This window comes from Grimontia kaedaensis (assembly GCF_023746615.1).
GTDB lineage: Bacteria > Pseudomonadota > Gammaproteobacteria > Enterobacterales > Vibrionaceae > Enterovibrio > Enterovibrio kaedaensis.
The window spans coordinates 2187173-2244843 of sequence record NZ_CP082275.1; the positions used below are offsets into that span (position 1 = coordinate 2187173).

General features: G+C 47.5%; 52 protein-coding genes and 2 pseudogenes (1 of these 54 cut by a window edge). 17 read left to right on the forward strand and 37 right to left on the reverse strand.

The genetic code is table 11. The features are described from left to right. Positions 1 to 1080, reverse strand: partial view of an imelysin family protein gene (locus tag K6Q96_RS09880; RefSeq protein ID WP_251875382.1) — the 5' portion only. The gene continues 177 nt to the left of window position 1, outside the view; only the first 1080 of its 1257 coding nucleotides appear in the window; the start codon lies at positions 1078 to 1080; its stop codon lies off the left edge, out of view. A gap of 458 nt (positions 1081 to 1538) precedes the next feature. On the opposite strand from K6Q96_RS09880, the gene K6Q96_RS09885 reads away from it, so the two are divergent. Continuing rightward, the gene (locus K6Q96_RS09885) at positions 1539 to 2030 is read left to right on the forward strand and encodes a MarR family winged helix-turn-helix transcriptional regulator (RefSeq protein ID WP_002540528.1); all 492 of its coding nucleotides are present in this window, start codon (positions 1539 to 1541) and stop codon (positions 2028 to 2030) included. Between the two features lie 39 nt (positions 2031 to 2069). Here the strand turns inward: K6Q96_RS09885 and K6Q96_RS09890 are convergent, their stop codons facing one another. Then, positions 2070 to 2960 (reverse strand): DMT family transporter, encoded by an 891-nt coding sequence (locus K6Q96_RS09890; protein WP_251875384.1) that lies wholly within the window; start codon positions 2958 to 2960, stop codon positions 2070 to 2072. 300 nt (positions 2961 to 3260) lie between these two features. On the opposite strand from K6Q96_RS09890, the gene K6Q96_RS09895 reads away from it, so the two are divergent. Beyond that, positions 3261 to 4487: an EAL domain-containing response regulator gene (locus K6Q96_RS09895; protein WP_251875386.1), complete on the forward strand. Its 1227-nt coding sequence runs from the start codon at positions 3261 to 3263 to the stop codon at positions 4485 to 4487. A gap of 133 nt (positions 4488 to 4620) precedes the next feature. Here K6Q96_RS09895 and K6Q96_RS24995 read toward each other — a convergent pair whose 3' ends face one another. Together K6Q96_RS24995 and K6Q96_RS25000 are read right to left on the reverse strand one after the other, a co-directional pair. Next, complete coding sequence (locus K6Q96_RS24995) at positions 4621 to 4749, reverse strand: hypothetical protein (protein WP_434802141.1); 129 nt, start codon at positions 4747 to 4749, stop codon at positions 4621 to 4623. Further along, a pseudogene (locus tag K6Q96_RS25000) lies at positions 4734 to 4921 on the reverse strand (aldo/keto reductase); the annotation flags it as partial. The gene K6Q96_RS24995 and the pseudogene K6Q96_RS25000, both read right to left, overlap by 16 nt. A 471-nt stretch (positions 4922 to 5392) precedes the next feature. Here K6Q96_RS25000 and K6Q96_RS09905 point away from each other — a divergent pair. The 3 genes from K6Q96_RS09905 (at position 5393) to K6Q96_RS09915 (ending at position 9193) form a co-directional block, all read left to right on the forward strand. After that, entirely contained in the window at positions 5393 to 6100 is a 708-nt protein-coding gene (locus K6Q96_RS09905; RefSeq protein ID WP_251879625.1) for an aspartate/glutamate racemase family protein, read from the forward strand. Then, positions 6097 to 6600, forward strand: coding sequence for a GNAT family N-acetyltransferase (locus K6Q96_RS09910; RefSeq protein ID WP_251875388.1), 504 nt, complete (start codon positions 6097 to 6099; stop codon positions 6598 to 6600). The genes K6Q96_RS09905 and K6Q96_RS09910 overlap by 4 nt, the downstream gene beginning before the upstream one ends. Before the next feature lie 277 nt (positions 6601 to 6877). Then, the gene (locus tag K6Q96_RS09915) at positions 6878 to 9193 is read left to right on the forward strand and encodes a methyl-accepting chemotaxis protein (RefSeq protein ID WP_251875390.1); all 2316 of its coding nucleotides are present in this window, start codon (positions 6878 to 6880) and stop codon (positions 9191 to 9193) included. A 64-nt stretch (positions 9194 to 9257) separates the two neighbouring features. On the opposite strand, the gene mukB is transcribed toward K6Q96_RS09915, so the two are convergent. From mukB to cmoM, 4 genes are read right to left on the reverse strand one after another with little or no spacing between them, the layout of a single operon-like run. Continuing rightward, positions 9258 to 13718, reverse strand: coding sequence for a chromosome partition protein MukB (mukB, locus tag K6Q96_RS09920; RefSeq protein WP_251875392.1), 4461 nt, complete (start codon positions 13716 to 13718; stop codon positions 9258 to 9260). Then, positions 13715 to 14437, reverse strand: a complete 723-nt coding sequence (mukE, locus tag K6Q96_RS09925) for a chromosome partition protein MukE (RefSeq protein WP_251875393.1) — start codon at positions 14435 to 14437, stop codon at positions 13715 to 13717. Before mukE ends, mukB begins: the two co-directional genes overlap by 4 nt. Beyond that, positions 14418 to 15740, reverse strand: a complete 1323-nt coding sequence (gene mukF, locus K6Q96_RS09930; protein ID WP_251875394.1) for a chromosome partition protein MukF — start codon at positions 15738 to 15740, stop codon at positions 14418 to 14420. The genes mukE and mukF overlap by 20 nt, the downstream gene beginning before the upstream one ends. Positions 15741 to 15777: 37 nt before the next feature. Further along, on the reverse strand, positions 15778 to 16560 hold the full coding sequence (cmoM, locus tag K6Q96_RS09935) for a tRNA uridine 5-oxyacetic acid(34) methyltransferase CmoM (protein WP_251875395.1): 783 nt from the start codon (positions 16558 to 16560) through the stop codon (positions 15778 to 15780). 113 nt (positions 16561 to 16673) lie between these two features. On the opposite strand from cmoM, the gene elyC reads away from it, so the two are divergent. Beyond that, a complete protein-coding gene (gene elyC, locus K6Q96_RS09940) occupies positions 16674 to 17564 on the forward strand; it encodes an envelope biogenesis factor ElyC (protein ID WP_251875396.1) in 891 nt (296 codons plus the stop codon). 74 nt (positions 17565 to 17638) lie between these two features. On the opposite strand, the gene kdsB is transcribed toward elyC, so the two are convergent. From kdsB to K6Q96_RS09965, 5 genes are read right to left on the reverse strand one after another with little or no spacing between them, the layout of a single operon-like run. Beyond that, positions 17639 to 18391 (reverse strand): 3-deoxy-manno-octulosonate cytidylyltransferase, encoded by a 753-nt coding sequence (kdsB, locus tag K6Q96_RS09945; protein WP_251875397.1) that lies wholly within the window; start codon positions 18389 to 18391, stop codon positions 17639 to 17641. Beyond that, on the reverse strand, positions 18388 to 18570 hold the full coding sequence (locus tag K6Q96_RS09950; protein ID WP_005505130.1) for a Trm112 family protein: 183 nt from the start codon (positions 18568 to 18570) through the stop codon (positions 18388 to 18390). The genes kdsB and K6Q96_RS09950 overlap by 4 nt, the downstream gene beginning before the upstream one ends. Further along, positions 18551 to 19582, reverse strand: coding sequence for a tetraacyldisaccharide 4'-kinase (lpxK, locus tag K6Q96_RS09955; RefSeq protein WP_251875398.1), 1032 nt, complete (start codon positions 19580 to 19582; stop codon positions 18551 to 18553). The genes K6Q96_RS09950 and lpxK overlap by 20 nt, the downstream gene beginning before the upstream one ends. 3 nt (positions 19583 to 19585) lie before the next feature. Further along, positions 19586 to 21343, reverse strand: a complete 1758-nt coding sequence (gene msbA, locus K6Q96_RS09960) for a lipid A ABC transporter ATP-binding protein/permease MsbA (protein WP_251875399.1) — start codon at positions 21341 to 21343, stop codon at positions 19586 to 19588. A gap of 35 nt (positions 21344 to 21378) precedes the next feature. Beyond that, a complete protein-coding gene (locus K6Q96_RS09965) occupies positions 21379 to 23628 on the reverse strand; it encodes a DNA internalization-related competence protein ComEC/Rec2 (protein ID WP_251875400.1) in 2250 nt (749 codons plus the stop codon). Between the two features lie 32 nt (positions 23629 to 23660). On the opposite strand from K6Q96_RS09965, the gene K6Q96_RS09970 reads away from it, so the two are divergent. Further along, entirely contained in the window at positions 23661 to 24218 is a 558-nt protein-coding gene (locus K6Q96_RS09970; RefSeq protein WP_251875402.1) for a DUF2062 domain-containing protein, read from the forward strand. 123 nt (positions 24219 to 24341) lie between these two features. On the opposite strand, the gene lolE is transcribed toward K6Q96_RS09970, so the two are convergent. Genes lolE through lolC form a run of 3 tightly spaced genes read right to left on the reverse strand, consistent with a single transcriptional unit; the run spans position 24342 to position 27473 of the window. Further along, positions 24342 to 25586, reverse strand: a complete 1245-nt coding sequence (gene lolE, locus K6Q96_RS09975) for a lipoprotein-releasing ABC transporter permease subunit LolE (RefSeq protein ID WP_251875404.1) — start codon at positions 25584 to 25586, stop codon at positions 24342 to 24344. Next, the gene (lolD, locus tag K6Q96_RS09980; protein ID WP_251875406.1) at positions 25583 to 26284 is read right to left on the reverse strand and encodes a lipoprotein-releasing ABC transporter ATP-binding protein LolD; all 702 of its coding nucleotides are present in this window, start codon (positions 26282 to 26284) and stop codon (positions 25583 to 25585) included. The genes lolE and lolD overlap by 4 nt, the downstream gene beginning before the upstream one ends. Then, positions 26277 to 27473 (reverse strand): lipoprotein-releasing ABC transporter permease subunit LolC, encoded by a 1197-nt coding sequence (lolC, locus tag K6Q96_RS09985; protein ID WP_251875408.1) that lies wholly within the window; start codon positions 27471 to 27473, stop codon positions 26277 to 26279. The genes lolD and lolC overlap by 8 nt, the downstream gene beginning before the upstream one ends. 302 nt (positions 27474 to 27775) lie before the next feature. Here lolC and K6Q96_RS09990 point away from each other — a divergent pair, with 302 nt between their 5' ends. The 5 genes from K6Q96_RS09990 to K6Q96_RS10010 all read left to right on the forward strand — a co-directional run bounded on the left by K6Q96_RS09990 (position 27776) and on the right by K6Q96_RS10010 (position 35868). Continuing rightward, entirely contained in the window at positions 27776 to 28342 is a 567-nt protein-coding gene (locus tag K6Q96_RS09990) for a PilZ domain-containing protein (RefSeq protein WP_165012316.1), read from the forward strand. Between the two features lie 12 nt (positions 28343 to 28354). Continuing rightward, positions 28355 to 31819 carry a transcription-repair coupling factor gene (gene mfd / locus K6Q96_RS09995; protein ID WP_251875410.1) on the forward strand — a complete coding sequence of 1155 codons (3465 nt, stop codon included), beginning with the start codon at positions 28355 to 28357 and terminating at the stop codon, positions 31817 to 31819. Between the two features lie 35 nt (positions 31820 to 31854). Further along, a complete protein-coding gene (locus K6Q96_RS10000; RefSeq protein ID WP_251875412.1) occupies positions 31855 to 32679 on the forward strand; it encodes a peptidoglycan binding protein CsiV in 825 nt (274 codons plus the stop codon). A 105-nt stretch (positions 32680 to 32784) separates the two neighbouring features. Further along, positions 32785 to 33336: a GNAT family N-acetyltransferase gene (locus tag K6Q96_RS10005; RefSeq protein WP_251875414.1), complete on the forward strand. Its 552-nt coding sequence runs from the start codon at positions 32785 to 32787 to the stop codon at positions 33334 to 33336. A gap of 147 nt (positions 33337 to 33483) precedes the next feature. After that, on the forward strand, positions 33484 to 35868 hold the full coding sequence (locus K6Q96_RS10010) for a bifunctional diguanylate cyclase/phosphodiesterase (protein WP_251875416.1): 2385 nt from the start codon (positions 33484 to 33486) through the stop codon (positions 35866 to 35868). A 43-nt stretch (positions 35869 to 35911) separates the two neighbouring features. Here K6Q96_RS10010 and K6Q96_RS10015 read toward each other — a convergent pair whose 3' ends face one another. From K6Q96_RS10015 to hinT, 8 genes are all read right to left on the reverse strand, one after another. Further along, the gene (locus tag K6Q96_RS10015) at positions 35912 to 37204 is read right to left on the reverse strand and encodes an NAD(P)/FAD-dependent oxidoreductase (protein ID WP_251875418.1); all 1293 of its coding nucleotides are present in this window, start codon (positions 37202 to 37204) and stop codon (positions 35912 to 35914) included. Between the two features lie 579 nt (positions 37205 to 37783). Beyond that, the gene (gene ycfP / locus K6Q96_RS10020) at positions 37784 to 38323 is read right to left on the reverse strand and encodes an alpha/beta hydrolase YcfP (protein ID WP_251875420.1); all 540 of its coding nucleotides are present in this window, start codon (positions 38321 to 38323) and stop codon (positions 37784 to 37786) included. Between the two features lie 210 nt (positions 38324 to 38533). Beyond that, positions 38534 to 39385 (reverse strand): DUF6279 family lipoprotein, encoded by an 852-nt coding sequence (locus K6Q96_RS10025; RefSeq protein WP_251875422.1) that lies wholly within the window; start codon positions 39383 to 39385, stop codon positions 38534 to 38536. A 35-nt stretch (positions 39386 to 39420) separates the two neighbouring features. After that, positions 39421 to 40263 carry a phosphotransferase gene (locus K6Q96_RS10030; RefSeq protein WP_256481715.1) on the reverse strand — a complete coding sequence of 281 codons (843 nt, stop codon included), beginning with the start codon at positions 40261 to 40263 and terminating at the stop codon, positions 39421 to 39423. Between the two features lie 3 nt (positions 40264 to 40266). Beyond that, positions 40267 to 40860: a penicillin-binding protein activator LpoB gene (gene lpoB / locus K6Q96_RS10035; RefSeq protein ID WP_251875427.1), complete on the reverse strand. Its 594-nt coding sequence runs from the start codon at positions 40858 to 40860 to the stop codon at positions 40267 to 40269. 22 nt (positions 40861 to 40882) lie between these two features. After that, positions 40883 to 41269, reverse strand: coding sequence for a YcfL family putative periplasmic lipoprotein (locus K6Q96_RS10040; protein WP_251879626.1), 387 nt, complete (start codon positions 41267 to 41269; stop codon positions 40883 to 40885). Beyond that, positions 41269 to 42711 (reverse strand): COG3014 family protein, encoded by a 1443-nt coding sequence (locus tag K6Q96_RS10045; RefSeq protein WP_251875429.1) that lies wholly within the window; start codon positions 42709 to 42711, stop codon positions 41269 to 41271. Before K6Q96_RS10045 ends, K6Q96_RS10040 begins: the two co-directional genes overlap by 1 nt. Next, the gene (gene hinT, locus K6Q96_RS10050) at positions 42711 to 43061 is read right to left on the reverse strand and encodes a purine nucleoside phosphoramidase (RefSeq protein WP_251875431.1); all 351 of its coding nucleotides are present in this window, start codon (positions 43059 to 43061) and stop codon (positions 42711 to 42713) included. The genes K6Q96_RS10045 and hinT overlap by 1 nt, the downstream gene beginning before the upstream one ends. A 443-nt stretch (positions 43062 to 43504) precedes the next feature. Between hinT and K6Q96_RS10055 the strand changes: the two genes are divergently transcribed. Then, positions 43505 to 45508 (forward strand): methyl-accepting chemotaxis protein, encoded by a 2004-nt coding sequence (locus K6Q96_RS10055; RefSeq protein WP_251875433.1) that lies wholly within the window; start codon positions 43505 to 43507, stop codon positions 45506 to 45508. A gap of 121 nt (positions 45509 to 45629) precedes the next feature. On the opposite strand, the gene K6Q96_RS10060 is transcribed toward K6Q96_RS10055, so the two are convergent. Beyond that, positions 45630 to 45944, reverse strand: a complete 315-nt coding sequence (locus K6Q96_RS10060) for a nitronate monooxygenase (protein ID WP_434802142.1) — start codon at positions 45942 to 45944, stop codon at positions 45630 to 45632. A 369-nt stretch (positions 45945 to 46313) separates the two neighbouring features. Here K6Q96_RS10060 and K6Q96_RS10065 point away from each other — a divergent pair, with 369 nt between their 5' ends. Both K6Q96_RS10065 and K6Q96_RS10070 read left to right on the forward strand, forming a co-directional pair. Continuing rightward, positions 46314 to 47189, forward strand: a complete 876-nt coding sequence (locus K6Q96_RS10065) for a glycoside hydrolase family 17 protein (RefSeq protein ID WP_251875435.1) — start codon at positions 46314 to 46316, stop codon at positions 47187 to 47189. A 65-nt stretch (positions 47190 to 47254) separates the two neighbouring features. Further along, a complete protein-coding gene (locus K6Q96_RS10070) occupies positions 47255 to 48160 on the forward strand; it encodes a glycoside hydrolase family 17 protein (RefSeq protein ID WP_251875437.1) in 906 nt (301 codons plus the stop codon). A gap of 73 nt (positions 48161 to 48233) precedes the next feature. Here the strand turns inward: K6Q96_RS10070 and K6Q96_RS10075 are convergent, their stop codons facing one another. From K6Q96_RS10075 to K6Q96_RS10095, 5 genes are all read right to left on the reverse strand, one after another. Then, positions 48234 to 48677, reverse strand: a complete 444-nt coding sequence (locus tag K6Q96_RS10075) for a GNAT family N-acetyltransferase (protein WP_251875439.1) — start codon at positions 48675 to 48677, stop codon at positions 48234 to 48236. A 21-nt stretch (positions 48678 to 48698) separates the two neighbouring features. Continuing rightward, entirely contained in the window at positions 48699 to 49211 is a 513-nt protein-coding gene (locus K6Q96_RS10080) for an NAD(P)H-dependent oxidoreductase (RefSeq protein ID WP_256481837.1), read from the reverse strand. 103 nt (positions 49212 to 49314) lie between these two features. Beyond that, the gene (locus tag K6Q96_RS10085) at positions 49315 to 49929 is read right to left on the reverse strand and encodes a LysE family translocator (RefSeq protein ID WP_251875443.1); all 615 of its coding nucleotides are present in this window, start codon (positions 49927 to 49929) and stop codon (positions 49315 to 49317) included. Between the two features lie 27 nt (positions 49930 to 49956). Beyond that, positions 49957 to 50481, reverse strand: a complete 525-nt coding sequence (locus tag K6Q96_RS10090; RefSeq protein WP_251875445.1) for a DinB family protein — start codon at positions 50479 to 50481, stop codon at positions 49957 to 49959. 310 nt (positions 50482 to 50791) lie between these two features. Next, positions 50792 to 51304, reverse strand: a complete 513-nt coding sequence (locus K6Q96_RS10095) for a P-loop NTPase family protein (protein WP_251875447.1) — start codon at positions 51302 to 51304, stop codon at positions 50792 to 50794. Positions 51305 to 51758: 454 nt separating this feature from the next. Here K6Q96_RS10095 and pyrC point away from each other — a divergent pair, with 454 nt between their 5' ends. Both pyrC and K6Q96_RS10105 read left to right on the forward strand, forming a co-directional pair. Beyond that, entirely contained in the window at positions 51759 to 52787 is a 1029-nt protein-coding gene (gene pyrC, locus K6Q96_RS10100) for a dihydroorotase (RefSeq protein WP_251875449.1), read from the forward strand. Positions 52788 to 53068: 281 nt separating this feature from the next. Beyond that, positions 53069 to 54007: a 2OG-Fe(II) oxygenase family protein gene (locus K6Q96_RS10105; protein ID WP_251875451.1), complete on the forward strand. Its 939-nt coding sequence runs from the start codon at positions 53069 to 53071 to the stop codon at positions 54005 to 54007. A gap of 95 nt (positions 54008 to 54102) precedes the next feature. Here the strand turns inward: K6Q96_RS10105 and K6Q96_RS24870 are convergent, their stop codons facing one another. The 7 genes and pseudogenes from K6Q96_RS24870 to K6Q96_RS10140 all read right to left on the reverse strand — a co-directional run bounded on the left by K6Q96_RS24870 (position 54103) and on the right by K6Q96_RS10140 (position 57464). Further along, complete coding sequence (locus tag K6Q96_RS24870; protein WP_256481838.1) at positions 54103 to 54255, reverse strand: RNA 2'-phosphotransferase; 153 nt, start codon at positions 54253 to 54255, stop codon at positions 54103 to 54105. A gap of 99 nt (positions 54256 to 54354) precedes the next feature. Beyond that, the gene (locus K6Q96_RS10115) at positions 54355 to 54567 is read right to left on the reverse strand and encodes a TfoX/Sxy family DNA transformation protein (RefSeq protein WP_251875455.1); all 213 of its coding nucleotides are present in this window, start codon (positions 54565 to 54567) and stop codon (positions 54355 to 54357) included. A gap of 176 nt (positions 54568 to 54743) precedes the next feature. Beyond that, a complete protein-coding gene (locus tag K6Q96_RS10120) occupies positions 54744 to 55343 on the reverse strand; it encodes a class I SAM-dependent methyltransferase (RefSeq protein ID WP_251875457.1) in 600 nt (199 codons plus the stop codon). 30 nt (positions 55344 to 55373) lie between these two features. Next, a complete protein-coding gene (locus K6Q96_RS10125; protein WP_251875459.1) occupies positions 55374 to 55739 on the reverse strand; it encodes a terminase in 366 nt (121 codons plus the stop codon). Positions 55740 to 55983: 244 nt separating this feature from the next. Then, positions 55984 to 56451, reverse strand: coding sequence for an NUDIX domain-containing protein (locus K6Q96_RS10130; RefSeq protein WP_251875461.1), 468 nt, complete (start codon positions 56449 to 56451; stop codon positions 55984 to 55986). A gap of 91 nt (positions 56452 to 56542) precedes the next feature. Beyond that, positions 56543 to 56983, reverse strand: a pseudogene (locus K6Q96_RS10135) (NUDIX hydrolase). Between the two features lie 76 nt (positions 56984 to 57059). Then, positions 57060 to 57464, reverse strand: coding sequence for a hypothetical protein (locus K6Q96_RS10140; protein ID WP_251875463.1), 405 nt, complete (start codon positions 57462 to 57464; stop codon positions 57060 to 57062). Between the last annotated feature and the right edge of the window lie 207 nt (positions 57465 to 57671).

Consider the following 57671-nt stretch of genomic DNA (forward strand, 5'->3'; position numbering starts at 1 on the left):
AGATTCTACGAGTTGGTATACAGCAGTGCGGGCAGAATCGAAATCTGCTTTGATTTGTGCAGCCGCTTTATCATTATTCTTCTTCACCATATCCAGAAGTGATGGGCCAGTCAGTTCAGAACCATCAATACGCTGATAAGAGCCAGTCAGCACGTTGTAGATACCTTGCTCGTTATAGTAGTGGGAGTTGTGCGTATTATCAGAAAAACAGTCATGCTCATCCTCCGTCGAGTTCGCCTCTAACGCCACTTTCATGCGCTCGCCAGCCAACTCACCGAGCGAAAGAGATCCCATGCCAAACAGCATCTTGCGCAGACCGTTTGTGGTGTCTTCTTTCAAAAGGGTTTCGCGATAGTTGCCTGACTCGTTCGCAGACCATTGCTTTTCCATCCAAGTTAAGTCTTCGATGAGCAAATCAGAAGCGGCTTTCAGGTACTCACGTCGGCGGTCACAATTGTTGTTGGTACATTCCTCGCCGTATGCGAAATCAGTGTAAGGACGCTCACCCGCGCCAGATTGAGTGCCATTCAGATCCTGGCCCCAGAGCAAGAATTCAATAGCATGATAACCTGTAGCAACGTTCGCTTCAGACCCACCAACTTCATTCAAAGAAGCCAATAGCTCAGGAGTAATGGCGGTGACATTCAACTTCTCGCTACCCACCTGAATGCTAGTGTTAGAAACAATATTCGCTACTGCACCACCATTACCCAGTTCGTATTGGTAATCCGTTGCTACATAGTCAATCAGGCCTTCATCCAGTGGCCAAGCATTAAGCTGACCTTCCCAGTCGTCCACAATAGCGTTACCAAAACGGAATACTTCAGATTGTTGATATGGTACGCGTGCGGCAACCCAAGCCACTTTCGCAGCATCAAGGTTGGCTTGAGATGGAGATTCGATGAGGGCTTCAATCGCGGAATCCAATTTCACCGCAGATTGTTGCGCGTCACTGTAAACAGCATGAGCTAGATTTGCGTAGTGGTTAACGACTTCGTCCGGCGTTGCCGCCATTGCAGTGGTTAAAACAGAAGAAAGAACCCAAATAGAGCAGGCAATAGCCAAAGTGGAGCGCTTCATAATCATTCCTTGAATGCGTGTGGTTGTAACAAATTGTTGCGATCGACAACAATTATTACATTCACATTCGAGTAAATTCAAATGATATTGATAGTTTTTATCATTTAGATTAATTAAACATGATCGTCCGTTGAAGTTTTGGGACTTTCATTTAATTTCAAGGATGAATGAGAGGTTAGAGAGACGGTTCGTGTCACACCGCTTGAGACAGACTGAGCCTTGGGTGTAAGGTTGACCTAAAGTTAAAGTGATAAATATAAGTTAATGTCCGATAATCGCTGGGATTTTTCCTTCAACAACGGCGCACATTCTTCTGTGAATCAGTGATGAAAGTCTCCGTCTTTTACTCTTATTGCACTATCAGCAATATTCCTGTGTAAAAGGTCTTTAAATCTTGATCTTTTATACCGATAATTTCCGCGATTTTTAACATCCTGCTGTCTAAAGGAGAGGCTTCTATGGAGAAGCACGAAGAGGTTCTGGTTGCACTGCGACAAATCATCCGCGCTATCGATCTGCATTCTAGAAAACTAAACAAAGAAGCAGGTTTGACGGGGCCCCAATTGGTTCTGATGCGTGCAATCCAGGAACTGGGCGAAGTCACCATTCGTCAGCTTTCCAACCACACCAACATGAGTCAGGCTACAGCGACCACAATTCTTGATCGCCTAGCAAATCGTAACCTCATTGTGCGTGTGAGAAGTAATCTGGATAAACGTAAAGTTCATGCTCATTTAACACCTGAAGGTGTTAAAGCACTGGAGCAAGCACCAAAGCCTTTGCAGGAAAGCTTTATTTCCCGCTTCCAGTCTCTCGAAGAGTGGGAGCAGTCACTATTGATTTCTTCTGTTCAGCGCATCTCTTCAATGATGAACGCTGACAACATTGACGCGGCACCGCTATTGGAAGTGACACCTCTTACATCAGCAGAGCCTGTGCGTTCTGAGTGATGGAAAGCAGGATCGGAAAGAGCCCATCCGGGCTCTTTTTTATGTGCGCTTTTCCCTTCGTCCGAAACTCACTATCCCCGTCGTCAGAGCTGTTCCGGCAAAGATCGTTAATCCCCCCGCCAACATTCTCGGTGTGATGACTTCCCCAAGGAAAGCAAAACCCCAAACCGCCGCAAAGAGCGGAATGAGGAAAGTAACCGCAATCGTATTGGTTGGCCCTACCCTGCTAATCAGCCTAAAAAATAGGATGTAAGCAAAACCCGTAGACGCAATACCCAGGATGGCAGCAGCAATCCAAGCCGCGCTATCCGGGGGTCTCTCTGGCCAAAAGATAATACCCAGTGGCAACAGAATGACAGTTGACCCCACCTGACTTCCCGTTGCAGTCACCAATGGCGGAACACCGGTCAGGAATCGCTTTGTATAACTCGCAGAGATGCCATACATCAAAGTAGCGCCGAGTACCGCTATGACCGGCCACCCCAGACCTTGATCTCCATAGTCGAGCTTACCCCACACCAGAATCACAACACCCAATACACCAAGTAAAAGACCAAAAATTCGGTTGCGATTGAGGGATTCACCAATCCAGAGATAAGCAATAATGGCGCCCCAAATTGGCGTGCCTGCATTCACAATAGACGCAAAACTCCCGGTCACACTGACCATGGCATAGGCAAATAAAAGGAACGGAAACGCTGAACTGAAAAGCCCAACAACACAGGCATGAAACCAGTAGTCGCGAAATGCGGGTGTTTGTCCCTTTATATGCATCAACGGGACCAAAAATAAAGCGCCAAGCCCGACCCTGACGAGAATGAGCGCAAACGGGCCAAAGTCTGGCACTGCGTAGCGGATCAGAATGAAGGAGCCTCCCCATAACGCGGCAAGTAACATCAACTCCATGACATCCAGTTTCTTCATTGCCATGTTTTTCCCCTGACTCTCTTTGCCTTATTTCCCCTGAAAAAGGCGCTTTATAACCATATTGTCAATTTAACTGAGTCTCCCTCAAACACTGGCCAGATACGGTACTCTCTGCGGAATCATCACAAAGTCATATTTTTTATAAGGACTTTTTGTGAGCTAAGCAACTGTAACTGCATCAAACCACAGATCTTTTGCATTAGATACTGCTAAAGCAGCCCCACATATACGAATAGTCGTTGTTGAAATTAAGCAATAAGCATCTAGTTTTATATTCAGAGTGGGTACATTGAGAGTGGAAAAATGCCAGTGAAAAGAAGGATTCTCGTCGTCGACGATTCTGACGCTATCTTATTGATGGTGAGATCTCTTTTAGCAGACATCGGCATCAATGATGTAATCACATTTAATGACCCTCACGCTGCGCTTGAGGAACTACATTGCTCACCCACCAAATACGATATCGTCCTTACCGACCTCAATATGCCAGAAATCGATGGAATGGGCGTGATCAGAGAGCTAGGAAAAATGCATTTTGGCGGCGGTATCTGCATCATTTCTGATCTCGACGTCAGGATCATTGAACTGGCCGCCGAGGTCGCTCGACAGCAGCAGGTGTGCTTGCTGGGAAATATTGCAAAGCCCATCAACAAAGACGCGTTGCAGCTCATTCTTGGCCGAATGGACCAGTTTGAAGAGCGAAAATTCCTCAAGTTCAAGAAAATGACCAAAGAGGAGCTCATCACTTGCATCGTCCACCATCAAGTTGTGCCCTATTACCAGCCCAAACTAAACCCAGACAACAACCGTGTTGACAGTCTTGAGGTGCTTGCACGTATCCAAAAGCCCGGTGAGGCTGACGCCATTCTCCCCGGTCGATTCATTCCTACTGCCATTCAATACGATTTGATGGACCTTTTGACCATACAATTAGCTGAAAAAACCGCCCTGGATATGGAAGCGCTCTCGGAGATCTTTGGTGACAAAGTCAAAATCAGCCTCAACCTTTCTGCGCAACAGTTGGCAGATTTGGAAATACCTAATCGACTGGAAACGCTTTTCAAAGCACGTGATATCGATAAAGCCCGTGTCGTACTGGAAATAACCGAAGAGTATGCACTGAAATCTGCCGAACAGATGGAATCCTTAAACCGACTGCGGATTCGGGGTTATGGTCTGTCACTGGATGACTTTGGTACTGGCTTTACCAATCTTCAGCAGCTTCGGAGCCTGCCCTTTACTGAAGTTAAAATTGACCGCACCTTGATCAGTCAAATTCATCATGACCAATTCAGTCAGGTGATTGTGCAATCGCTCTCGGAGATCACCAATAAATTCAACGTTGATTTGGTAGCCGAAGGTATCGAGCACTTTGAAGAATTGGAATATCTTTCTACACACTATCCCGGCATCTTATTGCAAGGCTTTTTAATTTGTCGACCAAGACCGATTGAAGCATTAAAACGTTGGTACAACAGTTGGCTGAAAGGCGTTGGCGCCAGCATTAGTTCAGAAAGAGCTGGTCGCTGACGCCCGAAATGATAATGAAAAACAGCCTATGGTACGCCGTGACCTTTGCTAGCTACCCAAATGCGGTACACTACTCCCTATTCACCTCAACAGACATAGCTTGAGCTGCAGATTTCACACGTTCAAACTTGCCTTAACCAACGATTGGCAGCGGCTTGCTTGGGTGACGGATAACAAAGCCATAGAGCACCTGTACCATGGTCACACACAATTCTTCCGCAATTTCAATCAACGTGGTTCTGAGGCGAACAGGATTTCGCATTGGTAGCCACCATATATGTCGGCATGGTCAACCGTGGTGACACCGAGCTCAAGATGCTTTTTGATAAAGGTTAAACGCTCTTGAGGAGACATTCCCAGTCGCCCTGTCGCCAATAGCCTTGAACAAGTTAAGAAAGCTCTGGCCCTTGCGGTGCTATTTGTGCCCGTTTAATCGCAATCACTCGACCTACTCCTGTTATTTGAGTATCTCCTTTGCAACGTCAGCAAAGGTGGAAAGCCAACAATGTAACACTGGCCGCAAATTGAAAGCACTTTGCCGTCCAATAAATGATTCAGTTCAGAGTCCAAAAAGTGTTTTATTTCCTTAGCTTGTTCGATATATATTCGAGAAGACCTAGGGGCTAACCTTGGGTGATGATGTTTGCAGCAGTTTGTGGGGGGAGTCTGCAAGGCAGAGGCTTCGGTGTGTAGCTGGCCTACATGAGAAGCCGATAACGCAACAGAAATTCCCCACAAACGCTGCCTGCGCGTCCCGCTTCAAACTTGAAGCTAAGCTTTGTTGAGGTGTATTTGCTAAGAATGACTAGGCGGCACACACGTCGCCGCGCCTAAAACGCTTACAGCGAGAACAAAATTTAACCACCAAAGATCAACAGCCCCTAGCAGCGCGTAAGGATACGATGATGAAAACTATTGGTTTAATTGGCGGAATGAGTTGGGAGTCGACGGCGACTTACTACAGGTTACTGAACCAATACACTCGGGAAGCTTTAGGTGGTCATCACTCCGCAAAAATCCTGATGAGCAGCGTCGATTTCGCCGAAATTGAAGCTCAACAACGCGCTGATGCTTGGGATGAATCTGCAAAACAATTAGCAGGAGAAGCAATCAAGCTGGAAGCCGCTGGTGCTGACTTCATGCTGATTGGTACCAACACCATGCACAAAGTGGCTTCTGAAGTTCAAGACGCGATCGAAATTCCTCTTCTGCATATCGCAGATGCAACCGCACAGAAGCTCAAAGAGGATGGCATCAAACATGTTGGTTTGCTGGGTACACGATTTACCATGTCACAACCATTTTATAAGGAACGACTGGTGTCCCATGGTATTCAAGTGACTGTTCCGGAAGATTGGCATCAGGATATTGTTCACGAAATCATTTACCAAGAACTGGTTCAGGGTGAGGTAAACACGCATTCCCGCAAACAATACCTTTCTGTTATCGATACGCTTAAAGCACGTGGTGTTGAAGGCATTATTTTGGGATGTACTGAAATAGGTTTGTTGATCCAGCAGCAACACACTCCTATTTCCCTCTATGACACCATAGAGTTGCACGCAGAAGCAGCTATAAAACTCGCACTCTCCACCAGCAAGGAAGCAGAATGACAATTCGAGCAGTACAGGCCGAAGATCTTCCGGCCATTAACGACATCTACAATCACTATGTCCGCGAAACGTCGATTACATTTGACTACGAGCCATGGTCGATTGAAAGACGCCGGGCTTGGCTTCAGAAACTGGCTGAAAATGAGGACTACTACCATGTCCTTGTTAAAGAGGATGAGCATGGCCAAGTGATTGGTTTTGCCTACAATAGCGAGTTTCGCGAAAAGCAGGCTTACAAAGTCAGTTCAGAAATTACTATTTATCTACACCCTGAACTTCGCGCGAAAGGGCTGGGGTCAGAGTTAATGAAGGCTTTACTCGAGAAAATGGCCTTATCTCCAATATCCCGCGCTTACTCTGTCATTACATTACCAAACCCAGCCTCTATTAGATTGCATGAAAAATTCAATTTCAAAAAAGTGGGCTTACTAACTGACGTTGGATTTAAATTTAACCAATATCATTCTGTTGCTATTTTGGAGAAAGTTACTGAGCAATAGGAACTCAGCAATAAATAGAAGCAACGCATTCAAAAAAACCACAAATCTAACAAGTGAAATGGTGATATTACTTCCTCTAATATCGCCAAAACCACATATGCATAGGTGTTTTAGTATGATTTTTCATAAAACACAATGAATAACGTTGCAAACCTCACTATTTTAAATATTTATACACTTAATTCTCAGCAAGTAATTAATTTGACAAGAAAGTTTTCTACACTTCCGAACGGCGCTCATTTGCAACATAAGTTTTTTGTTTTGGAGCATGGAAGGCATGAATATTTCTACGAAGATAAAAGCGGCATTTGTCACTATTAGTGTCACAGCAGTCATCACGACGGCTGTGCTACTCACCATAACCGCAGTCAATACCTCTACACTGGCCCTTGAACATCAAGTGGAAAACCAACTACTCTCTGTCAGAGAGGTTAAGAAAGCAGAAGTTGAAGATTATTTTGTCAACATTAGCAAACAGTTAACTAACCTCGCAAACTCCACGATGACCGAAGACGCAATGGTTCAGTTTGCACAAAGTTTTAGCAGTGTAGCGACAGAAACCTTTCCCAAACCCAATCAGTCTGAAACACTCAGAGCATATTACCAAAATGAATTTGGGGCGACTTACCAACAAACCAACAACAAAACCACTAACGCGACATCCAATCTCAACAATATCGAGATGAATGGATTGCTCCTTCAAGAAGCATATATAGGCCTCAATCGACATCCTCTGGGTAACAAACACCTTTTAGATAAAGCTAACGATGGCACCGTTTATAGTGAGGTGCATGAGGTATACCACAACAATTACCGTACTTTCCTTGAAGCGTTTGGCTACTACGATATTTTCCTCGTTGATATTGCAGGCAACGTGGTTTATTCCGTATTCAAAGAATTGGATTACGGCACCAACCTAAATAGTGGGCCTTACAGAAATAGTGGGCTAGCTGAGGCCTTTTTAGGTGCAAAAAAACTATCTAAAGGTGAGTTTTCTTTTGTGGATTTTTCTCCTTATTATCCTTCTTACGATAGCCCAGCATCTTTCATCGGCTCACCCGTGGTAAAGGATGGAAAAAAAGTTGGTGTACTGATATTTCAGATGCCCATTGATACGATTAATGCGATCATGACCCATCGCGAAAAATGGCAAGAGGATGGACTTGGAGAAACTGGAGAAACGTTTCTTGTTGGCACTGATGGGTTGATTCGCTCACAGGCCAGGATGTTGGTAGAAAACAAAGCAGATTATTTACAACGTCTTCGAGAAAATGGCATAAATACATCCATCATTGATCGTATCGCAACAACCGAATCCTCCTCCGGCCAGCAACCCGTAAACTCAAACTATATCAATCTGGCTCTACAAGGGGAAAGCGGCTTCATCGCTGCTGAAAATCATCTGGGAAGTGCAGTCTTTGCCGCCTACACACCTATTGACATTCTAGGCGCTCAATGGGCTTTAGCATCAGAGATAAATATGCAGGAAGCCTTGTCAGAAGTGCTTTTGTTGAAAGGCACCCTTTATAAAACAGCGGCCATCACTGGTATTATGGTTGTAGCACTGGCAATCATTCTCGCATGGTTCATTGCCGGAAGTATCAGCAAACCTATCATAGAGCTTAGCGAGCGAATCACCAATATTGCATGTAATCATGATCTGACACTTCGCTTGAATGTCAAAGGAAAGGATGAAATCACGCAGCTCTCCTCTTCCATGAATGACATGCTAAAAGATTTTATGAGTCTCATTAAAGGCGCTGACGCAACGGTAAAATCACTGGGTGAAGTCTCTTCAAATATCAAAGGAAACATTAGTTCAATGCGACGAGAAGTGGACGATCAAGCATTAAACTCCAGTCAGGTTGCCACCGCAGCCACAGAAATGAATGCCTCTATTTCAGAAGTAGCCAGCTTTGCCAACACCGCCTCTGAATCTTCAAAGAATGTGGTGCAATCAGTACGTCATAGTGCAGATGTAGGCAAACAACTGGTTAATGAAATTTCGGCTCTTTCAGAAAAGATGAACGAAGCCACTCAATCTATGAAGCAACTCTCCGCAGAAAGTCATTCGATTGGTTCCGTACTTGATGTTATCCAGGGCATTGCTGAACAAACTAACCTACTCGCACTCAATGCTGCCATTGAAGCCGCGCGGGCCGGTGAGCAAGGTCGAGGCTTTGCAGTCGTCGCCGATGAGGTGCGTTCTCTCGCCATCCGGACACAAACATCTACGGAAGAGATAAGAGCCAAAGTTGAGTCACTTCAAGCTGAAACTGACATGGTGGTCAAAGGTATCAGCGGCGCCAACCAATTTGTCTCAAGCAGTGTAGAGAACTGTCACCGAAACAATCAAATGCTGGCAGAAATTGAAGAGATGATGGTCGACATTAATGACATGAACATCCAAATTGCGACTGCCGCAACTGAGCAATCTTCAGTCACAGAAGAGATCTCAATGAACGTGAACAATATTGCCCGTTCTTCTGAACATGTGTCTGAGAAAACAGTGAACACCGACGGCACAGCGATCAGCATCAACGAGCAGGCCAAGAAACTTACCGAGCAAATCGGTATCTTCAAGATCGCCTAGCTCAAGTCGTAGTAAAACAAAGGCCAGCATATTTGCTGGCCTTTTTCTTCCATTTGAATCTCGCTTACTCTGCTATTTCCAGCGCTTCCTGAATCAGATTGCTGGTTTTAGCCCCATCACCGAACCCCCTCAAGCCCACCACGTGTACATGCTCTTTGTCGTTAAAGATCTTACGTACAAGTTTGTAGGTAGTGCCCTGCTCTGGGCTGATGTTTTCCGGTGCAGCAATCAGAAGCTGCATATCCAGACGATGACAAAGCTCGAACAGGGTCGAGATTGACTTCGCATCCAGACGCGCTGCTTCATCAAGGAAAAGCAGACGGCATGGAATCACATCTTTGCCACGCAAACGTCGGGATTCTTCTTCCCAGCTCTGCACGACCATCAGCAAAATAGCCTGACCAGTACCGATCGCTTCGCCCGTCGACAACGCGCCGGATTCAGCCTGCAGCCAACCATCAGTGCCACGGTTAACTTCAATACCCAGTTCCAGATAGTTACGGTAGTCGAGCAATTCTTCACCCAGAACCTGAGGAGAGCGCTGACCCAAATCGATATGTGGGTTCAAACGCTGGAACAGTTTTGCCATCGCTTCAGAGAAGGTGAGACGATTGTTACCAAACAAGTCCTGATGCTGCTCTGCGTTTTCAGATAAACCAGCCAATAGCTGCGCGTGAGTGTCACGAATCGAGACATTCAAACGGACACCTTTCACCTGGCCAAAAGCGATATTAGATAAGCCTTGGTTCAACAAACGAATGCGGTTCTGTTCGCGCTGAATCGTCTTACGGATAATGTTCGCCACAGACTCTGAACTGATCGCTAGACGTTTCTCGCGCTGAGTCAGTTCTTCCGTAAGACGAGCCAGTTCCACTTCCATTTCTTCAATCGCTTCGACCGGATCATCGGTTCGAATGATGTCGTGGCGAATACGCTCACGAAGATGCTGGTAAACCGCCACATAGAACAGAACCTTGCGCTCAGGACGCGCCATGTCTTCCGACGCTCGCAGTGCATCGCGAAGCGTTTCGTTGTCTGCGACTGCCAGACGCAAAGCACCCAAGGATTTATCCGACAGTGAACGCAGTTCGTCAGCAGACATGTACGCCATTTCTCGGCGGTTCAGTTGCTTCTCTACGTTGCTGCTGCGGGCAATCTTGAGTACATCCATCCAGCCTGCTTTCGCATTGACGACGAAAGTGCGCAGTTCGGTGTATTCTTTGCAGGCTTTCTTCAGCGTTTTCACCAGAGACTTCATCTCCAGCTCAATCGAAGTTAGGCCTTTTTCCAGCTCACCCTTACGGCTGCGCGATTGTGATAGCTGTGCATTCAGCTCGTCACGACGAATACGTGCGCGCTCTTCTGCTTCCACATCGGCGCGAACACCAAGCTCCACCAACTCACGTTTGAACTCAGTCACCGTTTCTTGTTTCGCTTGGTGCGAACTCTTCAGAGACGCCAGAAGCTGATTGTATTGGTTCACCTGATCACGTACCTGTTTCACGTGTTCACGTGAACGGGTACGTGCGCGCTCTGCATCTACCAGCTTAGCTTTCAGCTGTTCATTCAGTTCGCTGCTCTTATCAAGAAGCTCAACCGCGTCGGCGTATCCAAAGTGGTGGCGACGCTCGACCAAATCAGATAGTGCGAAAAGCGTTTTCTTCAGCGATTGCAGCGCTTCGTCCGCTTGCTGGTAAGCAGCGTTCAGTGCATCAAACTGCTCTGGGTCGGCATCCAGCGTTGAAACCAGATTCTCCAACTCCGCCAGTGCTTTGCCATGCTCACGGGTGAAGTGGCGAGCTTCGTCTGCTTGAGACAGGCGGCTTTCCACTTCTTCCAGACGCCCTTCCAGCGTTTCGTCTTCAAGTGCGTTAACCACATGCTGAAGTTTGTTCAGAAGTGCAATCGCTTCTTTTGAACCGGTCAGTTGGCTACGTACCTGCTGCTCGCTCTCGCGAAGTTGAGCCAGTTGACGCTGAACACTGGCGCGTTTTTCACGCAGGTCTTTCAGTGCCGCTTCTGGATCTTCGTTAAATGCAACGTTCATGTGGTTCGACACGAACTGATTGAAACTTTGGGTCAGACGTTGAAGCTTCTGCGCATCAAACGAAGCTTTGGCATAGTTTTCTACCAACTCTTCGCGCTTCTCGCGCAAGATTTCTAAACGATGCTCACGCGCCGCGCGGCCAAATAGCGGGATTTTCGGGAAGCGAGAGTAACGAAGCTGACGGTCGTTCAGGTGAACACAAACCGCATCTTCCAACTCTTCAACATCGAATACACTGTCGTCAAAGCCGTCTGCATCACCTTCGATGATGTAGAGATCTTCGGGACAATCATCCAGATCCAGCAGCTTCTCTTTAATACCTTTCAGATCAGGCACTACAATCGCATGACGTGCTGGGCCATAAAGCGCCGAGAAATACGGAGCATCATCAATGGTGATGTCATCATAGATTTCAGAAAGCAGCGTGCCTCCCAGTGTGTCAGCCAGAGATTGCAGACGTGCATCATCGCTGCCGCCCGGTTGAGCCAGACGTTCGATTTCTGCTTCCAGCGCTTGTTTCTCAGCTTGCAGCTTATCGCGTGTCGAGATAGTTTCACGCTCATCCGCCATCACGCGCTGCATGGTATCCAGCACCGCCTGATTGTCGTAAAGCTCAGCCTCAGTCTGTTCTGCCAGTTTCTCCAAAGCTTCTTGCGCGGCAATCCAGGCTGGCGCGACTTTTTCGAACTCAACCGCTTTAGCATTGATTTCGTTTTCGCTGCGCTGCAGTTCGCGGACTTTCTCTGCTTGCTCGCCAACCGCTTCTTCTGCGGTTTCCAGACGTTCTTGCTGACGCGCCATTTCCAGCTCAACCGCTTCTTCAGAAGCCACTGTTTCGTTGAACTTACGTTGATACTGCTCAGACAGGGTTTTCGCCTGCTGGAAACTGCGCATCTGACGCTCAAGGTCACGATGCTGTGAAGTCAACTGTTCAGCATTTGCCGCAAGGTTCGCAAATTCGCGGCCTTTTACGATCACTTCGCGGGCTTTCGCGCCTGCATCAGAACGGTCGACTTCGCCAGCTATGCTACGCACCAATTGAAGGCCACGCTCGAACTGTTTAGCTGCGGCAGAAGACAGATCCAGCTTGTGCTTCAGGCTTAAAAGCTCAGAGGTTTGTGCCTCTTCCTGAGCTTTCAGTGAACCCAAATATTCGGTTGCGTTTTCTTGTGAAAGCTCTTCATTGCCTGTCAGTTCACGAGCTTTTTCCAGCGCTTTCACCGCTTGCTGATATTGCAGCGCGCGGGTTTGCTGCATATCCAGCGCTTGCTGGTAATCCGCAAGCTGGGTTTTCAGGCTATCCACTTCTTCTTCAGAAAGGTGCGCCTGCTCTTCCGCCATGGCGAGCTGTTCAGTGGCTTCTTCCACCACCATCATCTGCTCTTCGAGGCGGATTGCCAGCTCTTCCAGATCTTCTTGGTAACGCTCGACTTTCTCTTGCTGACGCACAGCGGTCTGAACCAATTGCAGATGGTCAGACGCGGCTTGATAGTCTTGCTCTAAGTGAGTCTGGCTATCAGTCAGTGCATCCAATTCATCCGTCATGCGGCCAAACGTGGATTGGAAATCATCCAACTGGCGACGAGAACCTAACAGTTCGCCGCGGCGCTGCAGTGCCAATTCAAGCTTTTTACGACGCTCGTTGGCATGACGCATGTAATCGGACGCCACATAGTTGGTTGATTCAGTGATCAGGTGCTTGAACAGGTCACGGTCACGCTGGGTCAGCTTGATGGCTTCCAGCGTCATACGGTTTTCGCGAAGTGCTACTTCCATGTCCTGGAAAGCTTTCTTCACGCCGCCGTTTTGTGGCAACAGGTAATCACGGAGGGATTTGGTAATCGCGCTCGAAATACCACCGTAAAGCGACGCTTCAATCAGGCGGTAGAACTTAGAACGATCGCTGCTATTACGCAGCTTCTTCGGCAAAGCACCGAACTCGAACATCTGCGCGTGATAGTCAGTCACGGAGTTGAACGCTTTGTAATGCGCAGTATCGTAGTCTGCCAGCGCGTCTTTCACTTCGTTCAATTGACGAACGCGAACCTGATTCGCCGACACATTTTCGATCAGAATGTCAGTTGGCTTCACGCCAGATGGCAAACCCTGAACGATGAAAGGCTTGATATCAACTTTCTTATCGCGGCCAGCTACTTGTTGCAGACGAACACCGAACAGGATGCGTTGGTTACGCGAGTTCACCACATCCAACGCGGCATAACAGGCGCCCGGCTTCAATTTACCGTGCAGGCCTTTATCGCGTGACGCGTTAGAACTGCCCGCTTCTGTGGTGTTACGGAAATGCAGCAGGCTTTGGTCTGGAATCATCGCCGTGATGAACGCCGCCATAGTGGTGGATTTACCCGCACCGTTACCGCCAGAAAGCGTCGTAACCAGATTGTCGATGTCAAAAGTACGGGCAAAGAAACCGTTCCAGTTGACCATAGTCAGCGATTGGAATTTACCGCGTTGGGTCATGCCTGAACCTCCTGCTCATCATCTTCACGCTCTTCGTCGTGTTCTTCATCTTTCAACAGGCTTGATTGAGCGTGCTCTTGGGTGTGGATGACAGCTTCGCCATCACGGATCAGACGCAGCTGTGCTTCACGGATATCATCTCCTGCACGCACATCAGCACCGAAGCGGAATGTCGCTTCGCTCACACGGAATTTGCCGTTCTCACCGATTGGCACAATCATGCCCAAGCGGCGAAGACGACGCAGCGAGGTCTTCACTTTGTCGAGCAGTTTTTCACGGTCCAGATCAGAGCCAGATGCACGCAGTGTCACCAGCTTCATCAGTTTTTTCTCATCTGCCAGTGTCAGCAGCTCGTCGAACAGTTCCTGAGTGGAGAAAATACCTTCCTGTGCCAGACGCTCTGGGCTCAGGTAAAGGAAACAAAGGACCTTACCTACCAGCATGTCGAGTTCGGACAACACTGCGCGTCCGATCAGTGAGGTTGAACGAGGACGCAGATAGAAAAAGCCTTCCGGCGCACGCACCAACTCCGCGTTATAACGCTGGTAGAAGTGCTGCAACGGGTTTTCGAATTCAATCAGGTAAGCATGATTGTCCAGATCTTCGCTGGCAATATGGCGGCCAGCACGCAGCGCACTATCCAAAGCCGGGAATAAAGGATTGGCAATCGCTTTCGCCAATTCTTCCGGCATAAATTCTTCAATATTTATCGATGACATTCGCTTGTACCTTGGCTCCATAATCGTTAATTGCCTGCCAGTCCGGCTGAATCGCACTCAAGTCAGATTGCGAGTAACCAAGGCGAACCGCTTGGTTGATCACAATCCGCGCTAAGTCGAAGTGGCGTGCTTGTGGGTGTTGAGCCAGATAGTTTTTCAGTACCACGCCCAAATCTATGCCCTCGCCCGTCGTACGGTGACGAGACAGCATGTCAGAGATTTGGTCGCTCAATTGGTCGTTAACCAGTGTCAGTTCCTCAAACTCGACCTCTGCCGGCATTTCGCCTGTCACTTCGTCATCACGAAGTACCAATGCTTCGTCACGCATATCGCGCAGACGCTCTGCGTTGGCAAAAGTCAGGAACCATGGGTTATCGAAGTATTCTGTCACCGACTGGCGAAGACGTTGGCTGAACGCGCGGTTCTTGTCCATGTCGATGGCATTACGAATAAACTTGTGAACGTGGCGGTCGTAACCGATCCACAGGTCAATCGCCTGCTGGCCCCAGTTCACAATGCGGTCCAACTTCATTTGCAGGTTATAGATCATGGCATCAACGAAATCTAAATCGTCGCGTCCATGAACCTGTTCCTGAATATTCAAAAGCTGGGTTTGCAGTTGGTCACCCGCTGATTGCAGAGTGTCCTGAAGTTCACGCAGGGTACTGGACGTTTCGTTCAGCAGTTGCTCACAGTTGGCAATCGCCGCCTGCCAGTCCTGATTTAACAGCGCAGCAATGTCTTCTTTCACTTTCTGCTGCTGTTCATCCATAGTGCGCTGGTTCAGATCGATACGATCGAAAATTTCGGCCACTGAATACTTCAGTACGCCATAAACATTCTTACGCCAGAAATCTGCATCACCATCTTCTGCGGCAGCAGTCAGGGCTTTATCAATCTCATCGGCCACCATAGACAGTTGGATAGAAAGCTTGAGAGAGCTGTATTCGCGGTGACGCGCATAGTAATCGCTGATACCCAGTGCCAGCGGTGTGAGTCGGTAAATACTCGCACCATCCGTCATTTCACTGGTGAAACGGCTTAGCAGGCGGCTGCGTACCAAGTCGTTGATGGCATTGTTCGCACGAAACGCGATGGTTTCGTTAGCTTGATCGAATTGGTCACTGACGATACGGAATGCATCAATCAGCTCCCCTTCCCCTAGCTCCTCCTCATAGCGCTCGCTGCTGAGTACAGCAACGGCAAGGAGAAATGCCAGCCGTTCCGGCGGCAGATTGAGGGAGAAGTCGTTCGTTTTCACCCAACCAACCAACTCAGGAACAGTCTGAGAGAATTCGCTCATCCGTTTTCCTTGTTGTATACGTGTAATCTTGTAATCGTTATGACTCGAGAGGCCTTTGTGCGTACACGTGAATGTAGCGACCTAACGAGATAAAAGGTTCCTGACGGCAGAGTTTTTGCTCCATCGCCACCACCTGTTCAAAGGTGAACTCGCCCGTTCTTGTGTCTTTCATATAGTCATGAAACGTGCGGACACCGCTTTTCCCCAAAATATTAAAACCAGCCTCTTCAATCCATGCGTAAACATCTTCCGGCTGAAGACCTTTTTGAGGCTGGAGTTTGAAACGTTTTCTGTGCGGCATGCCCTCTTCTATGTGGGTCAAATTGCCACAAATTAAATTCTTAAACAGCAGTCCATTTTGGTTGTAGAACATGACCGAAGCAATACCGCCCGGCTTAACTTGTGACAGTACGACATCCAGTGCTTCACGTGGTTCTGCCAGCCATTCCATCACCGCATGAAAAAGCATCAAATCGAACGGTTTATCAACATGCTGTGCGATTTCCTGCGCAGGCGCGTGCACGAAGCGATATTGCGGCAGAAGGCCAGCTTCTTCGATATCTTTTTCGGCCAGTTCGAGCATCTGTGAAGAAAGGTCACACAAGGTGACTTTGTGTCCACGATGTGCAATTTGTTGCGATAACTGCGCTAAACCGCCTCCAGCGTCCAAAATGTCTAATGGACTGGATTCACCCAAGCGTCTAAGTATTGATTCGAGATCTTGCCAAACAACAGCTTGGCGAATTTCTCCCTTGCCCGAGCCATAAATGTTTTTAACAAATTTGTGGGCAATGTCGTCGAAATTTCTATCCTCTGTCACAGTGCCTTCGTTATCATTGTCTGCTAAGGGGTTTATTTTCGCATAAGCCTGCCGTTAATAAAGGTCTGATGTACTGTCTGGCCCCTGTTTGACTATATTTCGGGCGACATTTCATGTTTGAACTAAAAAAACTTATATCAACTTTACTGATGCCCTTGCCTGCGCTACTGCTTCTTGGATTCTTCGGTCTCTTTTTGATCTGGTTTACCCAGCGCAAAGGCTTCGGTTCGTTCCTTGTTTTTGTTTCGCTGCTGTTAATGACTTTGGTTTCTTTTCAACCCTTCACTTCCTCACTTCTCATGAAGCTGGAACGTCAATATGAGCCCTTCCTACCAACAGAAGAGCCTGTCGACTATGTGATGGTATTGGGTCACGGACATGTCGTTGATGATGAGATTCCACCAACGTCAGAATTGTCACGTGTTGCACTGATGCGTCTTACTGAAGGCATCCGAATTCACTTCATGTATCCGACATCAAAATTGATCCTTTCAGGCTATGACGGTGGATATGAAGTTAGCCATGCGCGAATGCTGGCAAGAGTTGCCATGGCACTGGGTGTCAACAAGAACAATATTCTTTTGCTTGAAACGGCAAAAGATACTTGGGAAGAGGCTTTCCAAGCTGCTTCTGTTGTCGGTGACAACAATCTGGTCTTGGTAACGTCGGCAAACCATATGCCGCGTGCAATGTATGAGTTCGAGAATGCAGGCTTGAACCCGATTCCAGCACCAACCAACTTCATGGCGCAGAAAGAGATTCACCAACCATGGATCAAGTACGGCCCTCGAGCGCAGTACCTTGAGCAGTTCGAACGTTACTGGCATGAAAACCTGGGCCAGCTTTGGCAGCGCCTACGGGACAAAGTTGCTCAACAGGAAGCAGTGCTTGACGGTGACCCCGTTACCTCTCCAGAACAAAATGGAGAAGCTGTGATGGAAGAGCTTAAAGAGCTGGATCAAGCGATAAATCCAGACGCTGGCAATGTCGCCCCAGCTAACTAAACTACATTTCTTTTTCGAAACAAAAACGCCCTGACTTAAATCAGGGCGTTTTTAATTGTGCTTGTTTTTGCGGCTTACTGAAATGCAATCAGTTTACGCACCACTTCCAGATCTTCAGGGGTATCAACACCCGCTGGTGGCGCTTCAATGGCGACATCCACATGAATCTTCTCCCCATACCAAAGCACACGAAGCTGTTCCAGACATTCAATATGCTCAATGGGGCTTGGTTCCCAGTTGATGTAGGTATTGATGAAGCCCGCTCGGTAACCATAAATACCAATATGGCGTTTAAGGTTGTGGTGAATTTCCGCCGGAGCTTTGGCAAAATTATCGCGATCCCATGGAATCGTCGCACGGCTAAAATACAGCGCGTAACCGTCTTTATCGGTGACGACTTTCACCGCATTTGGATTGAACACTTCGTCCGCATGGTCGATGTTCACTGCCAGTGTCGACATTGGCGCTTCGCTGCGCGCTAGGTTCTCTGCCACCTGACGAATTACGCTTGGTGGGATCAGCGGCTCATCTCCCTGAACATTCACGATGATTTCATCAGTAGCCAAGTTGTATTTCTCAACCACTTCCGCCAAGCGCTCAGTGCCTGACTGATGATCTTCGCGTGTCATGCATACTTCACCGCCAAAGGCATTTGCTGCATCAACAATGCGTTGATCGTCCGTCGCAATGATGACTGTATCCGCGCCTGACTTCATCGCCTGTTCATAAACCCATTGGATCATCGGCTTGCCACCAATATCAACCAGTGGCTTTGCAGGTAGGCGGCTCGACGCATAGCGCGCCGGGATCACCACGGTGAATTTCATTGTTTAACCTCGTCAGAAGACATTTCGCGCGCTTCTGTTGTCAGCATGACTGGAATACCTTCGCGGATTGGATAAGCCAAGCGGTCGAATTTACATACCAACTCGTTCTTTTCTTTGTTGTAGTTGAGCTTTCCCTTACAAGCAGGACAAGCAACGATTTCAAGCAGTCGGTGATCCATATCCATCCTTCACTTTCATGATTTTGTTCAAAATGTTGGCCGTATCTGTGTCGCTGAATGCAGCATCAACAGGCAGATACCACCAATTTTCAATGTCTGGGTCCTGGTTGATAAAGGCGCGGCATTTCACTGCGTCTTTTTCCGTCATCAGCAAATTCTGGCCTTTCTTCGCCAATGCGTCCAATTGGGCATATTCGAATGCTTTGTGGTCAGCAAAAGGCTCGCAGTGCACAGGCTTAACACCAAGAGAGGCCAAGGTGTTAAAAAAGCGCTGTGGGTTCCCGATTCCTGCCAAGGCAATAGGGGCGTCAAGAGAATCAGCAGAAGCACGTTCGCCCGTTTTCAGGTTGATGAACTCAGCAGGTTTCAACGACATCGCGATTTCATCCGCTTCTGCTTCAGCGCCGTTGCAGACAACGAAATCCACACTGCCCAAGCGATCGGTCTGCTCACGTAGCGGGCCAAATGGCATGTATTGTTGATTGCCGAAACGACGCTCACCATCAACAATGACAAATTCAATATCACGCGCCAGTTTATAGTGTTGAAGACCATCATCAGTGATGACGATATCTACGCCTAATGGCAACAGGGCCTTTACGGCATCACTGCGAACAGGAGAAATAGCGACAGGCACTTTGGTGCGCTGGTAAATTAAAACAGGCTCATCTCCTGCCTTGTCGGTGTTGGTAATGTCGTCAACGACAAACGGATAACTTTCAGCCTTACCACCATAGCCTCGAGAAACCACGCCAGGGTTGAAACCTTTGGCTTTCAATTGCTCCACCAGCCAAATGACCACAGGGGTTTTACCATTGCCGCCCACCGTAATGTTACCAACCACAATGACAGGTACGGGCGCTCGATAGGCATCATTAGTGCCGGCTAAAAATTCAGCACGACGTTTTTTCGCGATCGCGCCAAACAACTTACTCAGCGGCCACAAAAGTGGCGCACCAATCCAACCTAGCGGGTGGTTTTCAAACCAGATTTTTTCGACCAAACCCGCCAAGCGTTATTCTCCAAACTGGATACGATGAAGCTGTGCGTATGCACCATCTTTGGCTAGCAAGTCGGCGTGAGTGCCACGCTCAACAATCTCACCTTCATCGACAACCAGAATTTGATCAGCGTTTTCAATGGTCGACAGTCGGTGCGCAATCACCAGCACAGTGCGGTCTTTTTGTAGCTCATCCAACGCTGCCTGAATAGCACGCTCTGACTCTGTATCCAACGCAGAAGTTGCCTCATCGAGAATCAGCACTGGCGCATTACGCAGCAAAGCGCGGGCAATAGCGATACGTTGGCGCTGACCACCAGAAAGGCTCACACCGTTCTCACCAATGATTGTGTCGAAACCACTATCCATATCGCGGATAAAGTCGGAGGCATAAGCCAAATCTGCTGCTCGCTCAATCTCTTCGCGGGTGTATTCGTTCTCAGCCGCGTAAGCAATGTTGTTGGCGATGGTATCGTTAAACAGGTGAACATTCTGAGAAACGATGGCAACGTGATCACGCAGATTACTTAGGGTGTAATCTTCGATTTTTACGCCATCAATGGTGATATCACCGCTGTCGATGTCATAGAAACGGGTCAACAGGTTAGCAATGGTACTCTTACCAGAACCAGAGCGGCCCACCAGTGCCAACGTCTGCCCTGCAGGCAAATCGAAGGTAACGCGGTCAAGCGCTGGCGCATCTTTGGTTGGGTAAGTGAAGACAACATCGTTGACCTTAACATCACCTTTTACGCGCTCAGCAACGTGTTGGCCGTTGTCTTTCTCTGTTTCCAGTTCCATCAGCTCGAACAAGCTATTACACGCAGCCATACCGCGCTGGAATTGTGAGGTCACGTTAGTTAATGCTTTCAGAGGACGCATCAAGCCGAACATGGCAGCAAATACGACAGCAAAAGTACCAGCGCTCAACTCACTGCGGATAGCATCTGTGTTTGCCAAAACAAGCACAGCGACCAGAGCAAAAGACGCAATTAACTGAATCACTGGGTTAGCGATCGCCTGAGCAGATACCAGTTTCATGGTTTGCTGACGCATGCGGTTAGATACGTCTTCAAAACGCGCCTTTTCAACTTCCTGACCACCGAAGCTCAATACCACTTTGTGGCCTTTCAGCATTTGCTCTGCAGATGAGGTAACCGAACCCATGGCTTCCTGCATGTTGGAAGAGATTTTACGAAAACGCTTGGAAACGATACGAATCGCAATAGCAACAATTGGCGCGATCACCAAAAGAATCGCAGAGAGCTGCCAGCTGTTATAGAACATCAGAATCATCAGACCAATGATTGACGCACCTTCACGGACTAGGCTGACCAAAGCACCACTGGTCGCGTTGGCAACCTGTTCTGAGTCGTAGGTAATACGGGAAAGAAGCGCACCGGAAGATTCTTTATCAAAAAAACTGACTGGCATCTTCATGAAATGGTTAAACATGCGGCGACGCATCGTCATCACGACTTTACCTGATACCCAGGAGATACAGTACGCAGAAACGAAACTCGACACACCTCGAATCAACATTAAGCCAACGAGATAAAGCGGCATCCATTTCAGGAAATCGCTTTCGACAGCGTCGTAAGTAAAACCTTCATCAAGCAGAGGCTTAAGCATAGAAACCATAAGGGTGTCACCAGCAGCATTAACAATCAGCGCGATAATGGCTACCACCAAGCCCGCTTTGTAGTTAGCGATGTATGGCCACAGCTGCTTAAAGGTTTCCCAGGTCGTTTTGTCTTGGTAGTTTGATGACATGATATTGGCTTATATTCTTGCAAGTAGCGGGCATTCTACTCTTTTATTGGGGGTGGTCCAAACATCTTCCTGTACCAAAAAGGCTCGATATCAAGACGTTGGCTACTAACCCGCCAACCCTTGTCTGAGAAATGTACACTCACTTGGCCGTGTTGCCCGGTTTCATACCAGGAAATGTTGCGCTCACGGTATCTATCGACAACATCTGGGTTCGGCAAGTTCCACGGAGTATATCGACCCGTGGATGCGATCGCCGCGTTGGGATTGACTGCATCGATAAATCCTGACGATGAAGATGTCTTGCTACCATGATGAGGAACCAGCAGTACATTTGCACTGACATCAGCGTTCCGCTCTACCAGCCAGTTCTCCTGCTCTTTGGGTAAGTCTCCCGTCAGCAAAACTGAATAGTTTTCGTCTGAGATACGTACAACGCAAGAGTCTTCGTTTTCTGCCTCTTCAGATACTTCTTTGGGATATAGCACCTCGAAGTTCAGCGATTGCCATTGCCAGTCTGCTCCGCGGACACAAGGAATATATCCACCTCCAGTTTCAGGCGCTCTCACCCAATCTGGAGAAAGGTTTTCGATGACCCAATCTTCCCCGCCGGAATGGTCATTGTCTCCGTGACTTAAAATTAACCCGGTTAGTTTGCTGTTTCTGGAAGAAATAATGGGCTCAATCACGGATTGCGCGATACTGGCTGAAGGCCATGCAGCGCCGGTGTCATAGAGGATTGTTTTGCCATCCTTCTCGACCAGCACAGCTAAGCCATGTCCCACATCAAGAACATCGACCTGCCACCCATCCGTTGTGTGCATTGAGCCACGCCAGCCCATCAACGTCAGTATCAGTGCAAGAGAAAGAACTTTTATTCCAGACAACTTCGAAATAGCCATGAGATAAAAAGTCGCCACAACAACAAGCACAAACATAATGGATGTGTGTTGAATATCCAGCCACCCTATATCAACATGGTTTAACATCTGACGAATAGGCCAAAGTGAATAGTCAGCGAGACGCCATAACCACGCAGCGCTAAATACTGAACTTGCAAGAAGCGAGAGCAATATGATTGGTACCGTCAGCAGACTCACGATAGGCACAGCAATCAGATTGCAGAGTAAAGAAAGGAAACTAACTCCTCCAAACCATGCCCATGTAAGCGGTAACATGCCGACAATGAGATAACACTGCATGCGAAATAGCTGGATGACGTAATTCAACGGACCTTTCGACTCTCCTCGTCCAGTCGTAAACGTCATGATGCAAAGCACCATCACAGCACCAAAGGAAAGCCAGAAACTGACTGAGAATACCGACAGCGGATCAATAAGTAGTACGATGCCCAGCACTAACAAAAAGGTATTGAACGGACTGACGCTAAAACCCGATTGTCGAATCGCCATGAAAACGACCAAAGCAATGAGCGCTCTTTGAGCCGTTAAAGAAAAGCCTGCCAACCAAGCATAGGTGATAGCACACCCCAAACCTGCCAATACCGAAAGCCAAAGATATCTATCTGATCGATTGAATAGCGGTAGGCAAGCTTTGGTTACCCTGTAACCAAATAAGAATGCTAAACCGATATGAAGCCCTGAAATCGCAAGCAGGCGTGCCAGCCCCGAATTCCTTAACGTCATCCAATCTTGGCTGGTTAGCAGTGCCCTTTCACCAAACGCCAGTGCAACGAGAAACGCACTGTTTTCAAAAGGGAGGATTTGAGGGAGTGTCCGGTCAAATAACTGCTGCCTGGCTGATATTCCTTCGTCAATGAGGTTAGCAGAAAGTACGCTGCCTTTGGCATGAATGTGTTTTGAGAGAAAATAGGTTTCTGCGTCAAACCCTGCTTCGTTTACCCTGCCATAAGGTTCACGGATTCGGACCTTCAGCTCCCAGTGTTGCCCTTGTTTTACGGGAGATTCACTGCGCCAATAAAGACGGGCACGGAATTTCTCAAAGGCGCTCAATTTCCGTCCATTCACCGTGTCGACATCAAAGATTACACTTGTTTGCTGCTTTTCCCCTGTAAAAAGGCTGCCAACTTTGCCCGCTATGGTAGTATTCTGAACCACTGTCAAAGCGGTACTGGTTTTAAACAAATGCAGTGACGCAGCACTGGACGCCACCAGACAGCCAATGGTGAGACCAATTACAAACAGGGGAACGCGTTTGCATTGGACAAGGATGACAGCGAGAAACCCGAGTATTAGCGAGGGTTCCGGGAGCGCTGGCCACCATCTAAGCGAGACTATAGCCACCACGATACCGAGCATGATTTTCATATCGGTACCCGTTCCGTGTGAAATGAAGATCTATGCCAAGAAAAATAATTAAAAAATTTCTCCCTAGACACGACGTTATTCGCAAGCAAAAGGCGTTGGCGGTCTTTGGCAACCTGCTTTATGACCCTAACCTCTGGTGCCTGAATCGTCGCTCTGCGTCTGGCGCATTTGCTGTCGGCCTGTTTATGGCATTCGTGCCGCTTCCGAGCCAGATGATCATGGCTGCCGGTCTTGCGATTATGTTTGGCGTTAACCTGCCCCTTTCTGTTGCATTGGTTTGGATCACCAATCCCATAACCATGCCTTTGATATTCTGGGGCGCTTACAAAGTCGGAACATGGTTGATGGGCACGCCCGACTACCACTTCCACTTTGAACTGACTTGGGATTTCCTGTTCAATCAAATGAGCCAGATTGGACCTCCTTTCCTTTTGGGTTCCTTCGTTTGTGGCGTGGTATTTGGTCTTATCGGGTATTTTGGTGTCAGAGGGATTTGGCGATATTCCGTGGTCAGAAGCTGGCAACAACGCCGCCTACGCCTACCCAAGATCAAAGCGCTAAAGAAGAAAAAAACCAAAACTGACAGCTAGACAACGAAAACAGATACATAAAAAAATACCCCGCATTAGCGGGGTATTTTTTTATTCCGATTCAGGCTGCGAGCCGATATGCGACCTTTTCACCTTAAGATGTAATCGCGCAACTTATCACCGTTACCTTGCGCTCAATACAGCGGCGGGTTGCAACTTGCAAGCTCGCTGCGCAGGATACCATGTCGCCAGTAGACTCAATACAATCGCGGTGACAGATACCAGTAAGACATCCCCCATTTGTAGTTGAGTTGGCAGGAAATCGACAAAGTAGATATCACCTGAGAGGAAGTCCTGACCTGTCAGTGTTTCAATCCCACCAACAATTGTTGTCAGGTTCAGTGCAATCAAACATCCCGCAGCCGAGCCCACCAGGCTTCCGATCAAACCGGAAAGAAAACCGTGCCAGATAAAGATGGATCGGATCAGGCCATCTTTTGCGCCCATAGTACGCAGCACAGCAACATCTGCAGCACGGTCTTTCACTGCCATCATCAAAGTAGACACAATGTTGAAACAGGCAACGCCGATGACTAACACCATCACCAGATACATAATCGCGCGCACCATTTGGATATCGCGGTAAAGGAAACCGTATTCCTGCGTCCAGTTTTTAAGGTACACATACTCTTTAAGCGTGTACCCCACTTCACGAACGATCTTGCGTGCTTCAAGTGGGTCTTTGACTCTTAGCGCAACACCGGAAACCGCATCACCCATATCAAGGTATTGCTGTGCATCCTGAATCGGCACAAGTGCCAAGCCATGGTCGACTTGACCACCCAAGCTCAGCACACCAGAAACCTGCATTCGAATACGTTGGGGAGCACGCAGCTTCAACTCTGGATCTGGGGAAGGCACCAATGCCGTCACCCAATCTCCGACTTCAACACCCAAACCATCTGCAATGCCTTTACCCAGCACCACAGCATGATTTCCAGGAGTGAGTGTCGACCAGGCGTTATCAAGCACGTAGCCACCAATATTGCTGACACGCACTTCCTGTTCGGGGTCGATACCGCGGATTTGCACCGGCTTTAAGTTGGCTCCCTTTTCCAACAAGGCCGTGAACGTCACATAAGGTGCACCAGCAGAAACCCATGGATTGGCCTCAGCGGTTTCTTTCATTTCCTGCCACGCTTTTATTGGCGCCTCAACGCCTTCAAGTTGGGCATGGGGAATCACAGCCAGTACGCGGTTATTCAATTCGCGTTCGAAGCCGTTCATTGCTGAAAGGCCAACAATGATCACCATTACACCCACTGAAATACCGATCATGGAAGAAACAGAGATGAACGACACCAGCTTATTGCGTCGTTTGGCTTTGCTGAATCTGCGCCCTATAAACAGCGCTAATGAGTCCATCATAACGCCACGGCCTCAGCGTTCGACTCTACAAACTGACCATCCAGCATCGAAAGCTGACGATCCAGTTTCTGCGCAAGCTCTCGATCGTGAGTTACCACCAAAAACGCGGTATTGAATTCCTTATTTAACTCACGCATTAGATCATAAATATCCAACGCAGTTTTGTGGTCAAGGTTGCCGGTTGGCTCATCTGCCAACACCAGCGCAGGGCGATTCACTACAGCACGGGCAATCGCGACACGCTGTCGCTCACCGCCCGAAAGCTCTGACGGTCTATGCTCACCGCGATGACCCATACCAACTGCTTCCAGCATTTCCATCGCGCGACGCTTCGCCTCAACAGGCTTCTCGCCGCCGATCATCAGCGGCATAGCCACGTTTTCTACAGCAGTAAAATCCGCGAGAAGGTGGTGGAACTGATAAATAAAACCAATGCTTTGATTTCGCAGTGTCGCCTGCTCTGAGGCTCGCATTTTCATCAGGTCTTTGTCTTCAAAAAACACATCACCTTCGGTCAGCGTATCCAGCGCTCCGAGAATATGAAGTAACGTACTTTTACCCGACCCCGACGCACCAACAATGGCTACCAGTTCGCCTTTTTCAATCGAGAACGACACGCCTTTTAATACGTGAGTTTCCAACTCCCCTTCCTGATAGGTTTTGGTGACGTTGGAACAGGTTAACAATGCATTACTCATAGCGAAGCGCCTCGGCTGGACGAACAGAAGCCGCCTTTAACGACGGGAACAGGGTTGCAATAAGACTCAGTGCAATAGCACCAATCACGACAGAAAGCACTTGCTCAGGTTTCAAAACCACAGGCAGCGACAATCCGCCCCCCAGCAAGCTCAGGTTGAATATCGCCATCACTTCGTTGATGTTCAGCGCCAGCACAGAACCGGCAATACCGCCCAATATCGCACCTATCACACCGCTGCTAGCCCCTTGAACGACGAATAGCGCCACGATGCCGTTGTGATTCATACCTTGTGTTTTGAGAATGGCGACTTCAGATTGCTTCTCCATCACCACCATGATCAACGCGGAAATGATGTTAAACGCCGCGACCAGGATGATCAGGCTCAGCATCAATCCCATCATGTTCTTTTCCATTTTTACGGCTTGGAACAACTCACCACGCAGCGCACGCCAATCGGACCATTCATAGCCCATGCTCTCTGCGACTTTTTCCAGTGTCGGTACGTTGAAAGGCTCTTCAACGAAAAGCCTTAGATCCGATGGCTGGGAACGGGGAAGACGCATGAGACGAGCGACATCGTTGAGATTACCGAACATCAGTTGATTATCGACATCGGTCGCCGTGTCGTAGAGCCCTGTTACTGTGAAATTACGTTGAGAAGGAATGCGTCCGACAGGGGTAAACTGGCTGGCACTGGTGATCATCACGCGGACTTTATCCCCCACAGAAACATCCAAATCGCGCGCCGTTTTGCGCCCCAAAACCAGATTGTAGCTACCTGGCGTCAGTGAATCGAAGTCACCACGAACCATAAATTCACGAATTGGCTCACGCGCGCCGACATCCACGCCAAGTAACTTACCAGCCGAAATGGACTTAGGGCTCTGAACCACGGAGTCAGTGCTGACAATCGGCGCTGTTCCCGTCACGCCTTCAAGACTAGCTAAGGTGTTAACGTCCGGCGCGTGTTGGGCATCGCCCGCCACAATGGCTTGTGGAATCACACCAAGAATGCGGTGTTTTAATTGGCCTTCAAAGCCGTTCATCACAGAAAGCACGGTCACCAGCGCCATCACACCAATGGTGATACCCGCAGTTGACATATAAGAGACAAAGCGGCCGAATTTATCGCCGGATCGCCCCCTCAGATAGCGCAGCCCTATAAACACCGGTAGAGGGTGAAACATAAAATGAGATCTCAAAACGTTGTTTCGCAGTAATGAGGTCTGTTGACCTTAGAGAGAACCACAAAAACAAATAACAATCTTTGGCAAGAAGAATACCTTTTAGGTCAGCTAATTGCCACGAAACCACGTGTGGAACACGGTAATCAGATGCTTTTTCAAGCTAAACGTTCAGTAATTTAAACTACCTAGCGTTTCAGTCTTGTCTAAGTGCTGTGAAAATAAACACTTCTACAGCAGGCCGATTGGGTAAATTCAGCCACTGCGGGTATAATCAATAGCACTACAGGGTTTTAGGATTACAGATGAGCCAGGACGAATACTTTTCCGTACATGCGCACCTCAAGATCAATGTTGAGGTTCTTGGGGACGACGAGCATGTGCCTTCTGAAGCAGAATTTGGCCGAGAAATCCCTGTCGCTTTTCGCATTGCTAGCGAATGTGGAGACCTCGACAGTGGCGTAGAGAAAGAAATCCAGGCCCTACACCACGATGACAGCCAAGCGCTGACTAAATTTCTGCTTGCGCAGAATCAAAAAATCAACCTGCTGCTCGGCTTCATGCTATCGCAACAGGACAACCCTAAACTCCGTTATCAAACCGAAACCTTCGGTGCGAGCAGCCTTACTTTCATTGCACGAAAAGCTTTCGAGAAAGGTCAGCATGTGCGATTGAAGCTCTTTCTTGAGAACCCACCTTCTGCTATTTACTGCTACGGTAGCGTCTACGGCTGCAAAGAAAAAAACGGTAAGTTTGCTGTTGGCGTGAAATATATTCGCCTTCAAGAAGAAGACAAAGACGTGTTAATACGCGCCGCACTTCATCAACAGCAGAAACTGCTCCGTCAACGCGCATTGGAAAGAAACAGCTAAGCCCCAGAATTCATGACTAACAACGCATTATTTGATTTGCCTGCTCCTGAAAAAGCAGGAGACACCCGCGTCATCGCTAATCTGATCGGCGCCTCTCTTCCCCTGACGGTTGCGACTCTTGCCGAACAGCAGAACCGCTTTATTTTGATGGTGGTGCCGGATAACCAAACCGCCCTCAAGCTACAACCTGAGATCAAACAGTTTACTGGTCGCGAGTGTCACGTTTTTCCTGATTGGGAAACCCTGCCCTACGATAATTTCTCGCCGCATCAGGATATTATCTCCGACCGCATCGCGCGCCTGTATCAATTACCGCAACAAACCAACGGTGTCTTGCTGATCCCTGTCAGTACACTAATGCAGCGTGTCATGCCGCATTCGTTCTTGGTTCAGCATGCGTTGATGGTGAAAAAAGGCGATTTGCTGTCGCTGGAAAAACTGCGTTATCAGCTGGAACTTTCAGGCTACCGTCACGTTGATCAAGTCATCGAACACGGTGAGTACGCCAGCCGTGGTTCGATTCTTGACTTGTTCCCGATGGGTTCAAACCAGCCTTACCGTATTGACTTCTTTGACGATGAAGTGGATACCATCCGCGAGTTTGACCCAGAGAATCAGCGTTCAACACAAGAGTTGGACAGCATCAACCTGCTACCTGCCCATGAATTCCCAACTAATGATGAAGCAGTTGAGCAATTTCGCGGGCGCTGGCGTGAACGTTTTGAAGCTCGCCGTGAGCCAGAATCAATCTACCAGCAAGTCAGTAAAAAAACCTGGCCGGCAGGCATCGAATACTGGCAGCCACTGTTCTTTGATGAAACAGAAACTCTGTTTGATTATCTGCCAAAGAATACCTTGGTACTGACTAAAGGTGATGTGGAATCAGCTGCCAAACAATTTTTGAGCGATGCGGATTACCGCTATGACCAGCGACGCGTTGATCCTCTTCGTCCGTTGCTGCCACCCAAAGACATCTGGCAAAACGTTGATGAACTGTTTGGTGCGTTTAAGAACTACCCACGCATTAAGGTTCAAATCAACTCGACGGAAGACAAAGCGGGCAGAACCAACGCTCCCATTACTCCACTTCCAGAACTGACGGTTAATCAGCAGCTCAAAGAACCACTGGGCGCGCTAAGACAATTCACTGAAGAGTTTTCCGGCAAAATCATTTTCTCGGTGGAGACAGAAGGCCGCCGAGAAGCCATGCTGGACTTGCTGGCACGCATCAAAATTCGCCCAATGGTTTGTGGGTCTCTCAATGAGGCTTTCGACACACCCACCAATTTCGCCATGGTTGTCGGCCCAGCTGAAATCGGCTTCCAAAGCGAAAGCCCTTCATTTGCGCTGATTTGTGAAAGCAACTTGCTCGGCGAACGCGTTGTCCAGCAGCGCCGCCGGGACAATAAAAAAGCCACGACTAACTCTGACACCATCATCCGCAATCTGGCTGAGCTCCAGATAGGACAACCTGTTGTTCACCTTGAACATGGTGTTGGCCGCTACCTCGGTCTGCAAACCTTGGAAGCCGGTGGTATTACTACTGAATACGTCACGCTCGAATACCAGCAAGGCTCCAAGCTTTATGTGCCCGTCGCTTCTCTGCACTTGATCAGTCGCTACAGTGGTGGCGCAGAAGAAACCGCGCCGCTGCACAAGCTTGGTGGTGAAGCTTGGGAGAAAGCCCGCAAGCGCGCGGCAGAAAAAGTCCGTGATGTGGCCGCTGAACTGCTCGATGTTTACGCCAAGCGCGCCACCAAACCGGGCTTTGCGTTCAAACATGACAGAGAGGCTTACCTCGACTTCTGCGCAGGCTTCCCGTTTGAAGAAACCGCCGATCAGAAAAACGCCATTAATGCGGTGCTATCTGACATGTGTCAGCCAATTGCAATGGACCGTCTTGTTTGTGGTGACGTGGGCTTTGGTAAAACTGAGGTGGCCATGCGTGCCACTTTCCTCGCGGTGAATAACAGCAAGCAGGTGGCAGTGTTGGTGCCGACTACCCTGCTCGCCCAACAACATTTTGAAAACTTCCGTGACCGTTTTGCTAACCTGCCAGTGCGCGTTGAAGTACTTTCCCGCTTTAAGTCCGCGAAAGAGCAAAAGCAAATACTGGCAGACAGTGCAGAAGGTAAAGTCGATATCCTTATCGGCACCCACAAGTTGCTGCAAAACGACGTGAAGTTTAACGATCTGGGTTTGTTGATTGTTGATGAAGAACACCGGTTCGGCGTGCGCCAGAAAGAGAAAGTGAAAGCAATGCGTGCGGATGTCGACATCCTAACGCTGACCGCGACGCCAATTCCGCGAACCCTGAATATGGCCATGAGCGGTATGCGCGACCTTTCAATTATTGCTACACCCCCTTCTCGCCGACTGGCGATAAAAACCTTTGTTCGTGAGCGCGAAAAGTCACTAATCCGAGAAGCATTGCTTCGTGAGATCATGCGTGGTGGTCAGGTTTACTTCCTGCACAATGACATTGATTCGATTGAGAAAACTGCTGATGAGTTGGCAGAGCTGGTGCCAGAAGCACGTATTACCGTGGCACACGGTCAGATGCGTGAACGTGAACTGGAACGCATCATGTCTGATTTCTATCATCAGCGTTTTAACGTTTTGGTGTGTACCACCATCATTGAAACCGGTATCGACGTTCCGACGGCTAACACCATCATCATGGATCGCGCTGATCACCTTGGTCTTGCGCAGCTTCATCAGCTTCGTGGCCGTGTTGGTCGTTCGCATCATCAGGCCTACGCCTACTTGCTAACCCCTCATCCAAAACGCATGACCAAAGATGCGGTCAAACGTCTGGAAGCCATTGCCTCACTCGAAGATTTGGGCGCAGGCTTTACGTTAGCTACCCACGATTTAGAAATTCGTGGTGCGGGTGAACTTCTGGGTGATGAACAAAGCGGTCAGATTCAGTCGATTGGTTTCACCTTGTATATGGAAATGCTGGAGCAAGCTGTTGAAGCGTTAAAAGAAGGCAAAGAGCCATCACTTGACGATCTTCTTAATCAACAGACAGATGTTGAGCTTCGACTTCCGGCATTATTACCCGACGGCTACATCCCGGATGTCAATACGCGCTTGTCACTGTACAAACGTATTGCGGGAACCAAATCTTCCGATGATATCGAAGAGTTGCGCGTTGAGTTGATTGACCGCTTCGGCTTACTGCCTGATGCAGCCAATAATTTGCTCAAAGTACAGCAGCTCAAACTGGATGCAGCGAAACTGGGTGTACGTAAGATTGACGCACACGACAGAGGCGGTGTGATCGAGTTTACTCAAAACGCCCAAATTGATCCCGGCTTCCTGGTGGGTCTGTTACAATCCCACCCGAGCCGTTTTCGCTTCGAGGGACCGACCAAACTCAAAATCGTAGAATCGCTCACTGATCGTCGTGAGCGGGTTGAGTTCATCGAAACATTATTAAACCAATTTGCCGAGAATTTATTGGTTGCCTAGAACAAGGCGACTGGCTTTAAAAACGGAGTAATGCCTTGAAAAAGCTGATTATCCTGCTGCTGTGTGTCATTAGCTGGCCTTCCTTCGCTGAACGTTGGTTCGACGTTGAAGTGATTGTATTCAAGCGTAACCAGAACCCTGACACTGTTCAGGAAAACTGGCCAGATGCGCAGCCGGACATCAATCTGAGTGGTGCTGTTTCTGTCTTCGACAAACAAACACTGGCGGCACGTGGTTTGCAAGTGCTTCCTAAAAACCAATGGCAGTTGAATGCGGAATACAATCGGTTGGCTAACCATGCGGGCTTTAAACCACTAGCGCATGTCGCATGGCGTCAAAACGATGGTGGTCGTGGCGCTATGCCTAAACTGCGCTTCACCGCAGGTCGTAACTTCGGTGATAGCTTCTATATTGATGGCACATCAAAAGACGCACCTCTGGTGACCAGTGAATCCGCTCCTGATGGATATCAGCCAACAGACAAAGCCAGTGGCCCAATGTATGAGCTGGATGGCTTTATTCGTGTGTACGTTCAGCACTACCTTTTCATTGAAACCGACCTAGCTCTTCGTGAACCAGGCGAGCGTAAGGTGCTGAAGGAAGTTCAGGCTGTGCCATTACCTCTTGATAACCAAGTGGCAACCGAAGTGGAAGGCATCACTGCTGAAGGCTCAGATGTGGCTCCGGTAGTTGAAGGTAGTGCACTGACCGGGCTTCAAAAGCTTGAGCGTACTTACTCAGTGGAAAAACACCTCAACTCTTATGCTTTCGAGCAAAAGCGCCGTATGAGAAGCGGTGAAATCCATTATCTGGATCATCCACTGATGGGTCTGATTATTCAAGTCACCCGCGTCGAATAAGCGCCTTTTTGAATCAGAACTTTTCTACAACGCCCTCATTTGAGGGCGTTGTTTTTTCTGTATTTTTAACTAAAACTATAATGATACAAACCAACCGAGCAGACCATGCAAGCAAACCTTGAATTTCAGACTGACCGCCTCATATTACGGGCACTCAATCAAGTCGATGTCGCGCCGCTCAAAAAAGCCATCGCAGAATCGTCAGACACCATCAGCCCATGGCTGGATTGGTGCCATGAAGGATTCGATGATATGGATGCAGAAGCCTGGGTGAATCGTAGTCGTCAGGGCTGGTTAACAGGGGCGAGTTTTGAATTGGCCACATTTGAAATCGAAACAGGAGAACTTGTCGGTTGCGTTTACCTTTCCAGTATTGATAGCGTCGCAAATATGGCGAACCTTGGGTACTGGATTGCAACAAAATTTCAAGGAAGAGGCTATGCATTAGAAGCAGTGGAAGCAGCAGCTAATCTTGCCTTCGGCCATCTACTATTAACCCGTTTAGAATTAGTGATGGATCCTGCTAATGAAGCCAGTATCCGCATTGCTGAGAAATTACGTGCCACCTTTGAATGCCGTGCACGTAACCGCTACATGTATGATGGTGAAGCTCGAGAAGGTCTTGTGTATAGTCTGGTCCCGGACGATATTCTATAGAGTTGATGAAGATATAATCTTGTTTCATTCAAAATCATGCATTATCTCGAAATTAAGACCCTGTCATCGAACTGTCACCAAACCTAAAAATCACTGTAACAGCCGCTCCTATAATCGGACTTATTAACAATTAACTGACTAGAAATAATGTTTTCCAGAAATCTACACTGGATCGTGTTCGTTGTTGGTACAGTTGCGGCTTTATGCAGCGGTTTCGCTGTTTATCAAATCGACGAAAAGCGTCAACAGAGTGCCTTTAACACACTGATTGAGCAACGTCTAAATGGCTTGGAAAAAGCCCTTTACTCTTTCCATGAGTTGCAGCTCTCCGCTCAGCTCTACCTCCAGACCGACAAAAACCTGAGCAAAAGAAAATTTCAGCAATTTCTGGCAAGCCGTACGAGAGAAAGTTCGGGCATTCACTCCGTCTTTTGGCTGCCAAAAGTATTCAGGGATTACATTGATGACTTCGAGAATAGAGTCGCCGGTAGTGAGGACGACTCTTACCACAACTATCAAACCTATCCTCAACCTGATTTTAGATGTGCATGGGCGCTAAGTGATTATGCTTTTCCTGTCCTTTATGTCTCTCCAGAGAATCAGGTAGAGAACTATATTGGTTGGCGTGCTGAGTCCCAGTGTGAGTTTGCACATGCCATGGAGCGAGCATTTTTCCAACGTAGTCCAGAAGCGAGCTTTTTCGAAAAAGACGATCATCACGGCGTGCGGTTGTTCTCAGCAGTCATTCTCGAAGAGGAGCTCAAAGGTTACTTGGTCACTTCTATTTATTTCGATAGCTTCTTTTCTGCTATCTGGCCAGATTACAGCTCACTGGATAACCTTCAAATATCGGTCAGGCCTGAGTTCAGCAACAAAAATGATGATAGCGCCTTCCTATTTCAGACCGTGCCACAAAACAACAATAGCAATGCTAGAATATTCACAGCGGAGCATTTGGTGAAAATCCCAGGAAGTGAAGAAGGCGTTTGGTTCACATTTACTTCAGGAGAGGATCATCTAGCTAGTAATCGCTACAGCCTGGTAATGACCGTGCTCGGCTTCTTGCTTACCATAGCCACTAGCTTTTGTATTTGGTCCTATTCCAGTCGACTCGCACTCGCTAATCAGTTGGTTTCACAACAAACAAAGAAGCTCCGGTTTCAAGCCTATCATGACAGTCTGACGTCATTAAACAATCGGCTGTCGTTGGAAAAACGTTTGGAGAGAGAACAATCAAAACTGCAGAACGCTCAAAGCTTTGGTTTCTCCATCCTGTTTATCGATTTGGATCGCTTTAAAAACGTTAATGACTCACTCGGGCATTTAATTGGGGACAAACTTCTTCAAGCCGTGGCTGATCGCCTTTTTATGGCGACCCAAACTCCAAATAAAGCGTTTCGTTTTGGAGGTGATGAGTTTGTCGTTTGTCTTCCAGATGTGATCACACAAGATGGTGCTTATCGAAGCGCGAGCGTTTACCTTGATGCCATCAACCAACCATACCTCATAGATGGCCACGATATTCAGATTGGCGCCAGTATCGGTATTTCAACCATCAGAGATCACGGCTTTACGCTTTTGGATATTATCCAACAAGCAGATATCGCTATGTATCATGCAAAAGAAAGCGGTGCTTCGATTACCTTTTTTCACAGCGATATGCTGGAAAAGGCCCAACAGCGTTTTAATATAGAGCAAGACCTAGGTTATGCGCTTGAATTAAACCAACTGTCACTGGTATTCCAACCTATCTGTAAGGGGGACAGAGTCCACCATTTCGAGGCCCTACTGCGTTGGCATCACCCTGAACTGGGTTCTATCTCTCCGATGACTTTCATTCCCATTGCAGAAGACACTAATCAGATTCATGCAATCGGCCGTTGGGTTCTGGCCCGTGTTTGTCAGCTACTAGGGTATTGGCAAAGAGAATCTGGTGGCTTTGACTATCCGGGGATCACCGTCAATGTCTCAGCCAAACAACTGGTTTCCCCTGCATTTATCAGTTTTGTGGAATCACTTGTCGAGCAAAACAAAATTGCCCCCTACAAATTGGGACTAGAAATCACTGAATCAACCTTGATGGAAGATGAACAGGCCAGCTCACAGGCACTACAAGCATTAAGAAAGGCGGGAGTTAGACTTTATCTGGACGACTTTGGTACAGGGTATTCATCCCTTTCACTATTAGGAGAATACGTTTTTGACGTATTGAAAATAGACCGTCACTTCATCACCAACGTAATCGACTCTGATAGAAGCTCTACCAAGCTTTGCGCAGCAATGATCCAATTAGCGCAAACCCTGGATATGGATGTAGTGGCAGAAGGCGTGGAAACGGAAGAGCAGTTGACGTGGTTATTAGAACAAGGAGATGTTTCTATACAGGGCTACCTCATCTCACGCCCACTGCCTGTTGAAGAGTTGGTTAACTGGCACCCAGCCTGCGCGATACCAAATCCTATTGAAGCGCTTAACACGACGCCAAAAATCTTTGCACCGTTCTTGTTAAAACCCCATTTAGGCCAGGCATAAAAAAGCTGCCATTTGGCAGCTTTTCTTTGCCCAGAGCCTACAGTTAGTGCAGTTTCAGGGACGGGCGAAGTACACGGTTGATGCGGCTAACCACCATCATCAAGCCGGTTTTAATCACACCATGCAGCGCGATCTGGTGCATTCGGTACAAAGAGATGTAAACCACACGCGCCAGTCGGCCTTCTACCATCATCGAACCACGGGTCAAGTTACCCATGAGGCTACCTACGGTTGAAAAGCGGCTTAAGGAAACCAGTGAACCATGGTCTTTGTAAGTGTATGGTTTTAGTTCACGGTCTGTCACTTTCGCTACGATATTTGAGAAACAACGGCTTGCCATCTGGTGTGCTGACTGAGCACGAGGTGGGACCATATTACCGTCTGGTTGCTCACAAGCTGCACAATCACCGATAACAAAGATGTCTTCGTCACGGGTGGTTTGCAGCGTTGATTTCACCACCAATTGGTTGATTCGGTTAGTTTCAAGGCCTGCAATGTCTTTAAGGAAATCTGGCGCTTTGATACCGGCTGCCCATACCATGATTTGCGCTGGGATCTTGTCGCCGTCTTTGGTTACCAAACCATCTTCATCCGCTTTGACAACCATGGTCGCCGTCCGAACGTTCACACCCAGCTTGATCAATTCTTGCTGCGCCGCACCAGAAATACGTGGCGGTAATGCAGGAAGAATACGCTCACCAGCCTCAACCAGAGTAACGTTCAGCTTAGAGCTATCGAGGTCCTGAAAACCGTAGTTGTGCAGTTCTTTGATGGCATTGTGCAGTTCCGCCGAAAGCTCGACACCTGTCGCACCGCCACCAACAATCGCAATATCAACTTTACCTTTACCAGATTTCGCATGCAGTTTCAGGAACTCATTGTTCATTTCGTTACGGAAACGGCGTGCCTGTTCTGGGCTATCCAGGAAGATACAGTTGTCGCGAACACCTGCTGTGTTGAAGTCGTTGGAAGTGGAACCGATTGCCATCACCAAAACGTCATAGCTTAGCTCACGCTCAGGCATCAGCAGTTCACCGTCTTCTTCGTCGTGCAACGCTGCCAATTTAATGGTTTTGTTTTCACGATCGATGCCAGACAGGCTACCGAGTTGAAAATCGAAATAGTGGTTTTTTGCGTGAGCGCGGTAGCTGATTGCATCAACGCCTTCGTCAAGAGAGCCTGTTGCCACTTCGTGCAGAAGCGGTTTCCAGAGATGACTCGCTTTACGATCTACAAGAGTGACTTTGGCGCGTCCTTTACGTCCAAGTGTGCGTCCTAGTTTGGTTGCCAATTCGAGGCCACCAGCACCGCCACCGACTACAATAATTTTGGTCACGATTACTTCCTCACCATGATTTAAATACGAAAAAATTGGGCTACATCCCGCGATGACAAAATCGCGTTATGAAAGAAAATATGTTTAAACAACCTTCGTATTCGGTCGATTATAAATATCGCTTGGAGAGGTAAAGAGCTTTTGTTTTCAACGTTATAAACGCGCATTTTTGTTTATGTTTTGTTGCACGCTGCCACCCGCATTTTCATGACATGATGCTCATTTTTTTGTTGAAACCATTATACAGGTCACTTGATCTCAATCAATTTTTAAATCCTTAAATCCACACTAAAAGCAGCGAAAATAAGCGAGACTGATGATAATTACGTCACTACACAACATTGCAAATACAAAAAGAGCACCAACCTTAACAAATGATGCTCTTTAAACCATATATACCCAAATAACCTGAAGATGCCGGATTCAGCGAGTTTGACTGGCGTTGTGATCACGGCGTTTCTTTGTAGGTATAGTCACCTCCATCAACAAGGGACAACAAAGAGCACGGCGTCAGTCAACTCGCCCAAAGGGAGGCCCTCAATGCGAGCATCTTTAGATTGTTTGGGTATAAGCGAAATGTTAAGCGTTTTTAAACGCTTTCATTGCCTGCAGATGGTGAGAGATGCTTTTAAACTTATGTGTCTGCGTTTCATCCCAAACAATGTCGTAGTAAGGGCTCAATGCTTCTTCTGAACGCGAGTTGTCCAAAAGCTCATCTTCTTTTGATAACACCACCATGCAGCGACCGGCATTCTTGGTGCGGAAATTCTCAATACACTTAGTTGCAATGTCGGCATACTCTTCGGGTCGGTCGATACGTCCTTCCATATTTTCCTGCGGGAAGAGGTTCGGATTGAAGATCACCTGCTTGATGCCACTGAGAAAGCCAATACGCTCAGACCAGAAGCCGCCAAGCCCGACACCACAAATCATTGGCGATTTATCGTCTGACATTTCCATTTGTTTGCTCACTTCTTTGAGAAGGTGCTGCATGTCGTGCTTGGGGTGAAGTGTGCTGTAGTTGATGAAGCGAACGTCTGGGTCAATAAATTGCAGTTGCATGACCTTTTCGTGGTTTCCCGGGCTGTTTGAATCAAAGCCGTGAAGATAAATGATCACTAAAAGTCCCTCTCACTCGTCGCTGGTTCACCCAGCTTTTAATCTTTTCCCAAGTTAACCGCTTTAAATGGCATTGAACCGAAAAACCAGCGGGTTCAAAAAGCTTGGTCCAGAAATACTACCACTCAATCACGCACATTATTAAGGGTTAAGACAGAAACACGGGTACGGCTCAAGGTTTTGAGACGAATTGGCGATTACCAGGCCACACTAGTTCAAAACGGCAGCGATGTCTTCGCTGTAAGAGGCAAGCTTGTTGCGCATTGCGGTTCGTTGCTTCTGTGACAGATGGCGATCTAGACGCTGCAAAAGCTCATAACGTCGGGCTAAATACAACGCCATGTCGTTTTTGTGCTGCTCACTTTGGAACGCAATCAGATGGGAGAAATAGGCATTGATTCGCTCGCCAAGATTGGGGTCTTGCCGGTTCATCAATATCCCTTCAAGTTCTGTCATTAATTCATCACGAATCGAATAAAACACAGGGCGCATTTCGATTTGGTATCCTGCCATTTCCAGAAACTGTTTCTTCTGTTTGGCATTGACCGAATCTACCCAAAACTCTGCCCGTTCGACTAACCGTTTCTGACGGCGCACCTGCTGCTCGTCTGCACTGCCTTCGTTGGCCTTCTCGACCGCTTCTTCGATGTTTTTGTTAACGGTGTCGAGCCAATTCTGGGCCTGCTCGTCACTCATCGATGAAATCAAATTCACAAGAGTTGGGGTCAGTCCTTCCAGTGAAGCCTTGATACGGGTATTAACAAGGTGGTGATAGTCACCAATGCGCGTGTAAGACAGCGGCTTCGCCATATCTGCTTCAAGTTGGTCGAGCAAAGCCTGAATTTTTGGCAATTCGTTCTGGCGATGCCATTCGTGGAATGCTTCAAGATCGTTATCCAGCTGTTTTTGCTGAGCAGATGTTGTGTCAACGTAGTCAGAGAGGTAGTAGTCAATCCAGAAAGGAAGCGTGTTGTAAGCAAACTGGTTGGTGCAGGCAGAAACCAGGAATACAGCAGCCAGCGACAAAAAGAAGTGTCTGACAGAAGATTTGCTGAATTTCATTTCCTTCGCTCTCCTTTTATACGTCCTACCTTCATTTAACTCACGATGTGAGCTTCAAGCTGTCTCAGGAAAAATGCACTTCTTTCCTGATAGATGCCTTCACCATAAAGCTCATAACCCAATGCAAACCACAACACACTCAGGTAAGCCGCCACTGGCTGCCATTTTCTGCACGCATCAAGCCAATCGGCGACAGAGTCTATACGTCTAATTTGACAGTATCGATTCACCAAGGTTTCAAGATCCAATCCATTTGCGAGAGAGGTCATCACTAAGTCCATCGCCGGATCGCCCAACGCTGCATATTCCCAATCGATGACTTTAACTTCACCGTCATTTTGGCGGATAAAGTTGTAGTAACCCAAGTCATAGTGGCAAGTAGTAAGCGGCAAGCCTGAGGTAAATCGATGCGTCTGAAAGTGCTCATGAACCGCATTCAATGAATCGTTCAACGAGCTTGCGGAAAGGTTACTGTAGTACACCAACCCTTTATCGAAAGGGTCAAACGTGTTCGAAAGAGGTGGTAATTCGTGGACCTTAACTTGAAGTGTCGCGGCGATGTCCAACGAAGCCTCCGTCATGGTCTCACCTTCAATCCAAGGGTTCAGTAACCCCTCCGGATAACGTTTTACTGGCTGGACAGTCAAGCCTGCTGTTGACGCTAAGGTTAAGGCTTCAAATTCATTATCACGGCTTAAGCCAAATGCCTTTGTAGATGCGGCCTCTGGTCGCCAAACATATTGGCCCCCTTCATTCGCAGTCAGTTTCATACAGCGGTTACTTAATCCGCCCTCAAGAAATTCTGCCTGCTCAATAATAAAATCAGGCCACAGTCTTTCAATGACTGCGGCCTTTTCTTTTTCATCAGCTGAAAGCAATGATTACCATCCAATCAGAGACTTAGACTGCTTCTTGCGGATTTCAGTTTCATCAGCCCACTCGATAAGGCCGGTTTCCAGATCCATCAGACGCATGGTCATTTTGTAGTAAACGTCTTTGTCGCTGCCGTCTTGCTTGTTGATGCTAGACAGGTTGCCATACAGCATGTATTGCGCACCGACCATTTTACCAAACTGAATGGCAGTACCTGGGTTTACCAGCGCATCATTGTTTTGGAAATCCAGTTGCTCACGAACCGCTTCAACGCGGGTCATGTCAACAAAGCGGAATTTGCCAGAGTTAATCAGACGGGTGCTGATGGTGTCAGTGATTGATTCAGTATCAATATGCTCAGCGGTTTTGTTCTTGATTGACTCTACAAACACGATTGGGCGGTTGCTGCGGGTAATGGCAGTAACGGAACCGGAAGACAGCATGCTATCTGTCATTTCTACTGCGATTTTTTGCAGATCCGTCGAGCCGAAATCAATCGTCGTCGTTTCCACTTCCTGAGCATCACCGTAGCTTACCTGCTTGGCACAACCACCCAAGATGAGCGCTGCAGCACCCACGAGCACAATTAAGCTTTTTTTCATTGGCTTACCTATTTCGTTATAGTCATTGAATATTTCTGAGCGAGACGCGGAAGTTCTTCGCATTTGGGTTCAGTGCCACACCTTGAAGTGTCACGGATTCCCCACCGTAAACGATAAACTGACGCCACGGCGACTTGCCGCTGTCTACTTCAAGACCTTGAGCGTCATACCAGTTAAAGCGGTACTGCAGGTCTTGGGACTCGTCACTCTTATTGGTCACCATCACCTGAGCCAGCAGTCGTTCATTCACGACACTGGTTTTTGCGTTGCCAAATTCGAGGTTTTTCGCCAACACCGAATTTCCCAACACCACATTCTGATTACTGCTATCTATGCTGATGCCAGCTGTGTTGTTCGCACAACCTGCCAGCAACATACTTGCTGATAACAGAACTGCTGCATATTTCATCATATGCCTCCTAATATCCCCTGCCAATGAACCACTTGACCGCCCTGCCTGGAAAGCCAAACTAACGTGGTTTTTCCTGATTCTATGTTTACGTTAATGGATTGTCCGTCAGCGTTCACAGTATGCTGACCTTTGGAATAAAACCCGCTATAGACGCCTGCACTTTCAGGCAGCGTCTGCCAGCTTCTGGTATCCGGTTGCTCACTCAACACATTAAAGATGTTGACGACGAGATTGCCAATGCCACTTTCATCATTTTCTGACAAAGACTTACGCATCTCATTTTTTGCCACAACGCGCAGGATTTGCCTTACTGCCATTGCTGGCATCGCTTCACTCAATGCGTTTTGCGCCATACCGTTAACATTCGCCAGTTGCTCTGGCTTTACCGACTGACCATCCACCGTTATAGCTCTTTGAGGTGTAGCGCTATGAGAACGATAGTACGGGAGGCTGACCGTATGCGCTTCGAGGTTACCACTGCTGTCAGACAGCCACAGCGGCAATCGCCAGAAGTCTCGGGCATTCACTACGCCTTGTTCATTTAGTACGACCAACTGACCTTTTGTTCTGTCCGGGCGTTGATACTTACCGTATTTTTCCTCAAGCAATTTCAGTTCATCGCGTCGCCCCTGACGAAAAGCCACCCGTTTCGCAGCCTCTGCAATAAATTGATTGTCAGGCTCTAAGGCCAGCGCACGATTGTAATCAATAAATGCACCATTGAGATTACCCTCCGCTTCGTAGAGAAGCGCGGAGAAGTAAAACAGATAGCCGTTTTGCACTGAGCCTAATAGATTACCTGCTGGTGGGTACTTTGAAAGAACCGCACCAACATTATCGTCAATGCTATTTTGCGACGCTGTTTTTGAAGCATTGCGAAGCTCATCCTCACGCAACTTCTTCGCACGCTTCTGAACCTGATTAGCGCGTCTTGCCTCGACCAAAGCGCCTTGCAGATCATTTTCCTGCAAGTAATTCAGCATCAGGTACAAGTGAAGAAAACCCAATTCATAGTCCGGTGGCATGTAGGTAATCATATTGTCATTGGTCACCAAAGCGCCTAACTGATCAACACCTTTAGAGAGCTGGATAATGGCTTTGTCTTGTTGTTCAGTTGCTGCAAAATCTGCTTGTTCCAGCGCGGCTTTGCTTTGTTCAAGGTTACCGGAAAGCAGAGACAGACGCCCTTTTTCCATGCCATCAAGAATTTCACCGTCTGGCGAATCCGGTAACTGTTCCAGTGCTTGTTGATATTCGCCTTGCGTAACCAAAGCATGTGGTTGTTGCAATGCAGCAGAATAATGGCTGAACAGCGCCTGTGCAGAAAGATTGGCGCAACCAACCAGACTAAGTCCAAGGCTGAATGCCACCAATTTCTTTGTGAACGAAAAATTGGCTCTGCGCCTGTCAGCGAGAGCTAAAGAAAGCTTTATAATCATTAACCAATCAGCATTGGTCCCAGAGGACGACCACCCACCAAATGCATGTGAATATGGTAAACCTCTTGGCCACCGTGGTTGTTGCAGTTCATGATCAAACGATAGCCGTCTTCTGCAATACCTTCATCCGCCGCCAGCTTCCGCGCCACGGTGAACATGCGGCCCAAAGCCGCTTCATCTTCACCTTCGATGTCGTTAACCGTCGGGATCAGCTTGTTGGGAATGATAAGAATATGACTTGGAGCACGAGGGTTGATGTCTCGGAATGCGGTCACAAGATCGTCTTGGTAAACCACGTCTGCCGGGATTTCATTACGAATGATTTTACTGAATATGGTTTCTTCAGCCACGGGTTACTCCAAATGAATCAGTTATAGAGCTGTAAGTATGCTAGAGACAAAGGAATTGGGCAATAATGAACAGTGTTTTTTATCACACTTCGTGTGTCATACACCAAATCTTCGCTTTCCGTAACAATTTCAGTCCAACCCAGAAACAGCTTTCGGCTCTGCTTATCAACCCTCAACTGTTTATTAACCACTCTCTCAACAAATTTGCGTCTCACTTCAAAGGTTCGAAAGTAATGACCTTTTTAAGTTTAAAGTTTTTGAAATACTGGCGGATGACTAGAAAAGCGATGTGTTAGAACAAACGAATCTGCTGGCCAAAATCGACCAGTATGAGACGTGATAGAAGAATAACCATTGGCGTCATCATTAAGCGGGTTCCTTTTCTTTTGCTTTGAACTCGTGTATCGGGAGGCATCGGCTAATCACCGGTGGGAGGAATATAAATGGCTAAAAAACGACAAAGCTCTGTGATTCGTCGGATGTATGCCGGCTTTGCGGTACTCGCATTCAGTCTGGTTGCAACCAATACACTCAATTTGAAAAGTTCTCAGGACATCCACGAACAACTAGAGGTCGTCACCTCAGAAGCTCTCCCCTTAGTTTCCTTGTCCAACGAAGCCAGTGTCAGCCTCCTCGCTGCAGACAAAATTTTCAAAGATTACCTGACCAGCAGCAATGGTGCGCAAAGCGAACAGGTACTCGAAAATTTTGATGTCGCTAGACAACGCTTTGATACTGCTCTGAATAATCTTTACCAAGCTTCCTCCGGTCAAGAGGGGCTGGAAAGCCAATTGGAATCGCTGCGAGAAATTGAAAATCGCTATTTTGCTGAAGCTTCTGTTGCCATTGGAAACTTCCAGCGCCAACAAGCAGCCAAAGAAGAAGGCGTGACCGCTGCCCGCCAATTCCAGCGTATGAACACTGCGCTTGCACTTGGTATGCAGGACTTCGTGGCCAACAATGGTTCCACCACGCTGAAAATCATTTCAAAGACCTACTTCAAGAAGCTTCAAGAAACGGAAACCCATACTTCCGACGCGCTGGCCAGCAACACACTCGCTGATGTTGAAAAAGCCATGAACGGCAACCGCCGCAGCGTAAAGCAGCTCAACTACTCTTTCCGTTCACTGACTTCTCAACTTCCAGAGCTAAAAGAGAAATTCCAAAAAGACATTGATGCCTTTACCCGCGATGTGAGCCGCGAAGGCGGTGTGCTTGATCAGCACTATGCGTACCTGGTTGCGACCAACGAGCTTTATACGAACATCGGCAATCTTGCCGTTGAAGTCGACAATGCAATGGGCATCCTCGACCAATTCCGTGGTCAAGCGGAAAGCGTGATGTCAGCATCTATCTTACAGGCTAACGACACCTTTAAAAACGGCGTTCGTCAGACGATCTTCATTGGCGCGCTGATTCTGGCAATCACTGTCTTCATTGGCTGGCACATTGCGCGAAGCGTTCGCAAGCCACTGAGCAGCACACTGAACGTCCTGGAAGCTATCACTGAAGGCGACATGACCCAACGCATTGAAGTGAAAGAACACAATGAATTTGGCCAGCTAGCAGACCACATCAATACCCTGGCTTCGAATCTTCAAGGCATTCTGCGACAGCTTCGCGATGCAGCAGAAGAGCAAGCTGAGGTTGCAGCCGCGAACCAGTCCACCACGCAAACCGCGAAAGCTCAGCTCAATGAGCAGCGGCAGCAAACCACAGCTGTCGCAGCAGCGATGACGCAAATGGAGCACTCGGTGCAAGACGTTGCAAACAGTGCCCGCCACACCATGGACAAAGTGATGGAAGTGAGCGATGCAGCAACGAAAGGCCGTGAAATCATGACCCGTAACATAAGCACGACGCATCAGCTTTCAAGCCGCTTGGATGATTCTGTGGCTGTGGTTTCTTCACTTCAGGAGATGACCGCGAGTATTGAAACCATTCTCGACGTTATCAGCAATATTGCCGATCAAACCAACCTTCTGGCATTGAACGCGGCTATCGAAGCGGCCCGTGCTGGTGAACAAGGGCGAGGCTTTGCGGTCGTGGCAGATGAAGTTCGCGTTCTGGCGAAACGTACATCCGACTCAACATCTGAAATTGAAGAGATGATTAGCAAGCTACAGACCCAATCAAGCCAAGCGGTCCTGGTGATGCAGGAATGTGTAGAAGAAATGACCAGCAGCGTTGCACAGGCTTCTGACGCCAACTCCGCGATGGAGGAAATAGAAGCCATCATCATGATGATCAGCGACATGAGCAGCCAGATAGCACAAGCCGCTTCTGAACAAAGCACCACCTCTGCTGATATCGCGCGAAACGTTGAGCACATCAGCTTTATCGCTGACAGCAGTTATACCGCCATGCAGGACGTGGCTGGTGCGAGTGAACGACTCGATGAACAAGCCGTCAATCAGAACGAACTGGTTCATCGATTCACGGTATAACTGGACTTTCTGAGTAGAAAAAGCGGGCTATGGCCCGCTTTTTTATTGGCTTCTCTACTTCAAAAACTCATCAGTTTTTGAGTGATCGCCGCCGCGCTGATCTCTTCACGATGGCGGTTATTCATATCGGATCATAGTGCTGTGAAATCATCCCAACCCTATTTTTCATCAGTACGTAGTGGCTCCATTTCGATACAAGCAAAAGGAAAGATGAATGACAGAAAAAATTAAGATTGTAAGGCTTGTCTGAGGCAGCTTGGAGACGTTGAATTTCTTCGATAACGCTTTCAGCATCAAGCATACCGCAAGGAATGGAACCCAATCCGCCTGCTTCATCTACCACTATCGCCAGCTTGCTGTTTTGAACACCTGCCTTGGGTGCCTGAATCAAGGGTAAATCCACATCAACCCATCTGGCGAAATCCAATTTTTCCATATTCTGACCCCAGATTTTTATACATTTCTTGATATGCACCATCAGCGTTTGCCTTACTCCTATTTTGAAGGTTAACAAGTGAGCAAAGCCTTGTTTTATATAACCTTACGAGCCCAAATATACGTTTATATGCATATTTTTATCCATTTACGCGCCGTCTATTCAAATGTGATCCATGTACATGTTCGTAACATTACGGGTTGTCATATTTCTTTCGTATGGCTTAATTCAAAAAGAAAGCGCTTTCTTTTCGTTTTTCGGTGCTGTCACCCAAGGCGACTTGAAGAGCCAATCTAACAAAAAATAAAAGATAGACAGTGAATAACCGCACTCAAAGAGAGTGCGACTATCCGAAAGGGAGTTTGGAGAGTGTCAAGCAGAATCAACCGAGCTGCTCCTCAAGGTGAGGAGTGGCTGAGCTATCTCAAGCAAAAAACACGTGATTTGGTGGATGCAAAAATCCACGGGATCTCTTTCAGCCCCTATGTCGATGGACAGGGACCTGGTTCAATCATCACTGAAGCACAAATCCACGAAAGGCTTCAGATCATCGCCCCACACGTTAACTGGGTTCGTACCTTCTCTTGTACTGACGGTAATGAGCTCATTCCAAAAATCGCCAAAGAGTATGGGCTCAAAACCATGGTTGGCGTATGGATTGACGGAAACCATGAAAAGAACGAGGAAGAACTACAAAACGCTATCGCCGTTGCACGCGAAGGGCATGTGGATGTTCTTGGTGTGGGTAACGAAGTGCTACTTCGTGAAGACCTACATGAAGATGAACTCATCAGCTACATCGAACGCGCCAAGGCAGAACTGCCGGACGTTCAGGTAGGCTACGTTGATGCTTACTACTTGTTTGAGAATCACCCTCGCGTCGCAGATGCCTGTGAGGTGATCCTGACAAACTGTTACCCCTTCTGGGAAGGCTGTCCGGTAGATTTTGCCGTGCCTTACATGAAGGAAATGTACCGCCGTGCAGTGAATGCCGGTAAAGGTAAACCAGTGATTGTTTCAGAAACTGGCTGGCCAAATGAAGGTGTTCCTGAGCGCGCCTCAATACCTTCAGAAGAAAACGCCCTGAAGTACTTTATTGATACTTATGCATGGGCAGAAGAAGAGAACATTGATGTGTTCTATTTCTCGTCTTTCGATGAAGCCTGGAAGGTGGAAAAGGAAGGTGCGGTAGGTGCGTATTGGGGTCTTTGGGATAAAGACGGCAACTTCAAGTACTCAACCTAACAGAACACATTACAAGGCGCCCGCGGACTATCTGCGGGCATAAGAAAACTAAGGTAAAAAGCGCTATGGAATACAGAAACGCCATTTGTTACTCAGGCTATCGTGAAGGTCAAAACCCTCGTGAGGGAATTTACCCAACGTACCAAGAGATCAAAGAAGACCTTCTTATCCTCTCCCACAACTGGTCTGCACTGCGTCTATACGACTGCGGTACTCACGCAAGACTGGTTTTGGATGTTATTCGCGACGAAGGACTTGATTTCAAAGTAATGCTAGGCGCCGATGTTGCGGCTGAAATGAACAACCCCAATTGCCCTTGGGGAGCACAGTTCAGTGAAGAAACGCTGGAGAAAAACCGTCAGCACAACAAGGAAGAAATCGATCGCCTCATCGAGCTTGCAAACGCATATCCAGAAGTTGTTGGCTATGTATCAGTCGGCAATGAAGCAAGTGTTGAATGGACCGATCATCTTATCTCTGTTGAGAAACTGGTCGAGCACGTACAGAAAGTGAAAAACAGCATCAGTCAGCCTGTCACTTTCTGTGAAAACTACGTGCCTTGGACATACAAACTGGATGCACTGGTTGAAGTGATTGACTTCATTTCCCTGCACACTTACCCGGTTTGGGAGTATAAAACGATCGACGACGCGTTGGAGTACACCAAACAGAACTACTACGCTGTTGCTGACCGCTATCCAAACAAACCTGTAGTCATCACCGAAGCAGGTTGGGCGACCGCCTCTAACGGCCGTGGTATTGAAGCATGGAATGCTTCTGAGGAGCTTCAGGCAGCTTACTATGACCAACTGCTGCAATGGACGCGCGATGAGAAGATCCTGACCTTCGTCTTCGAAGCGTTTGACGAGCCATGGAAAGGTGACAACCACCCTGAAGAACCAGAAAAACACTGGGGTCTGTTCAAGGTGGACCGCACACCAAAACTGGTGATGCAGTCTCTGTACGGTTGACTACAACGAAGGGCGGATTAACCGCCCTTTTCTTTTCCTGCCCATATCTGGCTTTCTCACAAATAGGCAAACATCATCGAGATAACCTCATAGGCACAAATCGAATACCATTGAAGTCCGATTCTTCACCTGTCGCCTCAAAACCTTGTGAAGCATAAAACGCCGAAGCATTGACCGATGACCGAAGCGATATTTCCTTCGAACTCGTTGTTATTAATACATGCTCTAACAGGCGTTTCCCTAACCCTGTGCCTTGTTCAGATTTAGCCACAAAAAGATGGGTCAGATAATTCCCTTCACGCAGCGCTGCAAACCCGACTGCTTCATCCTTGTTCAACGCGATGACTGTGTAGAAGCGAGAGTCATCAAAAGTGGTTGCAAGATCAGGCAGGATCCGGGATTTGAACTCAGCCTGTCCCTGTTCATTAAACAAAGGCATAACGTCTGCTTCTGATACCGATCTCACTAATTTCTGAGCCGCTTCCAAGTCCCTTAACACCACTTTGCGGATTTCCATCTTCTCTCCCTACTGTTGCCCTTAAAACTTCGCTTTGATCTTCTGGACAAATTTATCAACCTGCTCCCTACCCGCCTTTTCGGCGTTATAAAGAGAAAGGAAAGTCACCTTACAATCTTTCGCGCACGCACCTAGAATGGCCGTTTTCAATACGCGCTTCACCGGCTTGTGCATCACCAGATTATCCACCCACCATGGGGAACCAAGCGTGGTCACCACTTTCACTTCTTTGAGGTTGCCCAATTTCGGCTTAATGGCCCCTAGTTCCGCGTCATGATCGTAGGCATAGCCAGGCGCCCATACACGGTCAATCCAGCCTTTCAGCATGGCGGGAAAGCTAAACCACCAGGTAGGAAAGACAAGCACTAAAGATTCCGCCTCCACCAGCAATTCAAGCTCTTTGTTAAGCTGACTTCGGTCATAGTCTTGGGCGTAGTAACTTTGCCTTTCTTCTGCACTTAACACTGGGTCGAAGTTAGCGCCATATAAATCCAGCAAGGTGATGCTGTAGCCTTTCGACTCAAGGTGTTTAATCGTTTACTGACAGAGGTAACTGCACAAGCTTTCCTTAAGAGGGTGCGAAAGTACCACCAAACACTTCATGACATTCTCCCTAGCTACATTACTGCTCGTTCTATCAAGACTTGGCGAACAAAAACGCGCCACACGATGCCATAAAGCCGCCGGACATCTTGTTCAGAATTTGCTTTTCACGCTTACTTTTCAGCATTTTGCCTGCTTTAGCTGCGGAATAGGCATACATCCCCAACACACCACCCACACCTACGGTAGAAATCAGAAGAATGACACCCACATGCAGCCCACTGATTTGAGTGACGTCCACAAACGCGGGGAAGAAGCCCATGTAAAACAAGATTGCTTTGGGGTTAGAGAGACCGACCACAACTCCTGTCAGCAAGCTCGAAAATCTTGACGATTGCGAAGGGACAGATTCTCCGTCCTCAGGGACTTCTGCCGTCCAACTGACGTAGGCGAGCCAGAACAAGTAAGCAATGCCGACATACTTGATGACGAAAGACACTTCACCCAGCACTTTCGATAGTGCAGAGAGCCCTGAAAGCGCAAGGAAGATGAAAATGTAATCCGCAATCAGGATCCCTAACGCGAGCAACATACCCTGCTTCATTCCACTCCCCATCGAACGTGAAATCGTCGCTAATACGCTCGGTCCAGGAATAAGCGCGGAAAGTGCCATAGCGAAAAACAGTGCGATACCAGAAGCAATAGTCATAATTCCTTTCTCCTTAACTAAACAGTTTTATTGCCTGATAACCGCGATAAGATCGGTGAAATAGTCATTGTCGCCAGATTGACTCAACAAGGTCGTCAACTGGCCGCGGTGATGGGTTTGATGATTAAAAAAATGCAAAAGCACAGAGGCGAGATTTTCAGAATACTCTGCCCCTGCTGTATTTCGGTAGGTCACACTGTTATTGAATTCCGACTCCGGTATAGACGCTACCCAGCGGGAAATATCATCATCCAGCGACGCCCTCATTGCTTTCAAAGAGGCCAAGTCTTCCACCAGATGTACTGTGTTACTTGGTGGTGATGGATAACGGCTTAATAACTGCTCAAGCATCACCTCACTAGGTACGCGGGTAAATCGATTCAACCACAACAAATCCCCAGTCAGAATATGACTCATGGTATGAAAAGCAGAGCCAAAGAAAGCCTTTCTGTCTTCATACAAGTCTTCGTCACTGAGATTTTCCATGTGACCCAGCAATTGCTCATTCATCCACTGGTTGTACTTTGCCATTAGCTCAAACTGGCTTTTCATGTCGACCCTATTTCCTTATATACCCAAACAACCTGAAGATGCCAGATTCAGCGAGATTGACTGGCGTTGTCATTGCGGCGTGCCTTTGCAGGTGTAGTCATCTCCATCAAAAAGGAACAACAAAGAGCACGGCGTCAGTCAACTCGCCCGAAGGGAGGCCCTCAATGCGCCCACTTCTTCGTTAAATTCCACGGAAATAGAACCACTATTCCTCGCAAAATTTGCCTCGAATTGAACGCATTGATGACCTCTGAATGCGAGTATCTTCAGGTCGTTTGGGTATACCGATTTCTTTCCAAGCGTTCGCTTCTCAAGCTTTAGCGCGCACGAATTCATTCAGTTCCTTTACCGAGCGGATGACATACACGTCTTTGTCCTCAGACATGGATTCGAGCCTTTTCAGGAAATTGTCATTCCAGAACTTCGGCGACAGTTTGAGAAACTTGTAACTTTGCAAACTGCCTTTGAGCACCGAGCTTCCATCAGGCCATCCTTCAGGTTTGATGAACAAACCTTTCAGCAGTCGTTTGGTGACCAGCCAATAGCTGGTCAGATATGGCAGTTCGACATAAACCAGCGTATCTGCCGCTTCCAAACGTTTGTTAAACGAACCGAGTAATCCCATACCATCCAGTATCCATCTCTCCGAGGCCAGTATCTGATCATGCCGCGCTTCAAAACCTTCGTGGCTCACCTGCTCTCCATTTTTCTGGTAAAGCATGGAATCCAACTGATAAAGAGCAATCCCGGTCTCTGACGCCAGTTTTTTGCTTAGGGTGGATTTACCGCTTCCCGGTTTTCCAAATACCGCGATTTTCTTCATGTCGCCTCCAAGATAAAAACCAAGAAGCAGAAAAAAGAAAACCCACCTCTTGGGTGGGTTCTGCAAATATAACGCGCGACAGCATCCCCACCATTCCTAAGGAATGATGATAATTCGGATGAGTTTGAGCATTGAATTCGTTTTCATACACCTATAGTTGTCAATGCCAATAAGGAAGTCAACCATCTCCCCTTAAAATACAGAAGATTACAACAACATCCTGTATTAATAGCTAACACTCGGTTAGCAGCAGTGAACATCCCTATTTGTCAGTTTATCTGGCTTTTCAAACTCTCATAAAAACACATGGAAACAGTAAAATTCGAGAAAGAAGATGAAATAAAAGCCCTTTTCCACTATCATCCTGCCGCCTGAGCGCAAGCGTTTGCTTTTTATTTCACATTCCTTGCCGACAGGCGCCAATCCGATATTTTAGCAATGGAGGGACGCCTTAATGACCACACTAACAATTACTCGCCCTGACGACTGGCATGTTCACCTTCGCGATGGCGAAGTGCTGACAGATACCGTCCGCGACATCAGCCGTTACAACGGTCGCGCGCTCATCATGCCAAACACCGTTCCTCCTGTGACCAACACTGAAATGGCGCTTGCTTACCGCGAACGCATCATGGCTCAAAAGCCTTCTGAGCAATTCGAGCCACTGATGGCGCTCTACCTAACCGACAACACCACACCAGACGAAATCCGCAAAGCGAAAGCCTCTGGCGCTGTTGTTGCTGCGAAGCTTTACCCTGCTGGTGCAACCACCAACTCGGATTCAGGCGTAACCAATGCGAAGAACATCTACCACGTTCTTGAAGCCATGCAGGAAGTGGGTATGTTGTTGTTGGTTCATGGTGAAGTGACCCACCACGAGGTAGACATCTTTGATCGCGAGAAAGAGTTTCTTGATACCGTTCTGGCACCCATCGTTAACGATTTCCCTAACCTGAAAATCGTCCTTGAGCACATCACCACAGCGGATGCGGCAAACTTCGTGAAAAACGCGAACGAGAACGTTGCAGCAACCATCACCGCTCACCACCTGATGTATAACCGCAACCACATGCTGGTTGGCGGCATCAAACCTCACTTCTACTGCCTGCCAATTCTGAAGCGCAACACGCACCAGAAAGCGCTTGTTGAAGCAGCAACTAGCGGTAATAAGAAGTTCTTCCTGGGAACAGATTCAGCGCCACACGCGAAAGGCGCGAAAGAATCAGCATGTGGTTGTGCAGGTTCTTACACCGCACACGCCGCACTGGAGCTTTACGCAGAAGTGTTCGAACAAGAAGGTAAACTAGAGAATCTGGAAGCCTTCGCAAGTCAGAACGGCCCAGACTTCTATGGTGTGCCACGTAACACAGATACCGTAACGCTGACCAAAGAAGAGTGGCCAGTACCAGACACCATGCCATTTGGTTCTGACATTGTTGTGCCAATCCGCGCTGGCGAAACGGTGAGCTGGAAAGTAAAGTAATTCGCAGTAGCTGATAACATGTAAACGAAAGAAAGGAGCCTGGCGACTGCCGGGCTTTTTATTGCCCTATGATAAAGCCCCACAACCCTTTGATTAAGCGCGCTTCGCCGCTAAACCAAGCCGACTGCTCTAAATCCGAAAGGCTTAACCGTCTTTAATTATTTAAAAAGTATTGAAACTGTCTTTTCTTTTAGCTCATTTATCAATAATGAAGTGTGTAATAACGTTTTCCCATCGCCACTACTCAGGCAAAACGAATAATAAGAATGGGAGAATGAAAGATGAGTCATGCAGCCATCATCAATGACCAAGCAACCGTCAACGCGTTGGATAAAGCACGTAATCTCACGCTGCCTTCAAGACAAGAAATGTTAATGCGAGCACCTGCTGTTCAACAGTTTTGGGATAAAAACCGAGAGTTACTCAGCAGTGCGTGGACAGAATGGGAGCGCACTGAGCAGGGCAATACGTTCAAGTTGGATGAGTCTTTACTGAATGCAAAACTCCGAGACGCATTCAACAAAGCATGGGAAGACCCATCAACAGAATTGGATGTGAAAGAGCTATGGGAAGAAGTGGCTCCAGGTGTTTTCCAATGCCAATTTTTCGACCCTGAACGTTTGGCAGAGCTCCGTGGTTATTTGGAAAACGTCGCCAACGCGGAGATTCCTTTGCGTCCTCCTTATGGCATCGCGCTAAACCGACACGGCGCAATGCTCGACAAGCGTTCTGAAGGCTATCTAGCCGCACCGGGGTTTCAGGCCTTCTATCAAACCGTGATGGACAAATACATGCGCCCTGTCGCCCGCCTGCTGTTTCCAGAGGTTACCGGCTATGATTCGCAAACCTTTGGGTTTTCGATTCAGTATAAACCCGGTGTTGATACGTCACTGCGACTGCACACTGACGCTTCCGCAGCGACAATGAACATCAATCTCAACCTGCCAGATGAAGCATTCACTGGCTCAGAGATTGATTATTACGACCCAACCACAGGTGTGGTACGTCGACTCAGCTTTGAACCGGGTATCGCGATGATTCACCGTGGCAGTGTGCCACATGCTGCACAGCCTATCACCAGTGGCTCGCGCACCAATATCGTGTTGTGGTTATATGGCGACCGCATGCAGATCCCTGTTCGAGGTTTGACCCAAGAAATTGATGCAAAAGCACGCTGGACAGTGCCGGAGTCAACCCCAGACAGCTACGCACCGTTTTGATATCAACGTTAGATACAGAAAGCCCAGCATATAGCTGGGCTTTTTCTTTGAGAAGTTGGCGCATATCAAATAGGTTTAAGAAAGTGAGATTTTCTCTAGCGCTTGGGCCTCGTCAAATATTTGCTTGGTACACTGTCGACCAACCAAACATTGTTCATTGACTTATAAAATTCAAAACCATCTTCATGCATTCGCTTTGCATCAATGATTAAACAAACAGGCTTATGTTTAAAGCAAAGCTGATCGATTAACGCTTGTTCGTTTTGAAAGCAGGAGAACTGAGGTGACTAATTAGGAATAGAACACGGGTGAGGAATGGCCGCCTTTCCAAGAGGCTTTGGTAAGAGTTACTTTGGCGCGAGCCCCATGTCATCCAACACCATCAGGATTTCTTCTTTACGGGTGTTTTTTATTTCAATCCAGGAGATATTTTCCCGTGCGCCAATAATGGCATAGATGGAGTTCAGACCCATTCCCTTCATTGGTTTGATTTTGGCGTACAGCGCATAAGGGTCAATCGCCATAAAGTCTTGAACAGAATGAATGCCAACTGCCGCCAATATTTCTTCGCTGCGTGGTCCAAACCATTTAGCTCTCTGAGTCGTTTTGGCTGCTTTTCATAAGCATCTAACAAGGCTTCCTCTCCTTTTGCTTTTCAATGGGTTCAGGCCAGACACTACAATGCGCTTATTCAAAGAATGCGCCGTGTATTGCCATGACCAAATGTATGAGGTGGCTAAGTTTTTTGCACAATCAAATAAGTGTGTAACTCTGGGTATTGGTCATATTCCAAATGCCGGATAATACAACCGAGCTCTATGAACAGATTCAAGAACCCATTAGTGCCAAGTGATGAGTAGTAGACTTCAGGCCCCATAAAATCATCTTTATGGGCTCCTGACTCTTCTGTACCCCCGAACGAAAAGATGAATACCCCACCCTCATTGAGACTCTCGACGATCTTGGTCAGAACCTGCTTTTGTTCAGACAAAGGGATATGCCAAATGCTGTCCCACGCCGTAATAAAGTCATACTTCTCGGAGAGTAGGTATTCACAGATGTCACCTTGAATGAAGCGAACATTCGGATGTTTTTCTCTCGCAATCTTGAGCATCTCGCCAGAGACATCCAAACCAGAAGGCGTAAAACCCTCGCTCATCAGCAGATCCATAAACCGACCTGTGCAGCCACAACCAATATCCAATGCCTTGCCCCGATGCTTTGCAAAGCTCATCGCTTTCTTATGCTGGGTAATACCATTGGTCATATTGAAGCCCTCATCTGTCCAAAGATGAGTGATTTGATCGTAGGCTTTTCCTATCTGTTCAGGATTCATGTTTATCTCTCGTTGTTAATTGGGCTTCTTTTAAGCGTCTATCCCTTGCTGTGATGCGACAAGCGCCCTGTACCAATTTCCCGTCACCACAAATTTAGGAAAGGTATAAAGTTGCTCAAGCAGAATTCTCGACATCGCATTTTTGAAGCTTGTAAATGGTTCTGCCGGGTTTACCTCTTTGCTATGTCCTAACCCCTGCAAACCGAACGAAACTGCCATCAAGAACACTGACATCAGCGCAGCTATCAAATCAAGACTAAGTAGTGAAAATACAAAAGACACAAACCCAGCGATAAAGCAGGGAACAAAGATGATGTGGATGAGAAGATTTTTCTTCGATTTGTGAAATGTTGAATAGCCTTTCCATTGCCATTCAATGAGTTCATTAAGGGGCATGTATCCTCCGTGGCTGATAAGCCTTTTTGCATTTTGACTAAGACAGTTAATACGCCAGTGTATGCGACCTCACCTATTTGTACCTGACAAAAGTTGCGGTGCGTATTTTCCTTAATACTTCCAATATGTTTCCCAATATCGAATGTAGGTAGAAAAAACGAGAGGATTGGACATTGGAATTCACAGGTGTTTGTACTTTGTCTGACAACACAGTCTTCATTGTGTCTTTGGCTGTCAGCAGTCATTAATCCATAAAATAAGCCGACTCTTTCTCGTCAAACAAGCATTCCAAAGGATATGGCAGTTCAAGCTTTGGCAAGTCATCTTTTGAAAACCATTCAAGGTGTTTTGTTTCCCTGTCGATCTCTGACTCTGAAGCGCCTTTTACTTTGCATTTGAACATAATGACTATGTATTCAACCTGATCTCCATTGGGATAAGTAAAGCTGAAACCGTCACCGCCAAAAACACCAAGCAGTCGGTCTACTTTCACAATGAAGCCTGTTTCTTCGCGTACTTCTCTGACAACCGCTTGGACCGGTGACTCATGAGGTTCTATCATCCCTGCTGGAAGGCTCCAGGTGTTGTCATTTTTTTGTTGAAGCAGCAGTTCATTACATTCATTTAAAATCACCGCCGCAACGCTAGGAAGCAATAAGGGCATATGGCCGACTTTAGACCTCAACTCCTTTAAATATTCACTTGCGCTCAAGTTTCCTCCAGAACAATCAGTAGATAGCAGCTACTTTTCCCAGTTCGATAAAGCGGGAAATCAAATAAGTACTTGTATTAGCAATGTATGCCTATTTAACGCCCAACTGGCGAATGAGCTCTCGTACCTTTTGAATAGCTTCACAGAATAGCTTGTGACAATCGTTGGGAATTGGGTCACCTAATCTATGCCAGAAAAACTGAAATTCATGTCCCCCATCATCTTGGGTGTAAAAGCACCACGTTTTAGGCAAGGTTTCGCCAACTTCGCATAAAACAAAGTGCCATAACTGATCTTGATAACCACTTTCCCAACTCCCCAAATACGTTGTGTTTTATACACTGGGGATTCCTGACTCTTCGGTAAGCTCTCGTTTCGCCGCGCTCTCGTAAGAAATATCAAAGGATTCGACAGTGCCTTTTACCAGTTGAATACCCGCTAGAGGGTGTTTGAATAAAAGAAGATTTATCTCACCGTCTATTTCACGCAAGACCAACGGGCATAGGCATACCTTAATTCTTCTCAAACTCATTTGTAGTTCTGTCATTTGGATAGTTTCATTTCAACCTGACAAAAAACCCGCTGATTTCGGCAGCGGGTTATTGGGATTACTTGAAGCTTTTAATGAGGTCGAGATACCGCACTTCATCATCAGCGATTTCACCATCAGCATCAGAAATTTCTTTCGCCAACGTTTTCGCTTTTTCTGCTGCGCCCAACTCAGAGAGTCCTTGCATCAGTTGCGATAGGTAGGCAGAAGCCTCCTCATCTGAACCGTCGAGCACGTTGTTAATCTTACCAATGCAGTTACGTTGGAATGATTCCACACTGACAGTCGATTTCCACTCAATGGTTTGCAGAAGCTCATCCATGTATTTTTGCTCAGCCAACGCCACACGGTTATCAATCTTGTAGAAAAACGTCGCAAGCTCAATGAGTTTCTCGCTTGCACTTTGTTCACTCTCAGCCAGTAATGAAGCCGCTTTACCCTGAAAAACAGCGATAATGTTCATCCTAGTTCTCCTTAACTCATTCTCAGAATCCGATACGCAGTGGTGATTAAAATAAAATGTCGTTCTGGTTCTATTTCCACCCGCTAACTGGCGTTTACCATAACAAATCTAGCCAACGTGCGGACAGGGAAAGATGCGTGTTCTCCGACACATTATTGAGCATTAAATTTCGTTGGGTTAGATGCTGGCAGTATCGATTTGGCATTT

Excerpts from the sequence above, each read along its gene's own strand:
- mfd (WP_251875410.1), top strand. The coding sequence starts at position 28,355 with ATGACTAACAACGCATTATTTGATTTGCCTGCTCCTGAAAAAGCAGGA.
- K6Q96_RS09890 (WP_251875384.1), bottom strand. The coding sequence starts at position 2,960 with ATGGCAATGAAGAAACTGGATGTCATGGAGTTGATGTTACTTGCCGCG.
- K6Q96_RS10005 (WP_251875414.1), top strand. The coding sequence starts at position 32,785 with ATGCAAGCAAACCTTGAATTTCAGACTGACCGCCTCATATTACGGGCA.
- K6Q96_RS10075 (WP_251875439.1), bottom strand. The coding sequence starts at position 48,677 with ATGGAAATCCGCAAAGTGGTGTTAAGGGACTTGGAAGCGGCTCAGAAA.
- K6Q96_RS10140 (WP_251875463.1), bottom strand. The coding sequence starts at position 57,464 with ATGAACATTATCGCTGTTTTTCAGGGTAAAGCGGCTTCATTACTGGCT.
- lpoB (WP_251875427.1), bottom strand. The coding sequence starts at position 40,860 with ATGAAAAAAAGCTTAATTGTGCTCGTGGGTGCTGCAGCGCTCATCTTG.
- msbA (WP_251875399.1), bottom strand. The coding sequence starts at position 21,343 with ATGTCATCAAACTACCAAGACAAAACGACCTGGGAAACCTTTAAGCAG.
- K6Q96_RS10010 (WP_251875416.1), top strand. The coding sequence starts at position 33,484 with ATGTTTTCCAGAAATCTACACTGGATCGTGTTCGTTGTTGGTACAGTT.
- K6Q96_RS09950 (WP_005505130.1), bottom strand. The coding sequence starts at position 18,570 with ATGGATCACCGACTGCTTGAAATCGTTGCTTGTCCTGCTTGTAAGGGA.
- K6Q96_RS09990 (WP_165012316.1), top strand. The coding sequence starts at position 27,776 with ATGAGCCAGGACGAATACTTTTCCGTACATGCGCACCTCAAGATCAAT.
- K6Q96_RS09885 (WP_002540528.1), top strand. The coding sequence starts at position 1,539 with ATGGAGAAGCACGAAGAGGTTCTGGTTGCACTGCGACAAATCATCCGC.
- K6Q96_RS10040 (WP_251879626.1), bottom strand. The coding sequence starts at position 41,269 with ATGAAATATGCAGCAGTTCTGTTATCAGCAAGTATGTTGCTGGCAGGT.
- K6Q96_RS09905 (WP_251879625.1), top strand. The coding sequence starts at position 5,393 with ATGAAAACTATTGGTTTAATTGGCGGAATGAGTTGGGAGTCGACGGCG.
- K6Q96_RS09910 (WP_251875388.1), top strand. The coding sequence starts at position 6,097 with ATGACAATTCGAGCAGTACAGGCCGAAGATCTTCCGGCCATTAACGAC.
- lolE (WP_251875404.1), bottom strand. The coding sequence starts at position 25,586 with ATGATGGACTCATTAGCGCTGTTTATAGGGCGCAGATTCAGCAAAGCC.
- K6Q96_RS10045 (WP_251875429.1), bottom strand. The coding sequence starts at position 42,711 with ATGATTATAAAGCTTTCTTTAGCTCTCGCTGACAGGCGCAGAGCCAAT.
- K6Q96_RS09965 (WP_251875400.1), bottom strand. The coding sequence starts at position 23,628 with ATGAAAATCATGCTCGGTATCGTGGTGGCTATAGTCTCGCTTAGATGG.
- kdsB (WP_251875397.1), bottom strand. The coding sequence starts at position 18,391 with ATGAAATTCACCGTGGTGATCCCGGCGCGCTATGCGTCGAGCCGCCTA.
- K6Q96_RS10060 (WP_434802142.1), bottom strand. The coding sequence starts at position 45,944 with ATGGAAAAATTGGATTTCGCCAGATGGGTTGATGTGGATTTACCCTTG.
- K6Q96_RS24995 (WP_434802141.1), bottom strand. The coding sequence starts at position 4,749 with ATGCGAAATCCTGTTCGCCTCAGAACCACGTTGATTGAAATTGCGGAA.
- pyrC (WP_251875449.1), top strand. The coding sequence starts at position 51,759 with ATGACCACACTAACAATTACTCGCCCTGACGACTGGCATGTTCACCTT.
- mukE (WP_251875393.1), bottom strand. The coding sequence starts at position 14,437 with ATGTCATCGATAAATATTGAAGAATTTATGCCGGAAGAATTGGCGAAA.
- lolC (WP_251875408.1), bottom strand. The coding sequence starts at position 27,473 with ATGTTTCACCCTCTACCGGTGTTTATAGGGCTGCGCTATCTGAGGGGG.
- lolD (WP_251875406.1), bottom strand. The coding sequence starts at position 26,284 with ATGAGTAATGCATTGTTAACCTGTTCCAACGTCACCAAAACCTATCAG.
- elyC (WP_251875396.1), top strand. The coding sequence starts at position 16,674 with ATGTTTGAACTAAAAAAACTTATATCAACTTTACTGATGCCCTTGCCT.
- K6Q96_RS10125 (WP_251875459.1), bottom strand. The coding sequence starts at position 55,739 with ATGCCCCTTAATGAACTCATTGAATGGCAATGGAAAGGCTATTCAACA.
- mukF (WP_251875394.1), bottom strand. The coding sequence starts at position 15,740 with ATGAGCGAATTCTCTCAGACTGTTCCTGAGTTGGTTGGTTGGGTGAAA.
- K6Q96_RS10090 (WP_251875445.1), bottom strand. The coding sequence starts at position 50,481 with ATGAAAAGCCAGTTTGAGCTAATGGCAAAGTACAACCAGTGGATGAAT.
- K6Q96_RS10085 (WP_251875443.1), bottom strand. The coding sequence starts at position 49,929 with ATGACTATTGCTTCTGGTATCGCACTGTTTTTCGCTATGGCACTTTCC.
- K6Q96_RS10055 (WP_251875433.1), top strand. The coding sequence starts at position 43,505 with ATGGCTAAAAAACGACAAAGCTCTGTGATTCGTCGGATGTATGCCGGC.
- mukB (WP_251875392.1), bottom strand. The coding sequence starts at position 13,718 with ATGACCCAACGCGGTAAATTCCAATCGCTGACTATGGTCAACTGGAAC.
- K6Q96_RS09915 (WP_251875390.1), top strand. The coding sequence starts at position 6,878 with ATGAATATTTCTACGAAGATAAAAGCGGCATTTGTCACTATTAGTGTC.
- K6Q96_RS10095 (WP_251875447.1), bottom strand. The coding sequence starts at position 51,304 with ATGAAGAAAATCGCGGTATTTGGAAAACCGGGAAGCGGTAAATCCACC.
- K6Q96_RS09970 (WP_251875402.1), top strand. The coding sequence starts at position 23,661 with ATGCCAAGAAAAATAATTAAAAAATTTCTCCCTAGACACGACGTTATT.
- K6Q96_RS10105 (WP_251875451.1), top strand. The coding sequence starts at position 53,069 with ATGAGTCATGCAGCCATCATCAATGACCAAGCAACCGTCAACGCGTTG.
- K6Q96_RS10070 (WP_251875437.1), top strand. The coding sequence starts at position 47,255 with ATGGAATACAGAAACGCCATTTGTTACTCAGGCTATCGTGAAGGTCAA.
- K6Q96_RS10025 (WP_251875422.1), bottom strand. The coding sequence starts at position 39,385 with ATGAAATTCAGCAAATCTTCTGTCAGACACTTCTTTTTGTCGCTGGCT.
- K6Q96_RS10120 (WP_251875457.1), bottom strand. The coding sequence starts at position 55,343 with ATGAATCCTGAACAGATAGGAAAAGCCTACGATCAAATCACTCATCTT.
- K6Q96_RS09895 (WP_251875386.1), top strand. The coding sequence starts at position 3,261 with ATGCCAGTGAAAAGAAGGATTCTCGTCGTCGACGATTCTGACGCTATC.